Origin of the sequence: Sorangium sp. So ce394, assembly GCF_051474665.1 — a bacterium.
Taxonomy (GTDB): Bacteria; Myxococcota_A; Polyangia; order Polyangiales; family Polyangiaceae; genus Sorangium; species Sorangium cellulosum_D.
This window is the reverse complement of the sequence record NZ_CP150339.1, coordinates 12,471,138-12,527,958: the sequence shown is the minus strand read 5'-3', so window position 1 is coordinate 12,527,958 and position 56,821 is coordinate 12,471,138. Positions and strand designations below refer to the sequence as shown.

The 56,821-nt window shown below is 73.1% G+C and carries 50 protein-coding genes and 1 pseudogene (2 of these 51 only partly in view); 34 read left to right on the top strand and 17 right to left on the bottom strand.

Going from position 1 to position 56,821, the window contains the following annotated elements:
* Positions 1-135: the end of a diguanylate cyclase gene (locus WMF33_RS46240; protein ID WP_437334535.1), read on the top strand. Its footprint begins 2,361 nt before the window's first position; 135 of the gene's 2,496 nt are visible here — the last part of the coding sequence; its start codon lies beyond the left edge, outside the window; it ends in the stop codon at positions 133-135.
* 107 nt (positions 136-242) lie between these two features.
* Entirely contained in the window at positions 243-599 is a 357-nt protein-coding gene (locus tag WMF33_RS46235) for a hypothetical protein (RefSeq protein ID WP_061622895.1), read from the top strand.
* A gap of 171 nt (positions 600-770) precedes the next feature.
* On the opposite strand, the gene WMF33_RS46230 is transcribed toward WMF33_RS46235, so the two are convergent.
* The 5 genes from WMF33_RS46230 to WMF33_RS46210 form a co-directional block, all read right to left on the bottom strand.
* Positions 771-1,985 (bottom strand): outer membrane protein assembly factor BamB family protein, encoded by a 1,215-nt coding sequence (locus tag WMF33_RS46230; RefSeq protein ID WP_437334534.1) that lies wholly within the window; start codon positions 1,983-1,985, stop codon positions 771-773.
* Between the two features lie 722 nt (positions 1,986-2,707).
* The gene (locus WMF33_RS46225) at positions 2,708-3,184 is read right to left on the bottom strand and encodes a hypothetical protein (protein ID WP_437334533.1); all 477 of its coding nucleotides are present in this window, start codon (positions 3,182-3,184) and stop codon (positions 2,708-2,710) included.
* 12 nt (positions 3,185-3,196) lie between these two features.
* Positions 3,197-3,418 (bottom strand): hypothetical protein, encoded by a 222-nt coding sequence (locus tag WMF33_RS46220; RefSeq protein WP_437334532.1) that lies wholly within the window; start codon positions 3,416-3,418, stop codon positions 3,197-3,199.
* A 455-nt stretch (positions 3,419-3,873) separates the two neighbouring features.
* The gene (locus tag WMF33_RS46215; protein ID WP_437334531.1) at positions 3,874-4,062 is read right to left on the bottom strand and encodes a hypothetical protein; all 189 of its coding nucleotides are present in this window, start codon (positions 4,060-4,062) and stop codon (positions 3,874-3,876) included.
* A 47-nt stretch (positions 4,063-4,109) separates the two neighbouring features.
* The gene (locus WMF33_RS46210; RefSeq protein ID WP_437334530.1) at positions 4,110-4,385 is read right to left on the bottom strand and encodes a hypothetical protein; all 276 of its coding nucleotides are present in this window, start codon (positions 4,383-4,385) and stop codon (positions 4,110-4,112) included.
* A 414-nt stretch (positions 4,386-4,799) separates the two neighbouring features.
* On the opposite strand from WMF33_RS46210, the gene WMF33_RS46205 reads away from it, so the two are divergent.
* From WMF33_RS46205 to WMF33_RS46120, 18 genes and pseudogenes are all read left to right on the top strand, one after another.
* Positions 4,800-5,297 (top strand): DUF2505 domain-containing protein, encoded by a 498-nt coding sequence (locus WMF33_RS46205; protein ID WP_061622903.1) that lies wholly within the window; start codon positions 4,800-4,802, stop codon positions 5,295-5,297.
* Positions 5,294-7,900, top strand: a complete 2,607-nt coding sequence (gene sppA, locus WMF33_RS46200; RefSeq protein ID WP_437334529.1) for a signal peptide peptidase SppA — start codon at positions 5,294-5,296, stop codon at positions 7,898-7,900. The genes WMF33_RS46205 and sppA overlap by 4 nt, the downstream gene beginning before the upstream one ends.
* A gap of 4 nt (positions 7,901-7,904) precedes the next feature.
* The gene (locus tag WMF33_RS46195) at positions 7,905-8,849 is read left to right on the top strand and encodes a hypothetical protein (protein ID WP_020741553.1); all 945 of its coding nucleotides are present in this window, start codon (positions 7,905-7,907) and stop codon (positions 8,847-8,849) included.
* A 79-nt stretch (positions 8,850-8,928) separates the two neighbouring features.
* Positions 8,929-9,582: a hypothetical protein gene (locus tag WMF33_RS46190; protein ID WP_437316408.1), complete on the top strand. Its 654-nt coding sequence runs from the start codon at positions 8,929-8,931 to the stop codon at positions 9,580-9,582.
* Positions 9,575-10,732, top strand: coding sequence for a glutamate 5-kinase (proB, locus tag WMF33_RS46185; protein ID WP_437334528.1), 1,158 nt, complete (start codon positions 9,575-9,577; stop codon positions 10,730-10,732). The genes WMF33_RS46190 and proB overlap by 8 nt, the downstream gene beginning before the upstream one ends.
* 126 nt (positions 10,733-10,858) lie before the next feature.
* On the top strand, positions 10,859-11,386 hold the full coding sequence (locus tag WMF33_RS46180) for a hypothetical protein (protein ID WP_437334527.1): 528 nt from the start codon (positions 10,859-10,861) through the stop codon (positions 11,384-11,386).
* Between the two features lie 404 nt (positions 11,387-11,790).
* Positions 11,791-12,600: a trypsin-like serine peptidase gene (locus tag WMF33_RS46175; RefSeq protein WP_061623224.1), complete on the top strand. Its 810-nt coding sequence runs from the start codon at positions 11,791-11,793 to the stop codon at positions 12,598-12,600.
* A 73-nt stretch (positions 12,601-12,673) separates the two neighbouring features.
* Positions 12,674-13,312 carry a signal peptidase I gene (gene lepB / locus WMF33_RS46170; RefSeq protein ID WP_437334526.1) on the top strand — a complete coding sequence of 213 codons (639 nt, stop codon included), beginning with the start codon at positions 12,674-12,676 and terminating at the stop codon, positions 13,310-13,312.
* A gap of 595 nt (positions 13,313-13,907) precedes the next feature.
* Positions 13,908-14,690, top strand: coding sequence for an FHA domain-containing protein (locus tag WMF33_RS46165; protein WP_165374547.1), 783 nt, complete (start codon positions 13,908-13,910; stop codon positions 14,688-14,690).
* A gap of 59 nt (positions 14,691-14,749) precedes the next feature.
* Positions 14,750-16,573, top strand: coding sequence for a DUF2169 family type VI secretion system accessory protein (locus tag WMF33_RS46160; RefSeq protein WP_437334525.1), 1,824 nt, complete (start codon positions 14,750-14,752; stop codon positions 16,571-16,573).
* A gap of 131 nt (positions 16,574-16,704) precedes the next feature.
* Positions 16,705-17,256 carry a DUF3540 domain-containing protein gene (locus tag WMF33_RS46155; protein WP_437334524.1) on the top strand — a complete coding sequence of 184 codons (552 nt, stop codon included), beginning with the start codon at positions 16,705-16,707 and terminating at the stop codon, positions 17,254-17,256.
* A 133-nt stretch (positions 17,257-17,389) separates the two neighbouring features.
* Positions 17,390-18,589 (top strand): hypothetical protein, encoded by a 1,200-nt coding sequence (locus tag WMF33_RS46150; RefSeq protein WP_437334523.1) that lies wholly within the window; start codon positions 17,390-17,392, stop codon positions 18,587-18,589.
* Positions 18,589-20,607: pseudogene (locus tag WMF33_RS46145) on the top strand (DUF2169 family type VI secretion system accessory protein); the annotation flags it as partial. The gene WMF33_RS46150 and the pseudogene WMF33_RS46145, both read left to right, overlap by 1 nt.
* Positions 20,592-20,810: a pentapeptide repeat-containing protein gene (locus WMF33_RS46140; RefSeq protein WP_437339582.1), complete on the top strand. Its 219-nt coding sequence runs from the start codon at positions 20,592-20,594 to the stop codon at positions 20,808-20,810. The pseudogene WMF33_RS46145 and the gene WMF33_RS46140, both read left to right, overlap by 16 nt.
* A complete protein-coding gene (locus WMF33_RS46135; RefSeq protein ID WP_437334522.1) occupies positions 20,807-22,546 on the top strand; it encodes a pentapeptide repeat-containing protein in 1,740 nt (579 codons plus the stop codon). Before WMF33_RS46140 ends, WMF33_RS46135 begins: the two co-directional genes overlap by 4 nt.
* Before the next feature lie 20 nt (positions 22,547-22,566).
* A complete protein-coding gene (locus tag WMF33_RS46130) occupies positions 22,567-23,505 on the top strand; it encodes a S41 family peptidase (RefSeq protein ID WP_437334521.1) in 939 nt (312 codons plus the stop codon).
* A 76-nt stretch (positions 23,506-23,581) separates the two neighbouring features.
* Complete coding sequence (locus WMF33_RS46125) at positions 23,582-24,727, top strand: hypothetical protein (RefSeq protein ID WP_437334520.1); 1,146 nt, start codon at positions 23,582-23,584, stop codon at positions 24,725-24,727.
* 259 nt (positions 24,728-24,986) lie between these two features.
* On the top strand, positions 24,987-26,996 hold the full coding sequence (locus tag WMF33_RS46120) for a type VI secretion system Vgr family protein (RefSeq protein WP_437334519.1): 2,010 nt from the start codon (positions 24,987-24,989) through the stop codon (positions 26,994-26,996).
* A 34-nt stretch (positions 26,997-27,030) separates the two neighbouring features.
* Here the strand turns inward: WMF33_RS46120 and WMF33_RS46115 are convergent, their stop codons facing one another.
* The 5 genes from WMF33_RS46115 to WMF33_RS46095 form a co-directional block, all read right to left on the bottom strand.
* Positions 27,031-27,729, bottom strand: coding sequence for a GbsR/MarR family transcriptional regulator (locus WMF33_RS46115; protein ID WP_437334518.1), 699 nt, complete (start codon positions 27,727-27,729; stop codon positions 27,031-27,033).
* 166 nt (positions 27,730-27,895) lie between these two features.
* Positions 27,896-28,546 (bottom strand): TlpA family protein disulfide reductase, encoded by a 651-nt coding sequence (locus WMF33_RS46110; protein ID WP_236644295.1) that lies wholly within the window; start codon positions 28,544-28,546, stop codon positions 27,896-27,898.
* A 65-nt stretch (positions 28,547-28,611) separates the two neighbouring features.
* Positions 28,612-28,893, bottom strand: coding sequence for a glutaredoxin family protein (locus WMF33_RS46105; RefSeq protein ID WP_437334517.1), 282 nt, complete (start codon positions 28,891-28,893; stop codon positions 28,612-28,614).
* Positions 28,890-30,365, bottom strand: a complete 1,476-nt coding sequence (locus WMF33_RS46100) for a B12-binding domain-containing radical SAM protein (protein ID WP_437334516.1) — start codon at positions 30,363-30,365, stop codon at positions 28,890-28,892. The genes WMF33_RS46105 and WMF33_RS46100 overlap by 4 nt, the downstream gene beginning before the upstream one ends.
* A 29-nt stretch (positions 30,366-30,394) precedes the next feature.
* Positions 30,395-32,920: a DNA internalization-related competence protein ComEC/Rec2 gene (locus WMF33_RS46095; RefSeq protein WP_437334515.1), complete on the bottom strand. Its 2,526-nt coding sequence runs from the start codon at positions 32,918-32,920 to the stop codon at positions 30,395-30,397.
* A 322-nt stretch (positions 32,921-33,242) separates the two neighbouring features.
* Between WMF33_RS46095 and WMF33_RS46090 the strand changes: the two genes are divergently transcribed.
* The 6 genes from WMF33_RS46090 to WMF33_RS46065 all read left to right on the top strand — a co-directional run bounded on the left by WMF33_RS46090 (position 33,243) and on the right by WMF33_RS46065 (position 39,309).
* Complete coding sequence (locus tag WMF33_RS46090; protein ID WP_437334514.1) at positions 33,243-34,412, top strand: trypsin-like serine peptidase; 1,170 nt, start codon at positions 33,243-33,245, stop codon at positions 34,410-34,412.
* Positions 34,405-35,439, top strand: coding sequence for an ABC transporter substrate-binding protein (locus WMF33_RS46085; RefSeq protein ID WP_437334513.1), 1,035 nt, complete (start codon positions 34,405-34,407; stop codon positions 35,437-35,439). Before WMF33_RS46090 ends, WMF33_RS46085 begins: the two co-directional genes overlap by 8 nt.
* Positions 35,436-36,185: a TlyA family RNA methyltransferase gene (locus WMF33_RS46080; RefSeq protein WP_437334512.1), complete on the top strand. Its 750-nt coding sequence runs from the start codon at positions 35,436-35,438 to the stop codon at positions 36,183-36,185. The genes WMF33_RS46085 and WMF33_RS46080 overlap by 4 nt, the downstream gene beginning before the upstream one ends.
* 319 nt (positions 36,186-36,504) lie before the next feature.
* A complete protein-coding gene (locus tag WMF33_RS46075) occupies positions 36,505-37,704 on the top strand; it encodes an ABC transporter substrate-binding protein (protein WP_437316386.1) in 1,200 nt (399 codons plus the stop codon).
* Positions 37,705-37,757: 53 nt separating this feature from the next.
* A complete protein-coding gene (locus tag WMF33_RS46070; RefSeq protein WP_437334511.1) occupies positions 37,758-38,642 on the top strand; it encodes a branched-chain amino acid ABC transporter permease in 885 nt (294 codons plus the stop codon).
* A 94-nt stretch (positions 38,643-38,736) separates the two neighbouring features.
* Positions 38,737-39,309: a hypothetical protein gene (locus tag WMF33_RS46065; RefSeq protein WP_437334510.1), complete on the top strand. Its 573-nt coding sequence runs from the start codon at positions 38,737-38,739 to the stop codon at positions 39,307-39,309.
* A gap of 99 nt (positions 39,310-39,408) precedes the next feature.
* Here WMF33_RS46065 and sdhB read toward each other — a convergent pair whose 3' ends face one another.
* The 3 genes from sdhB to WMF33_RS46050 are packed head-to-tail and all read right to left on the bottom strand — an operon-like array spanning position 39,409 to position 43,085.
* Positions 39,409-40,230 carry a succinate dehydrogenase iron-sulfur subunit gene (gene sdhB, locus WMF33_RS46060; RefSeq protein ID WP_061623559.1) on the bottom strand — a complete coding sequence of 274 codons (822 nt, stop codon included), beginning with the start codon at positions 40,228-40,230 and terminating at the stop codon, positions 39,409-39,411.
* Between the two features lies 1 nt (position 40,231).
* A complete protein-coding gene (gene sdhA, locus WMF33_RS46055; RefSeq protein WP_437334509.1) occupies positions 40,232-42,247 on the bottom strand; it encodes a succinate dehydrogenase flavoprotein subunit in 2,016 nt (671 codons plus the stop codon).
* A 55-nt stretch (positions 42,248-42,302) separates the two neighbouring features.
* A complete protein-coding gene (locus WMF33_RS46050) occupies positions 42,303-43,085 on the bottom strand; it encodes a succinate dehydrogenase (protein ID WP_437334508.1) in 783 nt (260 codons plus the stop codon).
* A 173-nt stretch (positions 43,086-43,258) separates the two neighbouring features.
* Here WMF33_RS46050 and WMF33_RS46045 point away from each other — a divergent pair, with 173 nt between their 5' ends.
* The 4 genes from WMF33_RS46045 to WMF33_RS46030 all read left to right on the top strand — a co-directional run bounded on the left by WMF33_RS46045 (position 43,259) and on the right by WMF33_RS46030 (position 47,988).
* Positions 43,259-45,166: a hypothetical protein gene (locus WMF33_RS46045; RefSeq protein ID WP_437334507.1), complete on the top strand. Its 1,908-nt coding sequence runs from the start codon at positions 43,259-43,261 to the stop codon at positions 45,164-45,166.
* 161 nt (positions 45,167-45,327) lie between these two features.
* A complete protein-coding gene (locus WMF33_RS46040; RefSeq protein ID WP_437334506.1) occupies positions 45,328-46,458 on the top strand; it encodes a hypothetical protein in 1,131 nt (376 codons plus the stop codon).
* Positions 46,459-46,461: 3 nt separating this feature from the next.
* On the top strand, positions 46,462-47,010 hold the full coding sequence (tsaE, locus tag WMF33_RS46035) for a tRNA (adenosine(37)-N6)-threonylcarbamoyltransferase complex ATPase subunit type 1 TsaE (protein ID WP_437334505.1): 549 nt from the start codon (positions 46,462-46,464) through the stop codon (positions 47,008-47,010).
* A 177-nt stretch (positions 47,011-47,187) separates the two neighbouring features.
* Entirely contained in the window at positions 47,188-47,988 is an 801-nt protein-coding gene (locus WMF33_RS46030) for an MlaE family ABC transporter permease (RefSeq protein WP_020741518.1), read from the top strand.
* 219 nt (positions 47,989-48,207) lie between these two features.
* On the opposite strand, the gene WMF33_RS46025 is transcribed toward WMF33_RS46030, so the two are convergent.
* Positions 48,208-49,404, bottom strand: a complete 1,197-nt coding sequence (locus WMF33_RS46025; RefSeq protein WP_437334504.1) for a hypothetical protein — start codon at positions 49,402-49,404, stop codon at positions 48,208-48,210.
* A 21-nt stretch (positions 49,405-49,425) separates the two neighbouring features.
* Positions 49,426-50,412, bottom strand: coding sequence for an ArsA family ATPase (locus tag WMF33_RS46020; protein WP_437334503.1), 987 nt, complete (start codon positions 50,410-50,412; stop codon positions 49,426-49,428).
* A gap of 78 nt (positions 50,413-50,490) precedes the next feature.
* On the opposite strand from WMF33_RS46020, the gene WMF33_RS46015 reads away from it, so the two are divergent.
* The 4 genes from WMF33_RS46015 to WMF33_RS46000 all read left to right on the top strand — a co-directional run bounded on the left by WMF33_RS46015 (position 50,491) and on the right by WMF33_RS46000 (position 54,593).
* A complete protein-coding gene (locus WMF33_RS46015) occupies positions 50,491-51,258 on the top strand; it encodes a phosphoadenylyl-sulfate reductase (RefSeq protein WP_437334502.1) in 768 nt (255 codons plus the stop codon).
* 102 nt (positions 51,259-51,360) lie between these two features.
* Complete coding sequence (locus WMF33_RS46010) at positions 51,361-52,023, top strand: HAD family hydrolase (RefSeq protein WP_020741513.1); 663 nt, start codon at positions 51,361-51,363, stop codon at positions 52,021-52,023.
* 75 nt (positions 52,024-52,098) lie between these two features.
* Entirely contained in the window at positions 52,099-53,679 is a 1,581-nt protein-coding gene (locus WMF33_RS46005) for a lactate racemase domain-containing protein (protein ID WP_020741512.1), read from the top strand.
* 29 nt (positions 53,680-53,708) lie between these two features.
* The gene (locus tag WMF33_RS46000; protein ID WP_437334501.1) at positions 53,709-54,593 is read left to right on the top strand and encodes a 5'-3' exonuclease; all 885 of its coding nucleotides are present in this window, start codon (positions 53,709-53,711) and stop codon (positions 54,591-54,593) included.
* A 25-nt stretch (positions 54,594-54,618) separates the two neighbouring features.
* Here the strand turns inward: WMF33_RS46000 and WMF33_RS45995 are convergent, their stop codons facing one another.
* Positions 54,619-56,421, bottom strand: a complete 1,803-nt coding sequence (locus WMF33_RS45995; protein WP_437334500.1) for a DUF885 domain-containing protein — start codon at positions 56,419-56,421, stop codon at positions 54,619-54,621.
* Positions 56,422-56,476: 55 nt separating this feature from the next.
* On the bottom strand, positions 56,477-56,821 hold the end of the coding sequence (gene purB, locus WMF33_RS45990; RefSeq protein WP_437334499.1) for an adenylosuccinate lyase. Its footprint extends 954 nt past the window's final position; the window shows 345 of its 1,299 coding nt (coding positions 955-1,299); the start codon falls outside the window, past its right edge; its stop codon occupies positions 56,477-56,479.

Here is a 56,821-nt window from a genome sequence, read left to right as displayed (position 1 = left end):
CCCGGCGGCAAGCGCGCCGCGGCGTCCTCGCTGTCGCCGGCGCAGGCCAGGGCGGCCGTCGAGGCCGAGCCCCGGAGCAAGCCGAGGCGCCCGCCGGACGTCGATCCGACGAGCAAGCCGAAGACCGCAGCCTGAGGCGGCGCGCCGCGCGCGGCGCGGGTGGCGGCGGGCGCCGCTTGCGGCGCCCGCGCGGCGGGAACATAAGCCACCGTGACGCGGCGAGGCGAAGCCAAGGAGGCGCGATGAGCTCGGATCCGGATCGCGATGACCCGAAGGACGATCTCAAGCAGGGGCTGAGCCTGCTCTGGCGCGCGGCGCGCAAGACGGCGGTGGACCTGCGCAAGGACCTCGATCGCACGAGCGTCGGCAAGGCGATCGACGACGCCGGGCGCGAGCTCGTGCGGGCGGCGACCAACGTGGTCGGCCGGATCGGCGCCGAGCTGAGCAAGGGGTCGCCGGCGGCGCCGCCGCGCGAGGAGCGCCCGGAGGGCGGCGCGGAGGCCGGCGCGCCCGAGGCGCGGCCCACGGGGCCCACGCCGGAGGACCCGGGGTTCCGCATCGCGGTCGACCCGGAGGACAAGGGCGAGAAGCCCCGCTGAGGGCGGGCTTCACCGGGATCGGCCCGGGCACGAGAGGGTCGTGGTCGACTGTGCCCGGAGAGAGTCCACATGAAGGCGGGAAGGCGGGAAGATCATTAAGGTTTTCTTCCCGCCTGCCCGCCTTCATGTTCAAATTTGACCACTGCTCACGAGAGGCCCCCCGGAGACGGCTTACGGGGGGCCGGCCGGGGTCGTCGCGGAGCGCCCTGGGCGCCGCGCCGCGAGCGCCGCGGCGGTGAGCCCGTCGGCCTGCACCACGCACGCCTGGACCGGCCGGCCGAGCGACGCGCGCCCTGTCACGGCGCCGCCCTGCGCGTCGAGGAACGTGATCCCGCCGCGCGCGTCGCACAGCGCGAAGCCGCCGGTGTACGCCGCGCCGCCGAGGAAGTCGGCCTCTCCTGCGTGGGCCCACGCGAGCGCGCCCGTGCGCGCGTTGATGCCGACAGCGGCTCGGTAGTACGTCGCAACGAAGCGCTCCGCCTCGATGGCGGGCGGCCCGGAGGCGCGGGGGCGGGCGTAGAGGCGCGCCCTGTCCTCGGCCGAGGCGACGGGCGCGAGCACCTCGGTCCCGTCGCTCAGCCAGATCGGCGCCCCGGGCAGCTCGCGCGCCGGCAGCCGCGCGGTCGAGGCGCGCCCGGCCGCGCCGAGGCCGATGGCCGCGTCGAAGCGCGTCGCCGCCGAGCCGCCGCCGAAGAAGACGGCGCCGCCGAGCAGGAACGCGCGGCTCACCTCGGTGCGGAGCAGCGCCCGCGCCGCCTCGCGGCCCGTCTGCAGGTCGAAGACCGTGACGTACCGCCCCTGCCACGGCAGGAACGCGTAGCGCCCCACGACGGCGGGCACGCCGATGTCGGCGTCGTCCTCGATCTGGCGCTGCACCATCCCGTCGTGGCCGATGGCCAGCACGACGCTCATGGTGCCGGTGGTCGACACGAGCGACACCACGGTGGTCTCGCCGTCGTCGCCCGCGCCGCGGAGCCTGCCGCCGGCCCTCCGCATCCAGAGCAGCTCGCCGGTGCGCGCGTCGAGCGCGAACAGCTCGCCCTGGCCGAGCCCCACGACGACGCTCCCCGCGACGGCCGGCCGCGCGTCGAGCGGGTGCTCGAAGGTCCACGCGGGGCCGCCGCCGAGCGGCACCCCGACGAGCTGGCGCGCCCCCGTGCCCGCGACGACGCCGACGGCCACGTCGGCGCCGAGGGGGATGGGTCTTCCGGCGAACCGCCGCTGGAAGGCGGCGATCCCGGCGCCGCCGTCGTCCTTCCAGCGCGGGTCGAAGGCCTCGCCCTGCGTCTGTCCGCCGCCGCAGGCGACGGAGAGCGCCGCGAGCGCGCCGGCCGCCGCGAGGACGAGCGCGCGGGCGGCGGCGCGGGGCGGGCGCGGGGGTCGCATGCGAGGAGTCCTGCGGCGGTCGTAGCGCGGCTCCGGCTGGCCGAGCAAGGAAGCGTCGGGGCGGCGGGGACGACGACCGGCTGCCCAGCGCTCGTCGCTCACGGGCATCGCGGAGCGCCCGTTCACGGCGAGCGCGATGCGACCGGCCCGCAGGCTTGCGCCTCGGCGTGATCCCCACGGTCTTTCCTTACCAGCCGGTCGTCCTCGTCCCAGCTCAGGACCCACTGCGGGCTCCCGTGGTACTTCCAGTCCTTGTGGTTGCCGTTCGATGTTCCTCTTGCGGGCTCTCCTCTATCACGGAGGCCGAGAAGAAGTACCGATCACAAACCTCTCGATGGCATCTCTGCACGAAGCGCGAGCCAGCGCAGAGCCGAGCTCTTCATGCCACAGCTTTCGTTTCTTTGGGATGCACTGCTTGAGGGCATTCCTGAGGTCCGCCATCCGTGCGAGGGGGAACGACCAACCAAGCCCAGGCTCATCGGGATCGACCTCCTCTGCGATGACGATATCGGCGCTGAGCGCGGCTGCCACATCGGAGGGGGAGAAGCATCGACATTGGTTCGACTCAGTTTTTCGATGAACGCGAGGGTCTCATCCCGAGACGGGACACGCGAAGATAGCGGCTGGCTCGGAGGGGTCAATGACGTTCGATAGCGGGTACGACGATCGAACTGGAACGCCTTCAACCCTTCCGGAGCTGGAGCCGGGCGGCGCGTGCTCAGTCATGTTTCCCGCAAGACGAAGCGGCGCAATGCCTCCCGGGAGGTGATGGCCGCCTCGTCTACGCCGAAGTCAGCTCTCCAAAGCTCGCGCTTGAATGCGAGCCCACGCGCCATAGCATCAGCAAAATCTTCCAGTGGTGCGGGTGGGAAGTCCCCGGCCACTCCTTCCGGCAGATCTTCCATAATCGAGACAGACTCGGCGCACAGGACTGCGATCATCTGCGAGACCAATGCCGTAAACTTCTTTAGCCCAGAGATCGGATGGCAGATCGCCATACTGAATTCTATGCGGCTCTCGCCACCCGTGGCACGGATCTCGATTTCGAAAACATAATCTTCGCCTCGCACGTGTACGCACCGAGCCTTTGGGCTGAAGCTGTCGGCCGGTGAAGCTCCGGGAATCCGCAACAGCAGTCCAGCAGCATCATCTTGGGATACAGACGACTCAATTGCAACCTTGAAATCCTCAACGCCCATATAAAAATCGCACTAGGGATCGAGTATGTCCTTCCAATCGTAGACAGGCCTAGGCGTCACCGAATCGAGTCGGTGGATCGCACTCTCAGGAATCTCGACGCCGGCTCGGTCCGCCGCGAGCACGCGGTGATGACCCGATACGATGTTCCCGGCCTTGTCCACGATGATCTTGTCCTTGGACCAGTCCCACGCGCGATTGCGCATCATCTCCGCAAATTCGTCGATTTTGGCCATGCCGAAGCGCCGGGCGGACTGCGCAGGCTTGAACTTCGACAGCAGCCCTCCCCCCTTGCGGCCAAGGCTTCCACTTTCGCTGCAGCCTTCCGCGCAGCTAGCTTGGCGAGAGACTTACCTCCCAACTTGACCAGTGTTTTTGCGACCGCGCCTCCCACGCCTACCACATCGATCGGGTCGATCGGCGGCGTCTTCACCGGCTTGGCCTCAGCCGCTTGCGCACCCGGTCGATCTCCTGCCAGTGCGGCACGCGGGCAGCCGAGCTCATGCATGACTCGGCGACGCACCCACTGGTGCTCTTCTCGTCGATTTGCATGCTGATGTCCTCGGGCGCCACAAACTCCTGACAGACACCGTCGACACATTTCTCGGCCCGAAGATGGGATTCAACCCAGCTCGATGAGCGGGCGTCCGTGGATCACCGCCGCGCCCCCCCGCGGGACGCCAGCCGCTACTCATTCGATTTTGTTGCGATTCTTCCTTCTGTCAATGGCCAGAGCTACGATTCCAGCCGCAAACATCACGACACCTCCCAAAACCAGCGGCGCACACAGAATCACGCCGAGCAGAATCATCTGCCTGCTCTTGACTCGGCCACCAGCAAGGACGATCGCAATACCGGCCACAGCCAGCACAGAGAACACCTTGATCCACCACTCTGGACTCGTGAGCCTATCTCGCAACATAACGATCAATCACCCATACCAGAGAACGCCACAAAAGGCGCAGCGGCAGCACCATAGATGAGCAGATCAGGCCCGTAAACCGCTGCATAAGGGACGAGGATCGAACCTGTCTGCGTGAACGCACCGGTGGTCATGCTGATGACACCAGGGGCTGTGAACCGCACCCCACCAGCGGCTTTCATAGCCGAATAGAGGCCGATCGGAAACACCCTCTGGAAGGATCCGCCGATGCGCTCGAGGACGCCGCCGCCAACGAGGCCTCCGACGCGAGCGCCGCCCACGCGCTGGAGCTCCGTAACCGCGCGTTCTGGGCCGCCGACGAGCTCGCCAGGGAGATCCGCGAGGGCGGCCGCTATGCCTTCCGCGATCAGCCCAAGATCGCGACCAGGTTCGTATCGCGCTACCGGACGAGCCTGCGGCGGCGCTCCCGCGAGAAGGCCAAGCCCATCGAGCCCGTCACCGCCCCGGCACCGAGCCCGGAGCTGACCGCGGAAGCATAACGCCGCCCGCGGGACGCAATCCTCTCACGCCCCCACCCGATCCTCTCACGCCCCCACCCGATCCTCTCACGCCCGCGCCCGATCCTCTCACGCCCCCACCCGATCCTCTCACGCCCGCACCCGATCCTCTCACGCCCGCGACCGCACCTCTCCCTCCCCCACCCGATCCTCGAAGAGGGCGTGTTAGAAGACCGCGTGCACTTCACCATCTGTCACGAGCTCGACGCGCCGCTCGACGCCGTCGAGCTCGCCGTGCTGTCGCCGGAGCTCGGGCCGCGGCTGGCCACCAAGGTCGCCTCCCTCGAGAGCGTCGTCACCGTCGAGCACGCGCTCCGCGACGGCGAGCTCCTCCGCATCCTCCGCTTCCAGGCCAGCGCGCCGCTGCCGATCTTCAAGGACTACCCCGTCGCCAAGGACGCCATGTCCTGGGAGGAGCGCTCGACCTACCGGCTCTCCGATCACGCCTCCACGTGGCAGGTCAGCCCGAAGGAGCAGTGGCGCAGCTACTTCCGCTCCGCAGGCACCTACCGGCTCGAGCGCCTGCCCCAGGGGCGCACCCGCCGCCGCGTCGACGGCGACATCCAGATCCGGCTGCGCCTGCTCGGCCCCCTCGTCGAACGCCTCGCCCTCGCCGAGGTCCAGCGGACGTACGACGCCGAAGCGGATACGCTCCGGGAGCTCGTCACCGCATGAACGACCTACCCCGCCCCGAGACCCCCGCCCGCCGCGCCCGCTTCGCCCGCCCCGCCGCCGCGCTCCTCGGCCTGTGCGCGCTCGCCAGCGCGACCACCGCGCTCGCCGCGCCGACCGACGGCCCCGCGCAGCCGATCCCCGACCCGGGCAAGCCCGTCGCCAGCAGCGACGACACCTCGGCCATCGCGGTGAACCCCGCGAACCTCTCCTTCCTCCCAGGCACGGAGCTCCGGTGGACCTGGGTCTCCACGGGCTCGGCCTCGCCGCTGCCCGCGCGCGGCCACGCCTTCGCGCTCGGCGTGCCGCTCTGGTTCGTGTCGACCGGCCTGCGCTTCGACTTCCTCGACCCGCCCGGGGCCGCGCCGGCGCCGTTCGACAGCCCCTCGCGGTGGTTCCGCTGGGGGCTCGCGCTCGACACCGGCCCGGGCTTCGCGTTCGGCACCACGCTCGGCTGGGGCAGCTCCGACGCGCCGGCGCTCGACGGGTACTTCTCCCTCACGAGCGGCATCACCCTCCGGCCCTTCACCTGGCTCTCCCTCTCGGCCGTCGCGCGCGACTGGAACCGCCCCGAGAACCGCCTCGGCGAGGCCCTCGAGCGCAGCTACGATTTCGGCGTCGCGGTGCGGCCCGTGGGCGGCAGGCGCGCGCTCGAGATCGGGCTCGAGACCGCCTACGTCGAGAACAGCGACCCCGACCGGAGCGGCACCTTCACGCCGCGCGCGACGCTCGGCCTGCGCGTGCCCTACGTGGGCACCCTCCGCGGCGACGTGACGCTGCGCGACCTCGCCAGCGAGGACGGCCCCGAGGTCGCCGCCATGGCCGGCCTCGACGTCAACGTCGGCGGGCTCCAGGTCTCCGGCGGCGGCGTCTTCGGCGACGCCGTCACGAAGAGCGGCACCGGCTTCTACACCAGCGTCGCGCTCCGCAGCTTCTCCGAGCCGGGCGTCCGGCGGCTGGCCCGCGTCGTCCGCGTCCGCCTCGACTCGACCCCGGGCGTCCGCAGGCACACGCGGCTCCTCCAGCAGCTCTGGCGCCTCGCCGAGGCCCCGGAGGTCTCCGGGGTCGCGCTCGTGCTCCGCGCCGAGCCGGCCAGCTCGCTCGCCCACGCCGAGGAGGTCGCCGACGCGATCCGCAACCTCCGGAGCCACGGCAAGAAGGTCCTCTGCCACCTCGAGGACGCCGGCGGCCGCGCGCTCCACGTGTGCTCGCACGCCGACGCGATCGCCATGAACCCCGCGGGCGGGCTGCGCTTCTCCGGCATCTCGTCGAGCTACTTCTACTTCGGCGGGCTCCTCAAGAAGCTCGGCGTGCAGGCCGACCTCGTCCGCATCGGCCCGCACAAGCTCGCCGCCGAGCAGTTCGCCCGCGAGGGCAGCACCCAGGTCGGCAAGGAGGACCACCAGGCGCTGGTCGATCAGCTGAGCGGCGCGTTCCTCGACGCGGTGAGCGCCGGGCGCCGCATCCCCGTCGAGGAGCTCGAGCGGCGGCTCGCGCGCGGCCCGTTCCTCGCGCAGGAGGCGCGGCAGAGCGGCCTCGTCGACCTGCTCGCCTACGACGACGAGCTCGGCCGCGTCATCGACGAGGTGATGGGGCGCGCCTCCCGCGTCGTCGACGACGACGCGGGCGACGAGGCGCCGGAGCGCTGGGGCTACTCGCCCAAGATCGCCCTCGTCTACCTCGACGGCGACATGATCGACGGCGAGAGCCGGTCGATCCCGCTCCTCGGCGTCAAGCTCGCGGGCTCGTACACGATCGCCGGGGCGCTGCGCCGCGCGCGCGAGGACCACAACGTCCGCGCCGTCGTGCTCCGCGTGGAGACCGGCGGCGGCTCGACGCTCGCGTCGGACGTCATCCTCCGCGAGGCGATCCTCACGGCGCGCGTGAAGCCGCTCATCGTCTCGATGGGCTCGCAGGCCGCGAGCGGCGGCTACTACGCGTCCGTCGCCGGCGGCCAGATCTTCGCGAACCGCTCCACCATCACCGGCTCCATCGGCATCTTCTACGGGAAGGTCGACGTCACCGGGCTGCTCCAGAAGCTCGGCGTCAGCATCGAGACGCACCGCTCGTCGCCGCGCGCCGACGCCGAGTCGATCTACCGGCCGTTCACCGACGACGAGCGCGAGCAGCTCGGGGTCAAGGTGAAGCAGCTCTACGACCGGTTCGTCGCCCGCGTCGCCGAGGGCCGGCGCATGCGGCCCGACGAGGTCGACGCCATCGCGCGCGGGCGCGTGTGGACCGGCGCCCAGGCCCTGGAGCGCCGGCTCGTCGATCGCGTCGGCGGGCTGCGGGAGGCGCTCGCCGAGGCGCGCCGGCTCGGCCAGCTGCCCGACGACGCGCCGGTCCTGTCGCTCCCCGAGGAGGACACGTCGCTCCTCGGCTACGCGCTCAGCCTCGTCGGCCTCTCGGCGCAGGCCCAGGGCGAGCTCGCGACGGCGACCATCCCGCCCGTCATGCTCGACGCCGCGCGCGCCCTCACGCCGTTCCTCGTGTTCGGCGCCGACAGGCCGCTCGCGCGCAGCGAGTTCGCCGGCGAGATCTCGTTCGGCGCCCCCGCGACGGCGCGCGAGGACGAGCCCGCGCCGCCGTCGCTCGAGGAGCGCTGAGCCCATGGGGGACGCCGAGGCCGCGGGCCCGCCGCTCTTCGACGCCCGCGCCGCGCGCATCGCCGTCGACGACGTGGTCGCGATCGACGCGCTCACCGCGGCGTCGCGCGGCGACCGCGTGCTCTGCGCCGGCGACACCGGCGCGCTCTTCGCGGCGCTCACGGGCATCCCGCTGTCTTCCGTCCGCTCCGCGTCGCCGGACGACGCGCTCGACGCGGCGCCCGGCGAGGCGCGCGTCGTCGCCGGCCGGCTCGCGATCGCGGGCCGCGACGTCGCGCGCTCGGCGCACCGGGCCGCGAGCGGGGCCGCGCCGCTCGATCCGCCGCTGCCGCTCGCGTGGACCGTGGACGCCTACGTCGCCTGGGGCGCGCGGCTCGCCGGGGCCTCGCCGCGCGCGGCCGCCGAGCTGGTGCCCTCCGCGCTGGCCCGGGTCGGCCTCGCGGCCGCCCAGAAGCGCGCGCTCCGGACGCTCGCGCTGCCCGAGCGCCGCGCGCTCGTCCTCGCCCAGGCGATCGCGACGGCGCCGCCCGTGCTGATCGCCGAGGATCCGCTCGTCGGCCTCGACGACGGCGCGGCCGGCTTCGTCCTCGCCGCGCTCGCGGGCGCCACCGAGGGCCGCGGCGCGCTGCTCACGGCGGCGCGCCTCGACGTCGAGGGCCCGCGGGGCGTCCTGGTCCGCGGCGCCACCGACGTGCTCGTGCTCGCCGGCGGCGAGCTCGCCTTCTCGGGCACGTTCGCGGAGGTCGCCGCCGGCGGGCGCCTCTACACGCTCACCGTCCGCAGCAACGCGGAGCTCCTCCGCGAGGAGCTCGCCGCCCGGGGCATCGCGCTGCGGGGAGGGCCGGCGCGCTTCTCGGCCGCGCTGCCCGAGGGCGCGACCACCCGCGACGTCGTCCTGGCCGCCGCGCGCTGCCGCGCCGCGATCGTCGAGCTCACCCCCCTCTTCTGAGGGCGGCGCGCGCCTCGGGGCCGCGCGCCTCCATCGCCACTGTTCGCCACCCGGCGGGCGCCGTAGTACCGTGCGCTCGATGTCATCCGAAGCCGCCGCGAACAAGCCGTCCGCCGCTCAGGTCACCCCGGGCGGCCCGCCTCCCGGAGGTCGACTCGCCGTGCTCACCGCGTTCGCGGTGGGCGCCTCGTGGCTCCCGGTCCCGGTCCTCCCCGATCGGATGCTCCTGCGCATCCGCGGGGCGATCGCCCAGGACACGGTGGCCCGCCACGGCCTCAGCCTCACCACCGACGCGCGCGCCCTGCTCGCCCAGCCCGGCGCGGAGCAGACCCCGCTCCGCAAGGCCGCGCAGCTCGTCACGAAGGAGGTCCTCCGGCGGCTCAACCCGGCCCTCGCGCTCGCGGCGGCCGCGCGCGGCCTCGAGGTCTACGCCCTCGGCCACCTGCTGAACCGCTACATCACGCGCTTCCGACGGAGCAGCGCCGTCCGGATCCACGCCGACGAGGCGCGCTGGATCCGCGACGCGGTCGATCGGGCGGTGCGGCGCTCGCTGTCCCCGTCGCTCCACGCGAGCGTCACCATCCTGCCGAGCGGCGCGGAGGACCTGCGCGACGAGTTCACGCGCTGGATCGATGCGTTCCTGCTCGCCGGCGCCGCCGTCCCCGAGTACATCGAGCGCCGCCTCGACGCGGCCTTCGACGAGATCGCCGCTGCCGGCCTGCCCCATGACTGACCACGAGGAACGCACCGCCACGAAGGGCGCCGCGGGCCGCCACGCGGAGGGCCCCGCGCCCGAGATCGACGCCGACGGCGCGCGCGCCGCGCTCAAGCGCTGCCGCCGCATCATCGTCAAGATCGGCTCGAAGAGCCTGTCCGGCGACGCGTGGGACCGGCTCGCCGTCGAGGTGGCCGCGCTCCGCGCCCGCTCCGGCCGGAACCTCGTCATCGTGTCGAGCGGCGCCATCGCCCTCGGGGTGACGAAGCTCGGCCTCAAGGCGCGGCCGAAGGACATGGCCTGGCTCCAGGCCGCGGCCGCGGCCGGCCAGAGCGTGCTGATGCAGCGCTACGAGGAGGCCTTCGGCAAGGTCGGCCTGCGCGTCGCGCAGGTGCTCCTCACGCACGCCGACCTCGCCGACCGCACCCGCACCAACAACGCGAGGAACGCCCTCGCCGCGCTGCTCGAGGCGGGCGCCATCCCGATCATCAACGAGAACGACGCCGTCGCGGTCGAGGAGATCAAGTTCGGCGACAACGACCAGCTCGCGGCGATGGTCACGCCGCTCTGCGAGGCCGATCTCCTGATCCTCCTCTCGGACGTCGAGGGCCTGCTCGACGGCGACGGGCGCCGCGTGCCGTTCGTGCGCAGCGTCGCCCGCGAGGCGCGGCACCTCGCCGGCGGCTCGACCTCCGGCGTCGGCACCGGCGGCATGGCCAGCAAGGTGGAGGCCGCGCGGCGCGCCACGCTCGCGGGCTCGCACGTGGTCATCGCCGCCGCGCGCGAGCCGGGCATCATCACGAGCATCCTCTCGGGCGAGGACGTCGGCACCCTCTTCGCCGCCGTCCCGCAGCGGCTCAGCGCGCGCAAGCACTGGATCGCGTACACGCTGCGCCCGCGCGGCGCGATCCTCGTCGACCGGGGCGCCGCCGAGGCGATCGCCTCGAAGAACCGGAGCATCCTCGCGGTCGGCGTCCTCGGCGTGCGCGGCACCTTCCTCCCGGGCGACGCCGTGGCCGTCTTCGACCCGGAGGGCACCGAGATCGCGCGTGGGCTCGCGCGGATGTCCGCCGGCGACGCCGCGCGCATCGCGCGGAAGAAGCGTGACGACGCCGGCGAGGACGTCGTCGTCCACCGCGACGACCTCGTGGTGCTCCCGAGCGAGTGACCCCGCCGCCGCCCGGGCGCACCCTGTAGGCGCGACGGCCACCCGATCGCGCGTTCTTCGAGGCTCGCGGGAACCTCCGCGCCGCCCGGCTGTCACTCCGCTCCATCAGCTCCTGGAGGTCGGGTGATGCGCTTCGGGTTGTTCGTCGCCAACGGCTTGGTTCTCGCGGGGGTCGCCTGGACGGTCGGGCTCGGGCCGAGCGTCCAGGCGTCGCAGCTGCTGCCGGCGCGCGCCACGGCGGGGCTCGGTGAGCTCGCCGAGCTCGAGGCGCGCTACGCCGAGGGCCGGACGCGGGAGAGCGTCACCGCGCTCGCCGCGGCTTACCTCGATCGCGATCAGCCGGGCCTCGCCTCCTCCGCGCTCGAGGCCGCGCCCCGCGAGGTGCGCGAGCTCCCCGAGGCGGCGCACCTCTCGGCGCGCGCGCTGCTCCGCCGCGGTCGCGTCCGCGACGCGCTCGCCGCGGCCGAGCAGGCCTCGGCCGCCTGCGCGGCGGGCGTCTGTCCCGCGTGGCTCGCGGCGAAGTCCGAGCGGCAGCGCGCCTTCCTCGAGCAGCTCGCCGCCGCGGGCGTCGACGATCCGCAGCTCGACGCGACCGCCGCGCGCGCCGCCTACGAGCGCAGCGCGAGCGAGGTGCGCCTCGTTGCGATGCGCTGAACGCAGCGCGCCCAGCGCGCGTCAGGGACGATCGAGGCGCCGAGATCGTGCGCGCGCACCGGAAGAAATCTGCTCAGGGCCAATCTCTTCGATCTCGCTGGACAGGAGGGGAGTTCGTCAGGCGGTCCATGGGACAGCGCGGGGGCGCGAGCGCGGCGAGGCGCCCGCGGCGGGGTCGCCGATCGTCAGGGTCGTATCCAAGCTTGGAAACCCTGTCGTTGTCGAATGACGGTCACCGCCTTCTGTCGTAGCCTTGGGTCTTGCTCGGCGCGTCCACACCGGGGGCGCTGTCCGATTGAACAACCGGTTGCGCTTGGGAGGGTCTCCCTCAGGTGGAACAGCCGCAAGCTCGCACGCTGGGCGCCCTGGCGACTGCATCGACAGGGTTGTACCGACGCGCCGTCGTGGTCGCTGCAGCGCTCGGCCTCACCGCCGCCGCGGGCTGCGCGCCGCCGATCACCAACGCAGGGCTGGCGATCCCCGCCGCGAAGCCGGGCCAGGAGCAGCGCCCGGTCCAGCTGCGACCGCCGTTCGAGCTGGCGACGAACGAGGACGCGATCGTCCGGATCGTCACCGACGTGACCTGCACGGGGACGCTCATCACCGAGGACCTGGTGCTCACCGCGCACCACTGCGTCGCGGCGCGCGACGAGAACGGCAGGACGCTGCGCCGCGACCAGGAGCCCGAGGCCATCTCGATCGAGCTCGGGGGCGACCACCTGCCCTGGGGCGACGTGACGGTCCGCGCGGTGGTGTCGCCGGACTGCGGGTACACGTCGGGCGAGGGCGACATCGCGATCCTGGTGCTGTCGCGCCGCCTGATCGGGATCCCGACCCTCGCGCCGCGGATCGAGGGCGAGCCCGCGCTCAAGGAGACGGTGACCCCGTACGGCTTCGGCCGGTGCGCGCTCTCGCGCGATCCGATCCACCTCGTGCCGCGGCTGGGCGGCACGATCGACCGGCTGGCCCCGGGGCACTTCGTCGCGACCGCCTCGATCTGCCCGGGGGACTCGGGGGGGCCCGCGCGGAGCGACGCGTGGGGCGACGTCGTCGGCGTGATCTCGTCGAGCGTGATGGACGGCGACGAGCACACGACCGGCACCTCGTACTTCAGCCGCCTCGACGTGTGGCCCGAGCTCTTCTCCGCGGCCCGCGAGATCGCGGCGGGCGCGAGCCCGAGCGAGCTGCCGCCGTACCGGAGCTGCCTGCGTTGACGGCGGCGCGGCGTCCGCGGGCCCGCGTTGCTCGCCGCCCGCGGCCGCCGCTGCGCTAGGCTGCGGGGCCGCCATGCGGAAGCTGTTCAACGGGCTGCTCTGGATCGTCGGAACCTTGCTGGTGATCGGCGTCGTGCTCCGCGCGCTCGTCCTCGACGTGTGGGCGGTGCCGGACGACCCGAGCCTCGGCGCCTCGATCGCGCCGAGCCTCGCCCCGGGCGACGTCGTCGTCGTGCTGACGCGGGGCACGCCCGGCTTCGGCGAGCTGGTGCGGTGCCCGGATCCCGAGGTCCCCGGCAGCCACATCGTCGGCCGGATCGCGGGCGTGCCGGGCGACACGGTCGAGGTCGACCACAGCGCCCTGGTCGTGAACGGGCAGCGCTACGAGGCCGAGGTCGCCTGCACCGAGCCGAAGCTGAGCATCGTCGATCCCGCCACGAACGACACGGTCCAGGTCGCGTGCGACATGGTGAGGATGGGCCCCGGCCTCCACCTGCGGGCGACGGGCCGCAGGCCGCCGCTCGAGCGCCGCCACCGCGTGGAGGTGCGTCCCGACACGGTCTTCCTGCTGAGCGACAACCGGAGCTACCACGACGACTCGCGCGATTTCGGCCTCCAGCCGCGCGCGGCGTGCAGCCAGCGGATCGTGTTCCGGCTCTGGGGCGCCGGGGGCTGGAGCGACGACCAGCGCCGCTTCACCTTCGTGCGCTGACAGCGCCAGCGGCCACGTCAGGCCGGCGGCCACGTCGGCGCCGGCGGCCACGTCAGCGCCGGCAAGCTGCTCCAGGGCGGGCAGCCTGCGGCAGCGCCGGCGGCCCGCGTCAGCTCGTGCTTGACCCCTCCGCTCTTCGACGTCTAGAACCGTGGTTCTCTCCACCCGGGTCGGGGATCCAGCGCGAGCAGCGGGCAGGGTCCTCCGCCCCCGGGCTCGCTTCATCGGTCGGAGGTCCGCCCAGGCGGCCTTCTGCTGGCGCGGGTCGGAGAACCGCGGTCCGCGGTCCTCCAATGCACCGAGGAGACGTTTGCACACCGAGCAGCACGAGATTGGCATCGTCTGTGGCCAGTGCGACCTGTGGAGCCCGATGGGCACCGCGCGTTGTCCTGAGTGCGCGAACGACTTGGCCCTGTTCACGCCGCGCCGGGGGAACGCGCCGGCCGCGTCGGCCCGTCGCTCTCCGACGCCCGCCGCCGGCAGCCTGGGCGCGAGGGAGCCCCGGCTCGACCCGACGAGCTCGCGCGGCGCGGGGCGGAGCCCCAAGACCACCTCGTCCAAGAGCGAATTTGCCGAACTCTCCCAGGAGGAGCTGATGGAGCAAGCCCGTAACTACGTCTGCCGTTCCTGCTCGAGCGGTGTTCCCTCGGGCCACAAGTTCTGCGGGAGGTGCGGAACGGCGGTCCCGCCCGAGATCCTCAACGCGCAGACGCTGTTCTTCGGGGACATGCAGAACCCGGCGAAGGCGAAGCTGATCCTCATCCGCGGCGAGGGCATGGACGGCCTCTCCTTCCACCTGAAGGCCGAGCAGCACATCGTCGGCCGCAACGGGCAGCTCGTCTTCCCGGACGATCCGTTCGTCTCGCCGAAGCACGCGAACTTCTTCTACCGCGACGGCAAGCTGGTCGTGCGCGACGAGGGCTCGCTGAACGGCGTGTACATCCGCGTGCGCGGCACGATCGACATCACGCCGGGCGACACGTTCCTCGCGGGCGAGCAGCTCTTCCGGCTCGATCCGACGCCGCGCGCCTCCGACGGCCAGGATCCGGACGGGACCTTCTTCTACTCCTCGCCCAAGCACCCGAGCCCGTTCCGCCTCACCCAGGTGCTCCAGGGCGGCGCGGTCGGCATGACCGTGTGCGCGCGCGGCAGCTCGCTGCAGATCGGGCGCGAGGGCGGCGACCTGAACTTCCCCGTCGACCTGTACATGTCGGGCTCGCACTGCCGCCTCGAGGAGCACAACGGCAAGTTCACGCTCACCGATCTCAACAGCCGCAACGGGACCTACGTGCGCATCAAGAGCGAGCGCGAGCTCGCCCACGGCGACTACCTCTTCATCGGCCGCAAGCTGCTGCGCGTCGAGCTCAACACCAACTGAGCGCCGACCGGCCGCGCGCGGCCGAGCCGGCGCGATCTCCGCCGGAGGAGCGATCGCCCATGACCGCCGCTCGCTGGCCGCTCGACGTCCTCCGCGCCGGACCGGTCGCCGCGGGCGCGAGGCTGTGGCGCAGCCGCGGTCAGCTCCACGTGACGCTCGTCGCGAAGGCCACCTTCGCGATGGTGCCGGGCGGCGAGGCGCGGCGGCTCGAGCCGATGGAGGTGATCCGCAGCGAGGTCTACGTGCGCGGCCACCCGATGAAGCCGCTCCTCGCGGCGAGCGATCTCGCGCCCTGGCTGGAGCGCGCCGAGGTGGTGCTCACGGGGCACGCGTGGGCGCCGGGCGGGGTGCCGGTCCGGCGGATGCCGGTGCGGCTCGCGATCGTGCGCGGGGCGGCGGCGCTCGTCGACAAGCGCCTCGAGGTCGTCGGCGATCGAGCGGCCTCCGCGGCGTCGCCCGAGCCCGAGCCGGAGCCGTTCGTGAAGATGCCGATCGAGTACCAGCGCGCCTGGGGCGGCGTCGACGAGCCGGAGAACCCGTTCGGCGTCGGCGCGCTCGCGGACCCGGACGGCAAGATGTCGCTGCCCAACGTGCTGCCGCCGGACGGGGGGCGCGCGCCGGTCGGCCTCGGGCCGATCCCGCCGATCGCGCCGGCCCGGGCGCGCCTGCTCCGCGGGCTCGCGCGCAGCGAGCTGGAGGGGGCCGCGTCGATCCCGGAGGATTTCGACTGGTCGTACTTCCAGTCGGCGCCGCTGGATCAGCGCTTCGACCGGGTGCTCGGCGGCGAGCAGATCGTGCTGGAGGGCCTGAGCCCGCATCACCCGGCGCTGGCCACGCGCCTGCCGGCGCTGCGGGCGCTCGCGACGATCTACCTGCCGAACGGCGTGCAGCGGTGGCTGTCGCTCGCGGGCGACACGCTGATCGTGCACGCCGACGCCGAGCGGTGCGCGGTGGTCTTCCGCGGGAGCTTCCAGGTGGCCTCGGAGGAGGCGCTCTCGGCGCTGCGCGTGGCGGTGGGCGTGGAGGCCGGCGGCGAGCCGGTGCCGTGGCCGGACCTCGCCGAGGTGCTCGCCAGGGCGCCGCTCGCGGAGGCCGCGCCGGAGACCGTGAAGCTGACGGACTGGAGCACGACGGTGACCCTCGACGATGAGGACATCGCCGAGGCGCCGGAGAGCGTCGCGGCCGGGCGGGAGCACCCGCTCGCGGGCACGCACCCGCTCGCGGGCACGCACCCGCTCGCGGGCACGCATCCGCTCGCGGGCACGTTCTCGCTCGACGACACGCTGCCGCCGACGGGGAGCGAGGCGCGGTCCCGCCAGGCGCAGGCCGCGCTGCCGCCGCCCGCGCGGGTCCGAGGCGAGGGTCACGACGCGGTGCGCGCGCCGTTTCCGATCGCGCCTGCGGGCGTGAGCAGCGAGCGGGAGAGCGGCGAGCACCCGGGTGCGCCGTGGGCGGCGGGCCGCGCGGCGGCGATCCCGGTGCCCGCGTCGCCGCTGGAGGGCACGGTCGATTTGCGCGAGCCGGACGCCGCGCCTGCGCCGGATGCCGCGCCTGCGGATGCCGCGCTGGAGGCTCCGCGTGCGCCGGATGCCGCGCTGGAGCCGGACGCCGCGTCGCTGCCTGCGCCCGCGTCGGCGCTCGTGGCCGCGTCAGCGCCCGGACCTGCACCCGCGTCCGCGCCGACGATCGCCGCGACGCGGGCACCCGCGCCTGCAGCCGCATCCGCGCCCGCGCTCGCCGCCGAGCTGCAGCCCGCGCCGGAGCGCGGTCGCGAGGCCGAGCATTCGCCCGAGCCGCGTGCGCCGGCCCCGGCGCCGCACGCGCCGAGGCAAGGGCGGACCAGCCTCCTTGGCAGCCTGTACAAGCGCTTTCGCAAGGACTGAGCCGGAAAGAGGGGAGTCATGGCCGGATCTCACCATGAAGACGGGAAGAGAGGACCTGGGTCTTCCCGGCTGCATGGCGCCCTCTCCGGGGCAGCTCGGGCCAGCGCCGCGACGACGTTGGAGGGACGATCATGTCGGAGGTAGCCGTGGTTCGGGAGCGCGCGGCGTCCGTGCGCGTCGAGGAGTACCTGGGGCCCGCGCATGTGCTGGAGGCCCGCGGGCACGCGGTGGTGATCGAGCTGCCGGAGGGGGAGCGCGCGGAGGCGACGATGGCGCTGGCGATCCCGTACGCGCCGGCGGTGGGCGACGTGCTCCTGGTGATCGGCCGGGGCGCGCGCTTCTATGTCATCGGCGTCCTGCACGGGACGGGCAAGGTGACGCTGGAGCTCCAGGGCGACGTCGACGTCCGGGCGGCGGGCGGGGCGCTGCGGCTGTCCGGCGACCGGGGGATCGAGCTCCGGGGGCCGGAGGTGGACCTCTACGGCGACAAGGTGCGGGTGTTCGCGGGCGCGCTGGTGCAGAAGGCGGCGTCGCTCGTGCAGCGCGTGACCGACCTGTTCAGCCTGCACGCGCGCGAGAGCCACACGGTGGTGGACGGGTCCGCGACGACGAAGGCGCACCGGGCGACGGTGCTGACCGAGGAGACGATGACGATCAACGGGAAGGAGATCCACCTCGGTTAACCAGGACGACGCGCATGCGCTGGGTCGGGCGGCTGAGCCGCGACGGGCGCGCGTCGTGTTCCATGACAGGGGAAGAACAGCACGCGTAAGAGCGCCGGACGCAGGTAGCATTCACCGGATCGGAGGCGGATCGATGGGCACGCGCGAAGGAGAGGGGATCAACGGGAAGTACCTCCTCATCGAGGTCCCGAACTTCAACGACGCTGCGAGCGAGGCCGACGCGATGGGCTCGTACCTGCGCCTCGGCGCGGTCAAGGACCCGACCCTCGCGGCCAACCCGGCCGCCCCGAAGGCCTCGGGCGAGGACCTCGCCGCCCTCGTCACCTCGTTCATCGACGATACGCGCAAGCGCGACGGCTGCCCCGGGTTCGTCCCCGAGACCGAGCGGCAGGCGGAGACCGCGAAGCTGCACACGAAGGGCGGCTGGCGCGACCACTCCGACGGCAACCGCGTGACCACCACCCGCGGCGACAAGGTGGAGGTGATCAAGGGCAACTACCGGATGCTCGTCCTCGGCCGGCAGGACGACAAGGCCGGCTGGGACGTCTCAGGTGGCCATATCCAGGACGCGACCGATAGCTGGACCGCCGCCACGATCATCGAATGGGTCCAGAACTACGACGGTACCTGGAAGGTCACGGAGAAGACCGAGAAGGGCGACGTCGACACGACCTACCACGGCGATACGTTCGATCGGTATTACGGCAACAAGCAGACCAGCATCACCGGCTCCGAGAGCCCCACGGCCGAGCGGCCGAACCCCACGGTCCTCGACCGCACCTGGGCGCTGAAGATCGAGTCGTATACGGGCTCCGCGGCCCTCCCCGTGCCCGAGATCAGCGACGAGACGTGGGCGGTCTCGATCTCCAGCAAGACCAACGCCACGGCCATCAGCGACGACACCACCGCGAGCACCATCTCCAGCACCACGACCGCCGCGGCCATCAGCGACGACACCACCGCGAGCACCATCTCCAGCACCACGACCGCCTCGCTCGTCGCGGATACGACCATCGGGAATGTCCAGTCGGTGACCATCGGCAACACCAGCGATCTCACCGTCGGCAACGCGGCGTCGATCACCGTGGGCGCCACGGAGGAGATCACCATCGGCGGCCTCGTCGAGCTGACGATCGCGGCGATGCTCGAGGTCTCGCTCACCGCGGGGGTCTCGATCAACATGGGCCCGAAGGCCGAGCTGAACCTGACGAACCGCCAGGAGCTCTCGCAGTTCCGCACCGAGGTGAAGAACATCCGCGCCAGCGTGTCGTCGGCCGAATCGGTGAGCAGCGGGGCGTACAACCTGATGGCCGGCGTCATCAATCTGTTCTGATGCTGACCAGGAATCTCACGCCTTTCCTGCTCGGCTACAAGCTCACCGCGCGCAGGCCGCCGCGGCTGGAGGTGGCGGTGATCGTGCGGGGGCGCTTCTCCCTGCGGCCGGGCGAGCCGCTCGCGCCGCTCGAGGGCCCGCTCGCCCAGGGCTCCCTCTCCGCCGAGGCGTTCCACGAGGACGACGACGAGCGGAGAGGCGCGTGCCTCTACCCGGGGGATTTCGCCGATTTCAAGCCCGGCGCGGACCTGCTGCTCGCGGGCAGGTGCCACCCGCCCGCGCGCGCGGCCACCTCCGCGCTGCCCGTGGGCTTCTCGGTGGGGGCGTGGTCGAAATTCCTGGAGATCGAACGACCGCGCGACGGCCGGCCCGCACCGGCGCCGTTCGGCCCCGTGAGCCCCGCCTCGCCCGAGCGCCGGGACAAGCTCGGCAAGGCCTATGGCGAGGCGTACCGCAGGACGCGCGCGCCCTATTTCGCGGAGGACTTCGACTGGGCCTACTTTCACGCCGCCCCGCCCGATCAGCGCCTCGCCGGCTATCTGCGCGGGAACGAGGAGGTCTCGCTCCTGAACCTCCACCCGGACGCGCCGCTCGTCGACGCGCGCCTGCCAGGCCTGCGGCTCCGCGCACTGGTGGAGGACGTGCGCGGGCGGGTAGAGGACGTGGTCCTGAGCCTCGACACCCTCTTCGCCGAGCCCGAGGAGCGGCGCTTGACGCTGACCTGGCGCGGCCACGCCGAGGTGCGGGAGGATGATCTCGCGGACGTGCGCTTCTTGCTCGTGGCCACGGAGCCGCTCGCCGAGGCGCTCCGGCCCAGCGAGCCGTATCGGGGCGAGCTCGCGAAGATGGCGCGCGATCCGCGGGGGCTCGAGGATCTGCCGCCGGACATGCGGGCGGCGTACGATCTCGTCCGGGGCGAGGCGCCGCGAGCGGCCCCGGTGGAGGCTGCGGATCCCATGGGGGCATTGCTCGCGGAGAAGCTCGGGGGCCTGTACGCACCGGAGCAGGCCCGGGTGCGCGAGGTGGTCGAAAAGCTCCGGGGCCTGCGCGCCGCCGAGGGCGTGGATCTAGAGCGATCCCTCGCGGACGCGATGGCGCGGCTGCCGGTCCACAAGCAGGCGGCGTTCCTGCCGAGCGCGCCGGGAGGCACGCCGCGGGTGACCGCGGGCAACGCGCTCTCGGCGCTGGTCGATCGCCTCGACACGCTGAGGCAGGCAGCAGCGGCGCGGGGTACGAAGATCGAGGGTCTCGAGAAGATCGACGCGCTGCTCGGCCACCCGCAGCTCCGGGAGATCGTTCCAGGGCTGAGGCAGCCGAGGCAAGCGCCGCCGCCGCCCGGCCCAGGGGTGGATCTCTCGGGGCAGGATCTCTCGGGGCAGGACCTCTCCGGCCAGGATCTGCGAGGCGCCGACCTCTCGGGGGCGATCTTCGCGAACGGCAATCTCGCGAGGGCCGACCTCTCGGGGGCGAACCTCTCGCGAGCCGTGCTGTTCGAGGCGGACCTGTCCTCGGCCCATCTCTCGGGGGCGAACCTGACGCAGGCGAACCTCGGGGGGGCGCGCGCGGCGGGCGCAGATCTCTCCGGCGCGACGCTCGATCAGGCGATATTCACCCGCGCCGATCTCACGGGAGCGACATTGACGAGGGCGCGGGGCAAGGGGGCGCTGTTCCAGGACGCGAGGCTCGCGCGCGCGAGCGCGGAAGGGGCGAGCTTCGAGGACGCGCTCTTCGAGGGCGCGGACCTCGCGGACGCGCGGATGCGCGGGGCGCGCCTGCAGGCGTGTCTGTGCACCCACGCCAAGGCGGCGCGCCTCGATCTGGAAGGCGCCAGCATTCCCCGGACGAGCTTCTCGGACGCCGATCTCGCGGGGGCGACGCTGCTCGAGGCCCAGGGCGAGGGGGCCGTCTTCTTGCGCGCGAGGCTCGACGCCGCCGATCTCCGCCACGCTTCGCTGCGCGGCGCGCATCTCTCGCACGCCTCCGCGCGCGGAGCCAGGCTCGCCTGCGCGGACCTCCGCGAGAGCCGGCTCTACCGCGCTCGCTCGAGCAGGCGGATCTCGGGCAGGCGAACCTCTTCGGCGCGGATCTGTCGAAGGCCCGGCTCGACGGCGCGTCGTTCGTCGGGGCCAATCTGTACGGCGCGACGCTCACGGGTGCGAGCCGCGCGAACGCCGATTTCACGGGGGCGAACCTGAAACGGACCACGCCGGCGCAGACATGAAGACGGCCGACGAGCTCTGGGCGCGCGTGGACGCGGGCGAGACGCTCAAGGGGGCGAGGATCGACGGCTACAATCTCGCGGGCGAGGATCTCGCGGGCCTCGATCTGGCGCGGACGCGGTTCTCGCGGACGAACCTCACGGGCGCCCGGCTCTCGGGGAGCGATCTCGAGGGCGCGCATTTCGTGGAGTGCGATCTGCGCGGGGCCAACCTCGAGGGCTGCAACCTGAGGGCGGCGCTCTTCCTGGGCTCGAGCTTCGAGGGCGCGTGGCTCGCGCGCGCGGATCTCTCGAAGGCCAAGATCGACTACCAACGCCTCGCTGGCGCGGATCTCTCGGGGGCGAAGCTCGCCGGCGTGACGGCGGTGGGCGCGGATCTCTCGGGGGCGCTGCTCTGCGAGGCGACCATCGAGGACGCCCGGCTCGACCTGGCGCGCCTCGAGGGCGCGAACCTCGATGGGGCGATCCTCGCGCGATCATCGTTCACGCGGGCGAGCCTCAAGGGCGCGATGCTGCGCAAGGCGACGATCGAAGCAGGGGCGTTCATCGGGGCCAACCTCGGTGAGGCGGACCTGTGCGAGGCGGAGGTGGATCGGGCGGTCTTCGTGAAGGCGGATCTGCGCGGGGCAACGCTGCCGCGGCGGATGCACGGGGTGGTCTTCGACGAGGCGCAGCTCGGGCGGCCGGGGCTCGTAGGCAGAGAGCTGGTGGGCTCCGATCTCGAGGGCGCGGACCTGTCGGGGCTCGATCTGGAGGGCGCGGATCTCTCGCTCTGCTCGCTACGGGCCACGAGCCTTCGGGGAGCGAACCTGCGGGGGGCGAAGCTCGAGCGGTCGATCGTCTCCGACTGTGATTTCACGGGGGCCGACCTGCGGGGGGCGCGCCTGGTCGGCTGCGATCTCTCGCGCGCGGTGCTGCGGGGAGTGTCTCTCTCGGGGCTCGACCTGGAGGCCGTGATCCTGAACGAGGCGGATCTCGAGGGGGCGGACCTCTCCGGGGCGCGGCTCGTGCGGTGCATGCTGGACCGGGCGCGGCTGGCGAGGGCGAACCTGACGCGGGCGTCGCTCCAGCAGACCCTCCTGCGCGAGGCGGTGCTCGACGGGGCGAACCTCGGCAAGACGATCTTCGACCGGGCGGATTTCACGGGGGTCGATCTGCGGGCGGTCCGATTCGCTGGGCTGCTCGTGCACCGGTGCGCGTTCATGCGGGTGAGCCTCGAGCGGATGGCGCTGCGGGGCTGCGATTTCATGGGCAGCGATTTCTCGCAGGCGAACCTGCGGGGCGCGGACCTGGAGGGCTCGATCCTGACCCAGGCGAAGTTCCGCGAGGCCATGCTGGACGGCGCGAGCCTGCCGAAGGTGACCGCGAAGGCGGCGTATTTCGGGGGCGCTTCGCTGCGGGGGGCGAAGCTCTCGCAGGCGATGCTGCGGTACGCGACGTTCACCGGGGCGGACCTCTCGGGCGCGAACTTCGCGGGGTCGGATCTGCGGGAGTCGATGCTCGATCGCGCGCGGGCCGAGGGCGCGCTCTTCGTGGGGGCGCGGATGGAGTACGCGGACCTGTCGCACGCCGTCATGGAGGAGGCGGATCTCCGCGACGCGGACCTGTCGCACGCGAACCTGCACGCGCTGCGCGACGAGAGGGCGCGTTACGCGGGCGCGAAGCTCTCGGGAGCCCGGCGAACGGACATGGATCGGCTCGAGGCGGAGGCGTACGTGCCGCCGCGAAGAGCGCGTTGAGGCGGAGAGGAGGCGCGCGAATGCTGCCTGCATCGAACAACGGGCCCGGGATGAACATCGGGTTTCCGGACGTGTGCTTGACGCCCGTGGGGCCCGTGCTGGTGCCGATCCCGTACCCGAACTTCGCCGTGCACGCGATGGCGGCGAACTTCTCGGTGAAGGTGCGGGTGGCGGGGGCGAACGCGCTGAATCTGGGGACGATCGTCCCGATGACGTCCGGCATGGAGCCGGGGGTGGCGCACCCGCTGTACAAGCAGCACGGGGCGTTCGTGGTGGGGAATCCCAAGGTGATGGTGCAGGCGCTGCCGGCGATCAACCTGCTCTGCCCAACGACGGGGAACGCCGGGAACAATGCGGTCGGTGCGGTGCTCGTGCCAGGAGCGGCCAACGTGTTTTACACGTACGCATCCGGGGAGGAGGGGCTTCCCGCGCTCGAGGGAGAGGGCAGCGTGGCGCACGCGCTGGTCGGGGACGGGGTGGGGGTGATTCGAATCCGGGTCTTCTCGCTGGACGTGCCGGCGCGGGTGTTCGCGGCGATGCGCGAGCTCCTGGCCGCTGGGATGCGGTCGCTGAGGATCGATCTGCGCGAGAACCCGGGCGGGGAGCTGCGGGCGTTTCTGGAGCTGGCAGGGGATTTTTTGCCGGCGGGGAGCGAGATCGCGACGGTGATCGACGGCGACGGGGACGGGACGGTGACTCGGTCGCATCAGGACGAGCCTTATACGGTGCCGGTGACGATCGTAGTGAATGGAGGGACGGCGTCGGCGGCGGAGCTGTTCGCAGGGTGCTTGCAGGCGCACGGGCGGGCGGTGATCGTGGGCGAGGCGACGTACGGCAAAGCGGTAGGCCAGTCCATGTGCGGCGGGCGGATGGAGACGGCGGTGCGGGTGCTGCTGCCGGATGGGACGGATCTGCAAGGCGTGGGGGTGAGGCCGGGGGACGGTCGTGGGAAGGCGTAAGAAGCGCGGGAAGCGTGGCAACCAGGACGTGGCCAGCGGCAGCTCCACCGGGCGAGCTCGGGATACCACGACGGTCTTGAAGACGGCTGGTCTCGCCGGCGGCGGCGCTGCCGTCGTGGCGATAGCCGGCACCACGCTCATCGGCCCTGGCGCCGGCATCCTCGCGGGGACGTTCTTCGCGGGGGCAGCCCTGCTCCGCGCCTACTGGAGCAGCCCCAGCAATTCGAATCAGCGGCAAGATCAGGACACGAACGAAACCGCGGACCAGGACACGAACGAAACCGCGGACCAGGACACGAACGAAACCGCGGACCAGGACACGAACGAAACCGCGGACCAGGACACGAACGAAACCGCGGACCAGGACACGAACGAAACCGCGGACCAGGACACGAACGAAACCGCCGATCAGGACGCGGACCAGGGCACGAACGAGACCGCGGATCAGGACGCGAACCAGCACCGCGAAGAGACGGCGGTCGAAGACGCGAACCAGACAGCGAGCAAGCGCAAGAAGAAACGCAAAAATAAAAAGAAGAAGCCCACGAAAGACTCCGAGCCAGGGCCCGAGCAAGATCAGGATGGCCATGAGTGGGTGGACCCTCGTGCCAAGGAAAAGAAGAAGTCGGCGGAGAGAAAGCGAAGAAAGGCGAACGCTCCACAAAAGACCAAGGACTCGCGGCAGGAGGATGTCGGGTATCCGCCCCGCACCGAGGGCACGGACCGCGTCGCCGACGCGATCCTCGGGCGGATCAGCGCGGAGGCTGCGCGCGAGGGACAGTCCCACAAGTCGCCGAAGTTCCAGGTGAAGAACGTCAAAGACGCTCTGCAGGGAGGCCGTGCGATCGCGGTGCTGCTCGGCAGCGACGGGAAGTATTATATCGGCATCTCGGGCAGCGCCGACAATGCTGGGGTGATCCTCGATCAGGTAAGCATTGCGGCGCCGGGGGCGGAGATCGGCGTCTACCCGAAGGGCGGGGACCTGGACAAGGTCACGATCGGGTCTCACGTGCACCAGGGCGGCGTCTCCTGCGCGGAGCCCAAGGCGTTCGACAAGCTGCCGGACGGAGTGCACGCCGTGGGAATGACGGTCGTGTGGGCAGCCTATGGTGAGAAAGCCCTCCCCAATCCCTGCCGCGACGAAAAGGCGGAGGCGGGTGACTACATGCATCCCTGCCCGAGCTGTGCGGCGAATGCGGACACAATCATGAAGAAGGGCTAGCGGAGCAGGACCCCAGCCCATGAGTGGCTACCGCCCCTGCGTTCCCGGTGGTCGCGCCCGGACCTGCACCGGCGAGGCGCAGGCCCTCGACCGCGCCAAGGCGCAGGCAGCGCCCATCACCTCGGCCCCGATCCCTGCGTGCTCACGTCCGGGACCTCGACGAGGAGCGACTTACCGCCGATGCCTTCGCCCTCGCGCGCACCCCCGCGCGCCTCCGCATCCGGTACGGTAACGGGCGAGCCGCGGAGGATGCGCAACGATGAACGGGGAGCCGACCGAAACCCTGAGGTGCAGCGAGCCGAGCGCCGCCCGGTCGTGCGGCGACTGGACCCGCGCGACGGCGTACCGCGCTCGGAGCGCCGTGGAGGTGGGCGCCGCGTCGACCGCCGCCCGCATCGGCGAGGCGCCCGACGCAGGGCTGCCGTGCACGGCGCCGATCGCGCCCGCGGCATGCCCAGCGAGAGCGGAGGAGGCGCCCGGACCGGGGGCAGAAGCAGCGGCCGCGGCGCCGCCTGCGGGCCACGAAGGCACCGCCGCGGCCCCGGCGCAATCGGGCGGCGCAGGGCCGAGCCACGTCTCGCCATCGCCGCCGAGGGCCCGCGTCGCGGCGGCGAGCGAGGCCTCCCCATCGCCAGCGGCGAGCCTCTCGGGACCGAGGGAGCTCCGGCCCTCCTCCGGCGGCCTGCCGGCGCCGGATCGCCTGCCGTTCGAGGCGATGGATACGGCGGAATCAGCGCTCCGCGCGGCGCGCCTCCGGCCGCCCATCGAGCCGCTGCAGCAGGCGAAGGCCGCGCTCCTGGACCCGGGACGGCACCTGCCCGTCCTGCGGCTCGACTCCCCGGAGTTCGATTGCGCCCACGTCCGGGTGCGCGAGGTGCGCGGCACCGAGGCCATCGGCCAGCTCTTCTCGTTCGACATCGACGTCGTGTGCAGCGACGGCGCCGAGCTCTCGATCGAAGAGGTGCTCGGGGCGACCGCATCGCTCGTGTTCGAGGTCCAGGGCGCGGACGAGCGGACCGTGCACGGCATGATCGCCGCGGTGGAGGACCGGCACGAGACGGAGACCGCTCTTCGCTCCTACCGGCTCCGGCTCGCGCCGCGGGCGTTCCGCGCGACGCTGGTGGAGCTCCAGCAGGTCTTCCTCGACGTCAGCGTGCCGGAGCTCATCCAGCAGAAGCTCGCGATGGTGGGGCTCGGGCCCGACGACGTGACGATGCGCCTCTACCGCGATCACCCCGCGCGGGAGATGATCGTCCAGTACAAGGAGACCGATCTGGCCTTCATCTCGCGGCTCGCCGAGCACCTCGGCATCTCGTTCTTCTTCGAGCACGAGTCCGGGCGCGACGTGATGGTGTTCACCGACGAGCAGGTGGGCTTTCCGCCGCTGCCTGGGGGCGACGCGGTGGTGTTCCGGCCGCGGGGCGAGCGGCGCGACATGTTCGAGCTCAAGGAGCAGGCCATCGCCTTTCCCGCGACGTACGTGATGCAGGAATACAACTACCGGACGCCGAGGGTCGATCTCACGGCGACCCACGAGTCGGCGGCGGGCCTCGGGGGCGGCGTCGTCGAGTACGGCGCCCACCACAAGACGCCGGACGAGGGGCAGCAGCTGGCGCAGATCCGCGCGGAGGAGCGGGCCTCGGCGAGCCGCTATTTCGAGTGCCGGAGCGACGAGCTCCGGCTGCTCCCGGGGGCCGTCTTCGCGATCGAGGGCCACCCGCGGCTCGATGGGCAGCGGCTTCTGATCGTCGAGGTGGAGCACCGCGCGGTGCAGCCGACGGCCATCGAGGGCGAGGGCGGGCGCGAGCAGGAGTACGTCAACCGCGCGCGGCTTGTGCGCGCCGAGCAGGCCTACCGCCCCCCGCGGGCGACGCCGCGGCCGAAGATCCACGGGGTGGTGTCGGCGCTCGTCGAGCCGCTCCCGGACGGGGAGATCGGCAAGACGTCGCCGATCGACGAGCAGGGGCGTTACCGGGTGCGCTTCCACTTCGACGCGGGGGAGCCCGCCTCGCGCGCGTTTCCCTCGCGGCTCGTGCGGATGATCCAGCCGCACGCCGGGCCGAACTACGGCATCCACTTCCCGCTCAAGCCCGGGATCGAGGTGCTGATGGTCTTCGTGGACGGCGACCCCGATCGGCCGATGATCGTGGGCGCCGCGCCCAACCCGATCACGCCGTCGCCGGTGACCCGGGAGGTGAACCTGATGCACCGGATCGAGACGTCGACCGGCATCCTCATCGAGATGAGGGACTGCCCGCCGCGGGGTTGACGGCGCCTCCGCGCCACGCGCAGCCGAGCGGCGCTCAGCGCTTGCGGCTGGCGCGGCTGCTGAGGCGGCTGATCGCGTCGCCGGCGGCCCACGCGACGCGGGCGGCCGCGTTGAGGGAGCGGACCACCGCCTCGGGCACCTGCGCGATCAGCCGCTCGAGATCGACGGGGCCGTCGATCGACGGCAAGAGCTGCTCCATCAGCTCGGCGAACAGGTCGTACTTGCGCGACAGGTCGTCGAGCCGCGCGCGCATGGCGTCGGCCTCCGGGCCCTCGGCGTCGCCGAGCAGCGCGAGCGCGCGCCGCGCGAGCGTGCGCTTGTCCTGCACCACGCGGCGCAGGCGGCCGAGGTAGGCGCCGACGATGACGTCGGGGTACTTGCCGCGCAGCGCGAACGAGTCGTGCCGCGCCCCCGACTCCCGCCGGCGCTCGATGATCCCGGCCGCCTCGAGGCCGCGCAGGTTCGCGAAGATGTTGCTCTTGGAGCGGCCGAGCTCCTGGCTGAGCTCATCCATCGAGCGCGGCACGTCCGCCAGGTAGAGGGCCGCCACGACCTGCCCCCCGAGCCGCGTGATGCCGGGGAACGAGGCGGCGATCTCGGCGCCGACCCCCTCGAGCAGCGCCTGCCGCGCGGCCGCGACCCGCTCGTCCGAGGCTGGCCCGTCGCCCCCTTCGCCCGCGGCGGGCGGCTGCGGCGGGTGCGCTGTCGACAACGTCGGCCTGCGGGCGGTCATGATGGGTGACTCACATAACGATCTTTCGGGAAAGCGCCAAGCGGCCAGCGCGCCCCGCGCTCCCGGCGCGCTCCTCCCTCCGCGCCCGGAGCGCGCCCCCGCACGCCCGCGGCGCACCCGCCGCGCGCCTCCCCGCGCCCCTCTCCGGTGCCGCGCCGGAGCCCGCTCAGGAGTCGTCGGTGCAGAGGCCGGCGAAGCCGCCGCGCGGCTGGCCCTTGTAGATCTCGACCGGGCACCCGCCCCAGCGCGAGACCATCTCGCCCACGTCGATGGCCAGGCTGCTCGACCAGTCCCGCGCCCCGTCGAAGCGGGCCCGGATGATCCCGTTCGGATCGATGATCCACGTCTCCGGGTAGAGCTGCGTGCCGTACTGATCCAGCACGACCTTGGACTCGGGATCGAAGAGGACCGGGAACGGCGGATCCCCGTTCAGGGCCACCTTGAGCGCGTCCCGCACGTCGTCCGGCCCCTCGTCGGTCGAGATCGTGAGGACGACGAAGTCCTTCCGCGACTGGGCGATCCGGCCGAGCTCCGCGAGCGCCGGCATCTCCTGCAGGCACGGCGCGCAGGTCTTGGTCCAGAAGTTCAAGAAGACCGTCTTGCCCCGGAACGACGAGAGCCGGACCGGCTTGCCGTTCATGTCCGGCAGCTCGAAGTCCGGCGCGAGCCGGTTGCGGCCAGCGTACGCGGGGCGCAGCGCGCACATGGCCTTGCAGCCCGTGGAGCGCTGGTCGTTCTGCGCCGCGTGCACGAAGCCGTACACGGCGACGGCCGCGACGAGGATGAAGAGGATCTGCGCGATGGTCGTCCACTTCACGGGAGTGGGCATAGCCTAGCGCGGCGCGGGGCGAAAGCAGGCGAAGCGTCCCGGCGCCGCGAAGATCACTCCGGCCCGGAGAGCAGCCGCTCGAGCCGCCCCTCGTCGACGCGGTATTTCATGATCTTCCGCCCATCCAGCTCGACGACGGGGACCTCCCAGTCGTACAGCGCCCGCTTCTCCGGCCCGGCCTCGCGGTCCAGGTCGACCACGGCGAGCTCGAACGGGAGGCGGGCGCGCACGCGCTCGAGCGCGGCATGGGCGTCCTCGCACAGGTGGCAGCGCTCGCGCGTGAACAGCGTCACCGTCTTCATCCGCTCCTCCGGGACGCGCGTCCCCTCGCTCACCCCGCCGCGAGCAGCGGCAGGCTCTTTTGACGCGGCGGCTCCGGGCGCTTGATCCTCTCGAACGCGCGCTCGTAATCGCGGAACGAGCCGCCGGCGTGCACCGCCTGCAGCACCGCGCGCCCCTCGGCCTCGCCGCCGGCGGCGAGCACCGCCTCGACCCACGCCCAGCGCGCGCTCGTGGCCCGCACGTCGGCGCGGCCGCGCAGCCCGCGGCGGAGCCGGTCGAGCCGCTTGTTCACGACGTCGATCCCCGCGAAGCGCGCGCCATGGAGCGGCGTGTTGCGCTTCGGGCAGAAGGGCGCGATCCCGAGCGCGACCGGCACGATCCGGGAGAGCTCCGTGACGAACGCGACGCACTCGTCGACGTCGGCGTCGGTCTCGCCGGGGACGCCGACCATCAAATACAGCTTGAGCCGGTTCATCCCGTGCTGCCGCGCGAGCTCTGCCGCCCGCTGGAGGTGTCTCGGCCGCGCGCGCCGCTCCAGCGTCTCGCGGACGCGCTCGCTCGTGCCGTCCATCGCCGTCGTGAGCGTCTTGTAGCCCGCGAGCCGCAGCGCGCCGACGAACTCGTCGGTCAGCCGGTCCGGCCGGAGGCTGCTCAGCCCGACCTCGCAGCCCCGCTCGGCGAGCGTCCGGACCACCTCGACGATCTTCGGGTGATCGCTGACCGCGGCGCCGACGAGGCCGACGCGCCTCGCGTCCTCGGGGATGAGCCCGAGGAGGCGGTCCTTCGGGACAATGCGCATGCCGCCGTTGGTCGAGCGGCGCATCACGCAGTAGGTGCACCCGCGCGAGCAGCCCCGCTCCGCCTCGATGAGGAACATGTTCGAGAGCTCGGTCTCCTCGGCGCGGATCGGCGACCAGGCGGGCAGCAGCGCGTCGTCGCACCGGGCGACCGGGGGCATCTCCGCGCCGTGGCGCGCGGGGACGAAGACGTGGGGGACGCCCGCCAGCACGTCGAGCGCCGCCTCCCGCGAGGGGGCGTCCCGCAGCACGCGGAGCACCTCCACGGCCAGCGTGTCGGCCTCGCCCATGAGGATCGCGTCGGCGAACGGCGCGAGCGGCAGCGGGTTGGAGAACGTGAGCGGACCGCCCGCGAGGACGAACGGGTGGCGGCCGTCGCGCTCCTCCCGGAGCGCCGGCAGCCCGGCGAGCTCGAGCAGGCGGACGACCCCGGCGAGCTCGAGCTCGTACGCCACCGAGAGCGCGATGACCGGAAAGTCGGAGAGGGGGCGGAGCCCCTCGTACGTGACCGGAGCGCCCTCGGCGCTCACCCCCTCGTCGTCCGGCAGGAAGGCGCGCTCGCACGCCATCCCGGGCTCGGCCTGGATCAGCTTGTAGATCTGGAGGAAGCCGAGCGAGCTCATGCCAGCCCGGTACGGGGACGGGTAAGACAGCGCGACGCGGAAGGGCGCCTGCTTGTCGATACGACCGATCTCGCTCGCGAGCCGGCGGCGGATCGTGGTCGTCATCGCGCTACGAGACATCGCCGGAGCGTCCCTCAGGGGGCGTCCAGGCGCAAGGACACGGGCGGCGAACGGCGCGGTCCGGAGCTCGGGGCCGGGCTCGGCGGCCGGCCCGGGCGGGACCAGAGCACGCGCTCGCCGTCGGTCTCCCAGACCAGGGCGCCGCCGCGGTCCATGCGCGCGATCGCCACCCCGCGGGCCGACAGGCGGGAGAGCACCTCGGGGCTCGGGTGCCCGAAGCGGTTGCGGACGCCGCAGGAGACGGCGGCGACCGAGGGGTCGACGGCCGCGAGGAGCGCCGCGCCGGTGGAGGTCCGGCTGCCGTGGTGCCCCACCTTGAGCAGATCGGCGCGGAGCGCGGCGCCGTGGCGCGAGACGAGCGCGTCCTCGGCCTCGTGCTCCGCGTCCCCCACGAGCAGCGCGGAGCGAGCCCCGTAGGTGATGCGCAGGACGAACGAGTTGTCGTTGGCGCCCCGGTCGGGGTGGAGCTCGGGGCACGGCGCGAGCACCTCGATCGTTGCCCCCGAGAGCACCCGCGGCCTGCCGCACAGCGAGGCGGGCCGCACGACGGGCACGCCGCGCCGGCGCAGGTCCGCGAGCAGCCTGGCGTAGACCGGGCCCGCGCCCTCGGCCTCGCCCTGGCCGGTGTCCCAGAGCTCGCCGACCTCCACGCCCTCGACCACGGCGGGCAGGCCGCCGAAGTGGTCCGGGTGCGGGTGCGACAGGACGATCGCGTCGAGGCGCGCGCGGCGGCGCGATCGCAAGAGCGGCCGGATGACGCGCGCGCCCGGATCGACCGGGCTGCCCACGAAGCCGCCCGCGTCGACGAGCATCGCGCCGCCCTCGGGCAGGTCGATGAGGATGGCGTCGCCCTGCCCCACGTCGAGGACGTTGACGCGCAGCACGCCGCGCGGCGCGCCGGCGCGCACGGCGACGACCTCGAGCGCGAGCCACGCGGCGGCGCCGGCCGCGAGCGCGGCGAGCCGGCGGCCGCGGCGCTCCGCGGCCCACGCGAGCGCGATCGCGGCGGCGAGCGCGGCCAGCTGGGCGGGCGACGGCTCGGGCAGGCGCAGCACCACGCCGGTCTCCGCCGAGGCGCGGGCGACGGCGCGCACCGCGAGCAGCGCGCCCGAGCCGACGAGCGCGCACCCGCGCTCGACCGGCGGCGCCCACGAGAGCACCGCGTGCGCGAGGCAGAACGGGAGCGCCGCCAGCTCGCCGATCGGCGCGGCGACCACGTTCGCCGCCACGCCGAGCAGCGGGAACGTCTCGCCGTTCATGAGCAGCAGCGGCGTACACCCGAACATGGCGGCGAGCGTCGTCGCCAGCGGCTCGAGGACCTTGCGCGCGAGCGCGCGCGGCGACGCGTCGAGCGGCGCGCGCTCCACGCAGGCGCCGCCGTCGCCGTCCTCGCGCCCTCGCGCTCCGGGGACGAGCAGCGCGGCGAGCGGCCGCTGCAGCCAGAGCAGCCCGGCGGTCGCGGCCGCGGAGAGGCCGAACGAGAGATCGCACGCGATCAGCGGATCGACGGCGGCGGCGCCCGCGAGCGAGAGGGCGAAGTTGCGGACGCCCACCGGGCGGAGGCCGAGGAGCCGGGCGCCCATGGCGCAGCTGAGCATCGCCGCAGCGCGCATGGCCGATCCGCCGCCGCCGGCGAAGTCGGCGTAGAGCCACGCGGCCGGCACGCACAGCGCCGCGGTGATGCGGCCCGCGTCCCACCGGGCCGCGATCGGGCCGACGCGGACGAGGATCGCGCGCAGGACCGCGGCGAAGCCCGCCACCGCGAGGATCAGGTGCGTCCCCGAGACCGCGAGCAGGTGGGCGAGGCCGCTCTCGCGGAAGGCGTCCTGGTCCTCGGGCGTGAGGTCGGTCTCGCCGAGCACGAGCGCGCGCCCGAGCGCCGCCGCGTCGGGGTGGAACGTGGCCTCGATGCGCGCCCGCACGGCGGCCCGCGCGCGGTCGACCGCCGCCCCGATCGAGCGCCCCGCCAGCGTCCGCCGCGCGTCGACGATCGTCCCGCTCGCGACGATCCCGCTCCGCGCGATCGCGGCGGTCGCGTCCCGGAGCCCCTCGTTGCGGAACAGGTGGATCGGCGCGAGGTCGACGACGACCTCGATCCGGTCGCCCCGCGCGAGCTCCAGCGGCGCTCCGTAGAGGCGCGCCCGGAGCGGTCCCGGCAGCGCTCGCCCGCCGCACGTCCCGCCGGTGAGCTCCACGTCGACGCGCGCGCTCGGCGCCTCGCCGGGCTCGTCGGAGCGCCGCTGCGCCGTCCCGACCACGACCGGCGAGCCGACGACCGCGGCCGTCACCTCGCAGCGCGCCGGCGGATGCAGCAGATCGGCGGCGCCGTCGTAGAGGCCGCTCGCGTCGTCGAGCAGCGCGCGGGCGCGGAGGCCGCTGACGGCGAGCGCGACCGCGGCGGCGGCGAGCGCCGCGCAGCCGGCCCGGCGGCGGAGCGCCGCCGCGGCGAGCGCCGCGCCGAGCGCGGTGGGGATCGGGGAGAGGGCGAGCGGGGCGCCCGCGGCGAGCGCGAGCCCGAAGAGCAGGACCGGATCGATCACGGCCGCGCCGCCCCGCAACACCCGGGCCGCGCACGTTTTCGCGGCTTTTCACGGTGGATCCGGCCGCCAGGTCCCTGGCGCCGCCATGGCGGATCCGGGGACCGCCGGTACCCTGACGAGCCTGCAAGGGCTCTCGGACGGTCTCTTGATGTAGTGCATGCAACGAGACGAGTCGTTCAACGCGCGTGGCGCGCGTGCATGACCGCACATTCCCCTCTAGAATCATCGGCTCGGCGCGTCGCCTCACGGCTCGCACCTACATTGCAGTACTTGGAGGCTAGCGATGTCGTTTTGGTCGCCCAGAGTCGCCTTGATTCTTGCCTTGGGACTCGCTGCTACGGCGTGCAGCTCGGCCCTGGAGGAGCTCCCTGATGACACCGGAGAGGCGCGCGACGCCATCCAGGACGGTTACCTGGACGACGGCGACAGGGCCGTCGTGGGCATCTACAACGATGAGATCGGCGCGATCTGCACCGGCAGCCTGATCGCCCCGAACGTGGTGCTGACGGCCCGCCACTGCGTATCGGACATGGCCAATGAGCGGGACGGCCAGATCACCTGCCGGAGCACCAAGTTCACGGACACGCACCTGGCGCGGCGGATCTTCGTGACGACCGACGCGGAGATCGGCAGGTCCTCGCGCTACTACGGCGGCAGCGAGATCGTGCTGCTCCCCGGCACGGAAGCGGACAGCTTCTGCGGCAACGACCAGGCGATCCTCATCCTGGACGAGCTCATCCCGGAGAGCGAAGCCGTGCCGCTCGTCCCGCGCGTCGACGTGCCCCTGGAGAGGGGCGAGGAGTACTACGCGATCGGCTTCGGCGCGACGAACGACTTGAGCACCGGCGCGGGCCTGCGGCGGCGCCGCGACAACCTCTTCATCGATTGCGTGGCCGACGGCTGCCCCGCGTCCGTGGTGAAGCCGACCGAGTGGGTCGGGGACACGGGCATCTGCGAGGGGGACTCGGGCGGCCCCAGCCTCGACCTGATGCACCGGGTCATCGGCGTGACCTCGCGCGGGGCCGAGGGCTGCGAGTATCCGATCTACGGCTATGTGTACGGCTGGGCGGAATGGATTAAGGAAGCGACCCTGCATGCCGCCGACCTCGGAGGCTACACGGCGCCCCGCTGGGCGACCGGCTTCCCCACCGATCCGATCTACTCGGCGGAGCTCGGGGGCGCCTGCGAGCAGCCGGAGCAGTGCTCGACGAACGCGTGCCTCGATGGCTACTGCACCCGCCCCTGCACCGAGATCGCGACGTGCCCGAGCGGCTACAGCTGCAACGACGAGCTCGGCTTCTGCGCGAAGCTCCCGGAGCCGCCGCCCGAGGTCGACGGCGAAGGGGACGGGGAGGACGAGGCGCCCGCCGGGTCCTGCAGCGTCCAGCCGAGGCCTGATCCGACGAAGCCGGTCCCCTGGCTGCTCGGCGCGGCGGGCCTGGGCGCGGTGGCGAGCCTGCGGCGGCGCCGCAGCCGGGATCGGCTTGGCTGAAGGGCGGCGCTCATCGTCGACGCCCCGCGCGCGGGGCGCCGCACTCCCGCGGGGAGCCGCGGCTTCGCAGGGAGCCGCGCTCCCGCGGCGGGCCGCGCTCGCGGCGCTCGCGGCGGTCGCGCTCGCGGCGTGCGGGCGCCGGGCCCCGGCGGCGCAGGGCGGAGCGCGCGTCGTCTCCCTGTCGCCCAGCACCACGGAGGCGGTCTTCGCGATCGGGGCCGGCGCGGCGCTCGTCGGCCGCTCCCGCCACTGCGACCACCCGCCCGAGGTGCTCCGCCTGCCCAGCGTCGGCGGCTACGCCGACCCGAGCATCGAGGCGATCATCGCGCTCTCGCCGACCCTCGTCGTCGGCGCCCGCGGCCCCGCGGGGCCGGCGCTGGAAGAGGCGCTGCGCGGGCACGGGATCGCGACGTGCTTCCCCGAGACCGAGTCGCTCGCCCAGATCGAGGAGATGCTCGCGGAGCTCGGCCGGCGGCTCGACGCGACCCCCGGCGCCGAGCGGGCGATCGCCCGGATCCGCGCCCGCCGCCAGGAGGTCGAGCAGGCCGTGAAGGGGCGACCGCGCGTCCGGGTCGCCCTGCTGTTCGACACCTCGCCCATCTTCGCCGCGGGTCCCGGCAGCTTCGCCGATGAGCTGATCCGGCTCGCCGGCGGCGAGAACGCGATCGTCCGCGGCGGCGCCTATCCGTCGATCAGCGTCGAGCACCTGCTCGCGCTGGATCCCGACGTGCTGCTCGACGGCACGGCCGGCGGCGACGGCGCCGAGCAGCCCGGCGCGCAAGGATCCCCCAGGCTGGCGGTGCTCCGGGACGCGCCCGGCTGGAGATCCCTGCGCGCCGTGCGCGAGGGGCGCGTGCGTCCGCTCCGCACCGACGCCGTGCTGCGCCCGGGGCCGCGCATCGGCGACGGGCTCGCCGAGGTCGCCCGGGCGCTCCACGGCGACGCGCTCTCGCTCTCCGACGCGGCGGCCGCCCCCGGGGACGGCGGCGCGGGCCTCGTCCCCCCTTCGCCGGCGGGGGCGCCGTGACCCGCGTCCGCGCCGACGCGCTGCTCGTCGCCCGGAAGCTCGCCGCCTCGCGCACCGAGGCGCAGGCGCTGATCATGGCCGGCAAGGTCACCTCCGGGCCGCGCCGCATCGACAAGCCGGGCACGCTGCTCCCGGAGGACGCCGAGGTCCACGTCGCGTCAGGCCCCCGGTTCGTCTCGCGCGGCGGCGACAAGCTCGAGCATGCGCTCGCCGCGTTCGCGGCGCAGCACGGCCTCGACGTCGCCGGGAAGACCTGCGTCGACGTGGGCGCCTCGACCGGCGGCTTCACCGACTGCCTGCTCCAGCGCGGCGCGGCGCGGGTGTTCGCGGTCGACGTCGGCTACGGCCAGCTCGCCAGCAAGCTCCGCGCCGATCCCCGCGTCGAGGTGCGCGATCGGGTCAACGCGCGCGAGCTCCGGCGCGAGGACTTCGACTGCCCCATCGATCTCGTGGTGGTCGACGCGTCCTTCATCAGCATCTCCCGGCTCATCGAGGCGATCGCCCGCCTGCTCCGCCCCTCCGGCGATCTCGTCGCGCTGATCAAGCCGCAGTTCGAGGCGGGCCGCGAGGCCGCCGCCCGAGGGCGGGGCGTCATCCGCGACGAGGCGACCCGCCTCGCGGCGATCGCCGAGGCGCGCCAGGCCATCGAGGCCGCGGGCTTCTCCGTCGTCGGGGCGGTCGACAGCGCGGTGCGCGGGCCGAAGGGGAACGTCGAGCACTTCGTCCACGCGCGCCGCGCCGGCTAGCCGCGCCGGCTGCAGCTGCCCCGCGAGGCGCGCCGCGCCGGCTTGTGGGCTGCGCCCCACGCGGCGCGCCGCGGCATCCGGTTGCGTCAGCCCCGGCGCCGCGCGGGCCGGCGGCGGGCTCGACCGGCGGAATCCGTGGAGAATCGAACACTTAAGAGGGCCGACGCCGAGCGCGTCGCGGCCGGAGATAGCTGACGTGCCGCGTAGACAATGGTAGACGCGATGAGTACACGCGCTCTGGGGCCGCTGCGTGGGCGGCCATGGCCACCGGCGGGCGGACCCACACGCGAGGCGGCCCGGCGACAGGGAGGACGACAGCATGCTCGGACGACGGGGTTTGGTGAGGATGATCGCCGGGGCGCTCGCGCTGAGCGCGATGGCGCTCGGGTGCGGCAAGAAGAGCGAGGGCTCGGGCGGCGACCCGGCCAAGCACGCCAAGGACGACCCCGAGTGGAAGGTCGGCGCCTACTTCAGCCTCTCGGGCGAGGAGACGGCGTTCGGCGTCGACTCGAAGGAGGGCATCGACCTCGCCATCGACGAGATCAACAAGGCGGGCGGGGTCAAGGGCAAGCCGATCAACGTCCTCTACGAGGACAACAAGTCGAAGCCCGAGGAGGCGACCAACAAGGTCCTGCAGCTCATCGACCGCGATCACGTGCTCGCCCTCCTCGGCGAGGTCGCCTCGTCCCGGTCGCGCGCCGGCGGCATCGTCGCGAACAAGAAGAAGGTGCCGATGATCTCGCCGTCGTCCACGAACCCGGACGTGACGAAGGTCGGCCCCTTCGTGTTCCGCGCCTGCTTCACGGACGACGTGCAGGGCCAGATGGGCGCGCAGTTCATCGTGAACACGCTCGGCAAGAAGAAGGTCGGCCTCCTCTTCGCCTCCGACGATCTCTACTCCTCGGGCCTCGCCAACGAGTTCCGCGCCGAGGTGAAGCGCCTAGGCGGGGAGATCGTCATGGAGAAGAGCTTCCTCAAGAAGGAGACCAACTTCACGACGTACATCAACGAGCTCAAGTCGGCGAACCCGGAGATGATCTACGCGCCGATCTATTACACCTCGATGGCCCCGATCGCGCGGCAGGCCAAGGCCGCGGGCGTGCCGGGCAGCATGTTCGTCGGCACCGACGGGTGGGACGCGAACGAGCTCTTGCGCGACGCCGCGGAGGAGCTCGACGGCGCGTACTTCACGAACCACTACGCGCCGGACGTCCCGTGGCCCAACTCGCAGGCGTTCGTGAAGAAGTACCAGGAGCGGTACAAGCGCACGCCGTCGAGCATCGCCGCCCAGGCCTACGACGCGGCCAGGCTGCTCGCCGACGCCATGGGCCGCGCCAAGGAGATGACGCCGGACGCCATCCGGCAGGCCATCCAGGACACCAAGGGGTTCCAGGGCGCGACGGGGGTCATCACCATCGATGAGAACCGCAACGCCGACAAGCCGGTCGTGATTGTCCGGATCAAGGACAAGCAGTTTACCTACTACGCGACGGTCAACGAGAAGTCCGCGAAGCAGTAGTGGTCGTGCCGCGCGCGCGGGATCCACCCCGCGCGCGTGGTGAAGGGGTCTCCATGGAGAAGATCGTGAATGCCCTGATCACGGGGCTCGCCCAGGGGTCGATGATCGCCCTCGTCGCCCTCGGCTACACGATGGTTTACGGCATCCTCAAGCTCATCAACTTCGCTCATAGCGAGGTGTTCATGATGGGCGCCTTCGCCGGGCTGTTCGGGATCGCGGCGTTCGGCGGCCAGGACGCGCCGCTGTTCGCGGGCGTGGCCGGCACCCTCTGCGCGATGGCGTTCGCGGGCGTGCTCGGGGTCCTGGTCGAGCGGGTAGCCTACGCGCCGCTGCGATCCCGGGGGCGCGGCCTCGCCAACACCCGGATCACGCCGCTGGTCACGGCGCTCGGGATGAGCGTCCTCCTCCAGAACCTGGCGCAGCTCCTCTTCACCGCGCGCTACCGCGGCTATCCGCAGCTCTTGCCGATCGAGCACACGCGCAAGGTGATCTTCGTCACCTCGATCCTCGTGATGATCGGCCTGGAGCTGCTCGTGCGGCGCACCTGGACGGGCAAGGCGATGCGCGCGCTCAGCGTGAACGTCGAGGCCGCCCGGCTGATGGGCATCCGCACGAGCCGCATCATCGCGCTGACCTTCGTCACGGGCTCGATGCTCGCGGCGGTGGGCGCGGTGCTCTACTGCCTGGATCAGTCGCAGGTGTATCCCACGATGGGCGTGGTGATCGGCAACCGGGCCTTCGTGGCGGCGGTCATCGGCGGCATCGGGAACATCACGGGCGCGATGCTCGGGGGCATGCTGATCGGGATCATCGGCGAGATGACGAAGCTCACGCCCTACTCGGGCCTGCAGGACGTCCTCGTGTTCGCCGTGCTGATCGGGGTGCTCCTCGTGAAGCCGACGGGGCTGCTCGGCACGACGGGTACCGAGAAGGTGTAGCGCTGCGCCGGCGCGCCGCCGTGGCGCGCCGGACGACGCGCCGCCGTGGCGCGCCGGCCGACAACGCCGCGCGCCGCTGCGGTATGCTCGGCGCATGCGACGCCTCGCTCTCGTCGTGCCGCTCTCGCTGCTCGCGGCGTGCACCGCGGCGCCCCCGGCCAACTGGGCCCGCGGCGGCGCGCTGCTCGACATCCCGCGCGCGCGCTGGGTGCACGGAAACCTCGCGGTCGACGTCCTGCCCGACGGCAAGATCCTCGTGAACGGCGAGCACCAGCTCAACGTGGATCGCGGCGGGCGGGTGTTCGGCCTGGAGGCCGAGCCGCTGGCGTTGCTCGAGCCGGACGGCCGGGTCATCGGCCCGAACGACGACCCGCTGGGCCAGATCGGCGTGCTGCACGCGTCGCTGCCGGGCGAGGCGACCGCGTGGCTCACGGTCGCGCAGAGCGGCGCGGTGATCCGCTACGTCGAGGAGGGCGAGCGGGAGCCGTTCGGCGTCTGGCTGGGCTGCGGCGTGACGCCGCGGGCGCACCAGACCTGCACGCTGGTCACGCACCTGCTCGGGCTGCGCATCCGCAAGCTGGAGCGGCAGACGACGACCGAGCCGGTGGGGCTGGGGTTCGGGAGCGGGCTCGGGCTCGGGTTCGGGGCGGGGGCGCCGTTCCCCTGATCCCGCTCAGACACCGGCGCTCCGTGCGCCGTGCGGGCTCCGAGGGCCTATCGCGAGTCAGGGGCTCAGGGGCGACGCCGGGTCAACGAGCTTGCGATCTCACTTCAGCAACCACCCAAACAGCATTCGTTTGGTGGTGTCGCGGGCGACCGTCGCGAGCGAGTCGACGAGCGGGATCTCCTTCGGGCACACCTCGACGCAGTTCTGCGATTTGCCGCAATCGGTGATCCCGCCCTCGCCCATCACCGACTCCAGGCGCTCGCCCGCGTGCATCGCCCCGGAAGGGTGCATGTTGTAGAGCCGCACCAGGTTGATCGCGAAGGCGCCGACGAACTTCGTCCCGTCATTGTACTGCGGGCACGCCTCGACGCAGCAGCCGCACGTCATGCAGCGGGAGAGCGGATACCGCTCCTCCTGCCGCTCCGGCGACTCGCGCGGCCCCGGGCCGAGCTCGTGCGTGCCGTCGATGTCGATCCACGCGCGGACCCGCTTCATGTCCTCGAACATCCGGCTCCGGTCCACGAGCAGGTCGCGCACCAGCGGGAACTTGGACATCGGCTCCAGCGTGATCACCTCGCCCTTCGGCGCGATCTGATCGATGAGCGCCGAGCAAGCCTGTCGGACACGGCCGTTGATCACCATCGTGCACGAGCCGCACACCTCCTCCAGGCACACCGCCTCCCAGACGACCGGAGGCACCTCCTTGCCGTCCACGGTCCGCGGATCCCGCTGGACCTGCTGCAGCGCGCTGATGACGTTCATCTGCGGCAGGTAGGGGACCTTGAACTCCTCCCAGCGCCGCGTCTCCGGACGATCCGCGGTGTCCTGCCGCCGCACGCGCAGGTGCACCAGCCGGCCCTCGCCCCGCGCCTCGGCCGGCGCCGCCGCCCCGTTCGCCTTGTCTCCGCTCGCCTTGGCCATCCTACACGCTCTTCTGCGACAGCTTCCCCGTCGCCTGCGCGCTCGCCGCGCCCGCCTGCTCGTACTTGCGCTCCCGCGGCGCCACCAGCGACGTGTCCACCGCGTCGGTCACGTGGATCGACTGGCCGGCGCACGCGTAGTCGAACGCGCGGATGAACCGCACGGCGCCCTTCTCCTCGTGGCGCGCCAGCGTCGTGCGCTGCCACTCGGCGTCGTTCCGCGCCGGGAACTCCGGCTTGTAGTGCGCCCCGCGCGACTCGTCGCGGTTCCGCGCCCCCTCCGCGATGACCCGCGCGAGCACCAGCATGTTCTCGAGGTGCCGCACGAACTGCGCCCCCTGGTTCACCCGCGGGGCCGTGTCCGTGCTCTTGATCCGCCCCGCCCGCTCCTCGAGCTCGCCGAGCTTCTCGAGCACCCGGTCGAGCGTGGCGTTGTCGCGCTCGATCGTGCAGTCGCGCAGCATCGTCTCGCCGAGCTCCTGGTGCAGCCGGTACGCGTTCTCCGGCTGCTTCGCGTCCTGGTTCTGCGTCAGGATGCGCTGGTAGTCGGCCTCGGCGCGCTTCTCGGCCTTGTCGAAGATCGAGCGCGGCAGGTCCAGGGCGCTCCGCTTGATGCTCCGCTGGTAGCTCGCGACCGCGGGGCCGCAGACCATGCCGCCGTAGATGCACGAGAGCAGCGAGTTGGCGCCGAGCCGGTTGGCCCCGTGGTACTGGTAGTCCACCTCGCCCACCGCGTAGAGGCCCGGGATGCTCGTGGCGTGGTTGCGCGGCGACCCCACCTTGAGCGCGCCCCGCGCGTCCGCCTCGTAGTCGACCCACAGGCCGCCCATCGAGTAGTGGACCGCCGGGAAGACCTTCATCGGGTTCTTGTACGGGTCGGTGCCCGCGAACTTCTCGTAGATCTCGAGGATGCCCGCGAGCTTCGCCCGGAGGAACTTCTCGTCCTTGTGGGTCAGGTCGAGGTAGACCTCGTTCTCGTTCCGGCCCGTCGCGGCGTTAAAAATGCCGCGCCCCTCGTGGAAGCACGTCCGGAAGATCGCGCGCGACGCGATGTCCCGCGGGACGAGGTTGCCGTAGCCGGGGTACAGCCGCTCGAGGACGTAGTCGCGCTCCTTCTCGGGGATGTCCCGCGGGCTCCGCGCGTCGCTCTTGTCCTTCGGCACCCAGACGCGGCCGCCCTCGCCGCGCGCGCTCTCCGAGATGAGCCGCAGCTTGTCGGCGCCCGGGATCGCCGTCGGGTGCACCTGGATGAACTCGCCGTTCGCGTACACCGCGCCCTGCTGGTAGACCGCCGACGCCGCCGTCCCCGTGCAGATGACGCTCAGCGTGGAGCGGCCGAAGACGATGCCGCAGCCGCCCGTCGCGAGCACGACCGCATCGCCGGTGAACGCGCGGATCTGCATCGTCTTCAGGTCCTGCGCGACGCAGCCGACGCACGTGCCGGAGTCGTCGAGGATCGCCTCGATGAAGTCCCAGAACTCGTGCTTCCGGACCATCTTCTCGCCCGGGATCGCCACGCCGTGCTCGTCGATCACGTCGGCGAGCTCGAACCGCCGCACCTGCTCGTCGAGCGCGTAGAGCAGCTGCTGCCCCGTCGTCGCGCCCGCGAACGCCGTGCGGTGGTACAGCGTGCCGCCGAACCGGCGGAAATCGAGCAGGCCCTCGGGCGTCCGGTTGAACGGCACGCCCATGCGATCGAGCATGTGCACGATGCCGGGCGCGGCCTCGGCCATCCCCTTGATGGGCGGCTGGTTCGCGAGGAAGTCGCCGCCGTAGGCGGTCTCCTCGAGGTGCACCTGGGGGCTGTCCCCCTCGCCCTTCGTGTTCACCGAGGCGTTGATGCCGCCCTGCGCGCACACCGAGTGCGAGCGCTTCACCGGCACGAGGGAGATCAGGTCGACCGGGACCTTCGCCTCGCACAGCTTGATCACCGTCATCAGGCCGGCGAGCCCGCCCCCGACGACGATCACGCGCCGAACCTTCCCCCCCTCGCTCCTCGTCGTGCTCTTCGCGGCCATGTTTCGATCCCGATGCTCCCGCGCCGCTGCCACTCGGGCGCGGCCGATACGATGGTCAGTGCGAGGCCGGCGCGGCCAGCGAGGCGCGCCCGGGCCCGGGCCCGGCGACGATGTCCGCGCACGTGCGCGCCCCCTCGGCGGCGGGGCCCGGCGTCCCGGGGAACGGCGCGCCGGTCGCGAAGTAGATCACCGTGTTGGCGCCGAGCACGAAGACCACGAGGCCCACCGCGCCGAAGACAACCGCGGCCATCCGCTGCGCCCGGCGCGACACGGTGACCCCCCACGAGAAGCAGAAGCCCCAGAGGCCGTTGGCGAAGTGGAACACGCTCGCCGCGATGCCGAAGATGTAGACGAGCGCGATCACCGGGACGCCGCCCACGGTCGACGCCATGTCGGCGCACAGCCGCGGGTAGAACTCCTCGGGCGCCATCCGGCCCAGCCACTTCTGCGCCCAGTACTGCCAGAGGTGGAACCCGATGAACGCGAACGCGAGCACCCCCGTGACCCGCTGCATCGTGTACATCCAGTTGCGCGAGAACGTGTAGCTGCCGACGTTCGGCTTGCCCTCGAGCACCAGCTTGACCCCGTAGAGGGCGTGGAACGCGAGCGGCAGCACGACGAGCCCGATCTCGAGCACCGGCAGGTACGGCATGTGCGAGATCTCGGAGACCGCCGCGTCGAACCGCTCCTGCCCCTGGAGCGCCTTCGCGTTCGTCCAGAAGTGGAAGAGCAGGAAACCGCCCACGGGGAGGGCGCCGGTGAGAGAATGCAGCTTGCGCAGGAGAAAGGACCGGCGGCTCTTGTGGAAGAGCGATCTCGCGGGGGTTGCCTCGGACACGCTGACCTCGATGGAAGGCGGGCGCGGCGGGTGTATGGGATGCCCCGGGTGACGTCAAGGTGAACGCAGTCGACAATTCTGGCCGGTTTTCCGCTGCCTTTGGCGCAAAGGCCGACGGCGCGCCCGGGCGGCGCCCCGCGCGGCGACGGCGGCCGCTCCTCGCCCGTGCGCCCGTGGTCGCGGTCGCGGCGCTCATCGCGCTCGGCGCGGCGAGCGCCGGCTGCGGCGCGCAGGACGGCGCCGAGGCGGTCAGCCCGGCGCTCGGCGGGTCGCCCGAGGCCCAGGCCGAGCTCCGCCGCATCCTCTCGCGCTTCGCGAGCGGCGCGCGCGCCGAGCGCATCGCGCTCGAGCCGGAGCTCCTCGCCTTCCGCGGCCGCCACGCGGGCGACGACCTCGCGCGCGTCGCGACCGCCCACCTCGCGTGGATCGCGCTGGAGCGAGGCGACCTCCGCCGCGCCGAGGCGCTCGCGGCCGAGGTCGAGGCCGAGGGGCCGGGCGCGACCGGGGACCTCGCGCGCGTGCTCCGTGGCGCCGCGCTCCGGCGCGCCGGCAAGCCGAAGCCGGCCTTCGGGGTGCTGCGCCCGCTGGTGAGCAAGGTCATCGACGCGTACGTCCGCTCGCTCCTCAACGAGGAGGTCACGACCGCCGCGATGGAGGCGGGCGCGTGGACGCAGGCGGTCGAGCTGATGGGCGTGTGGCTGCGCGAGGCGGACGACGACGACCGCGCCGCGATCCGGGCGCAGATCGGGGCGCTCCTGCGCAAGGTGCCGATCGCGCACCTCGTCGCCGCGATGCGCGCGGGCGAGGCCGCCGGCGAGGTCGTGGACCCGCAGGTCGACCTGCGCTCGCTGGTCGCCGAGCGCCTCGCGATCGTCGCCCGCGAGCGGCGCGACGTGGCGCTCGCGAAGGAGCTGCTCGACCGGGCCGGCGCGCTGCTCGGCAACCAGGGCGACGCGATCTCGGAGCTCGCGGCCGGCGCGGGGACGGCGCGCGTCGAGCCGCCCACGGTGGGCCTGCTGCTGTCGACGCGCACGTCCGAGTCGCGCCGGCGGGGCGTCGAGATCGCGGCCGGCGTGGCGCACGGGCTCGGGCTGCTGAGGCCGGGGTCGGACGCGCGGCTCGTGAGCCGCGACGACGGCGGCCAGGGCAGCGTCGACGAGGCGCTGAGCAGCCTCACCGCCGAGGGCGCCGCGGTGCTGATCGCCGGCTCCGACCGCGAGCAGGCGACCGCGGTGGCGAAGTTCGCGCGGGCGAACGCGATCCCGGTGCTGCTCGTCCACCCGCCGGAGCCGGCGGCGCTCGACGGCGCGTTCGTGTTCGTCGTGGGCGAGGAGCCCGCGCGGGGCATCGAGGTGCTGGCCGCGGCGCTCGCGGAGCGGGGCGCGAAGCCGGTGGCGCTCGTGGGCGGCGACGCCGGCGCCCGGAAGGACGCGGCCGCCTCGGCGCCCTCCGCGCCGGCGGGCGCCGCCGGGGGCGCGGCGCCTGGGGCCGCGGCCGCGCCGGGCGGCGCCGGGGCCGCGCCGGCGGCGCTGGCCGAGCGCGGCATCGCGCTCGCGCTCCCGTGCGACGCGGCCTTCGATCCGCGCGCCCTCCGGCCGCCGGCCGTCCGGGGGATCATCCTGGCCGGGGACGCGCCGTGCGCGGAGCAAGCGATCCGCGTCGTCGCGCCGCGCGCCGTGACGCTCGCGCTCGGCTTCGAGGCGGCCGTGCCGCCGCCGCCCGGATCGCTCGTCGCGACGGCGGGGCTCTTCCCGTTCGTCGCGGCGCCCGCCGGCGCACAGCCTCCGCCGGGCGCCGGCGCGGGGGCCGCGCTCGCGGTGTGGCTCGCCACCCACCCGTCGCCGCCGAGCTTCTGGGCGGCGCTCGGGCGCGACGCCGGCGTCCTCGCGTGGGCCGGCGTGCAGCGGCTGCCGAAGACGGGCACCGAGGACCCGGCCGAGGTGAAGGCGCGGCGCCTCGCGGCGGCGAGCGCCCTGAGCAGCGCGACGGTGGAGCTCTGGACGACGGCGGCGGCCGGCTTCGGCGGAAAGCGCGTGCTGCCGCGGGTGGTCGGCCACCGCGAGATCGAGAAGGCGCGATGAGCGGGGCGAACCGCCGGACGAGCGCGCGTCCGCCGCGCGGGGCGGCGCGCTCGTCAGCCGGCGCCTTGCCGCCGCGGGGGGCTCACGCGTGGCGTGGAGAGCGTGCCGCCGCGTCGTCCTGGGGCTGCTCCGGCGCCGCGGGGGGCGTAGCATGGCGCCGCATGATCCGCCGAGCCCTCTCCTGTGCCGCCGCCGCCGCGCTGACGGCGCTCGCCCCGGCCGCGCTCGCCGACCGCGTGGCGGTGCTCCCCGCGCGCGGCGGCACCGACGAGGCCGCCCGGAGCGCCGCGCAGGCCGAGGTCGCGGCCGGGCTCGCCGCGCTCGGCCACACCGCGGTGCCGGACGGCGCGGTCGCGGCCGCGCTCAAGGGCGTGGCCGACGGCGTCGCCGACACCACGGACGAGTACCGCGCCGTGAGCGCGCAGACGGGCGCGGACTGGGTCCTGAGCGGCACCGTCGAGCCTGCGGTCACGACCGCCCGGGTCGAGCTCACCGCGTACCTCGCCTCGACCGGCCGGGTCGAGTCGGTCGCGCGCGAGGTCGACCGGGGCCGGTCGGCCCAGCAGACGCAGGAGGTGCTGGCGGTGCTCCTCCGCCCCGAGGGCGTCGGCATCGGCGAGCTCCCCTGGGAGCGCCCTGCGGGCGCCGCGCCGCCCGCGCCCTCGTCCGCCGGCGGCGCCACGGTGCTGCCGCCGGTGCCCGCGCCGCCGCCGGCGCCGCCCGCGAACGAGGTGCAGATGGCGTACCCGCTCGGGCCGGAGCGCGTCTGGCCTGCGTACTCGGGCGGGCGCCGCTTCGCCGTGTCCGCGTCGCTCGGGACAGCCGTCGCGGCGGCGCGCCTCCCGGGCGCGAGCGGCAGCGCGGCCTCGCTGGTCGGGGCGGCGCGCGCGGCCTACGCGGTCGGCGATCGCGGGCTCGAGCTGTTCGCCGGCGGCGGCGGCAACCTGGTCGGGCCGTTCGCCGGCTGGATCGAGGGCGGCGCGCGCCTGATGCTGACGCCCAGCCGGACGCCCGAGGGCGGCGCGTGGCGCGCGTTCCCGCTCCACGTCGGCCCGGCGCTCCACGCCGGCGCGTTCTTCAGGTCGGGCGCGGGCGCCGTGGGCCCGGGCGGCGCGACGTACCGCGGCGACCTCGAGGTGCACCCGGTGATCGGGGCGTCGCTCGACGTCGCGCTCGCGCTGAGCCCCTCGGTGCAGCTCGAGGCGCAGCTCGGCAACCTCCGGTGGGTTCCCACGGGGGACGGCTCCCTGCTCCTGCTCGGCGCGACGCTCGGCGCCGGGGCTCGGTTCTGACGCATGCGCGTCGAGCTGCCGAGCCGCCGCAGCACCATCCGCCTCGCGCGCGCGCTCGCCGACCGCCTCGCGGGCGGCGATCTGGTGGTCCTCGCCGGCGACCTCGGCGCCGGGAAGACGTTCTTCGCCCGCGCCCTCTGCCGTGCGCTCGGCGTGCCGCCGGAGCTGCCGATCACGAGCCCGACCTTCACGCTGGTCCACGAGCACGAGGGCCGCGTCCCGATCGCGCACGCCGACGCCTACCGCCTCGGCGGCGCCTCCCCTGCGGAGGGCGCGGCCGGCGGCGCGGCCGCGGAGCTCGCCCAGCTCGGGCTGCGCGAGCGCCGCGCGGAGGGGGCGCTCGTCGTGGTGGAGTGGGGCGAGCCGTTCGTGGAGGCGCTCGGCGGCGACGCGCTCCTGATCCACCTCATCGCCCCCGAGGACGCCGCGGCGCCCGGCCGCGCCGCCGAGATCAGGGCGACGGGCGCGCGGAGCGGCGAGGTGCTCGCGGCGCTGGAGGCAGCGCTGCGAGGCTCCGGCGGAGCGCGGGGATCGGGGCCGGGCGCCGCGTGAAGGGCGCCGAGCGGCCTGAGGCTGGAGGGGGCGAGCGGCGGCCGCTGGATCTCCGGGCGAGCTCGACGGGCGTCGCGCCGGCGCGAGCGGCGCTACGCAGCGCGGGCGAGCGAGCGCGCCGGGTCATCGCGAGCCCGACCCCGTGCGCGGCGGCGTTGCGTGATACAAGAGCGCACCGTGAAGGAAGGCGCTGAGACCAGCCGGAGCGAGCTGCTCACGAAGGCGCTGGAGCCGGTCCTCGCGTTCTTCGACAACATCGGCAACATCGTCACGCTGACGTTCCAGACGCTCGTCTGGCTCGTGCGCCCGCCGTTTCGTCCCGCGCAGTTCCTGGCGGCGATGGACTTCATGGGCGCGCAGTCGGTCTTCATCGTCGGCCTGACCGGCGTCTTCAGCGGCATGGTCGTGACGCTGCAGACGTCCTACGCGCTGCGCGCGTTCAGCGCCGAGGGCCGCGTCGGCGGCCTCGTCGCGGTCTCGCTGGCGCGCGAGCTCGCGCCGGTCTTCTCGGCGATCATGGTCACCGCCCGCGCCGGCAGCGCCATGGCCGCGGAGCTCGGCAACATGCGCGTCACCGAGCAGATCGACGCGATCGCGACGATGGGCGTGAGCCCCGTGCAGTACCTGCTCTCCCCCCGCCTCTTCGCCGCGACGGTGATGCTGCCGCTCCTGTGCATCCTCTACACGAGCGTCGGCATGTGCGGCTCGTACCTGGTCGCCGTGCTCTGGCTCGGCGGCGACGAGGGCGCGTTCTTCCAGAGCATCCGCGACTTCGCCTTGCCCAAGGACATCTCGATGGGGCTCATCAAGGCGTGCGTCTTCGGCTTCATCGTCTCGTCGGTCTCGTGCCGCCACGGCTTCTTCGCCTCGGGCGGCGCGCGCGGCGTCGGCGTCGCCACCACGCGCGCCGTCGTCGAGAGCTGCGTCACCGTGCTCGTCACGAACTACATCCTGACGCAGCTGCTGCTCGACATGTGAGCCGTGCGCTCCTGCAGATCGCGCAGGCGCCCCCCTTCATATCCACCGTAGGCCCCCGGAGAGGGTGTTCTCGGCGCGGGGCAGGGGGGTGGGGATGGGCCGATGTCTGAGCCCGAGATGTGAGTCATCCGGCTTGCCGGATGGCTCACATCTCGGGCGAGTTCGGCGGGCCCCCACCCCCCTGCCCCGCGCCGAGAACACCCTCTCCGGGGGCCGGGCCTACCGCAACGAGCTCGGCGGCTCCGGCTCCCGCAGCGCGATCAGCGCCGGCGACAGCTGCACCGGGTACCGCGCCGGCGCCCGCAGGTGCGCGACCGCGTGCGGCAGCAGCTGCCGCGCCGCGACCGAGCGCTCGCGCCCCGCGCTCGGCGGCTCGGGCGCCTCCAGGGCGTGCCCGCCGCGCATCACCGCGCGCGCGAGCGGCGCGAGCCGCGCCGCCCCGAGCGAGCGCGGCGCCAGCATCCGCTCGTGCGCCAGGTGGATCACGTCGCAGGCTGCGCGCCCCGCCTCGTCGTAGTAGCGCGCCACCATCTTGCGCCCCGCGATCACGTCGCCGCGATCGCTCGTCCCCTGCCGCAGCGCCCACGCGCCCGACTCCTCGAGCGCCACGAGCTCGTAGCGCGCCGCGGGCAGCGCGCCCTCCGGCTCCGCGAGCCCCGTCGCGATCCAGCCGCCGGCGGTCGTCCCCACGCGCCGCGCCTCGAGGAGCAGCGCCTCCTCCTCGTGGCCCCCGAGGTCGACCATCCGATCGGCGTACCAGGGCCAGCTGCCTTCGAGCGGCGACGGCGGCGGCGCGAGCTCGCCGAGCTCGATCCCCGCCTCGCCGCGGAACGGGATCCCGAGCGCCGTGGCCGCGAGCGCGCTCGTCGTCGCCGCCGCCCCGCCCACGTGCGCCGCGCGGGCGAGCGCCAGCGCCTCCTCGGCGAACGGCACCCGCGCCGACGACCCGTCGACGACCGCGCCGCCGTCCGCCGCGATGTGGAGCCGCGCCGCCCGCGTCGCCGCGGCCGTGCCCCGGCGGAGCGCCGGCACGAGCAGCGCGCCCACGAGGAGCGCCTCGATGAACGGCCCCTCCACCGCGACGACCGGCGTGCCCGGGAAGGCGATCGTCCCGTCGGGCATCGCGTCGATGTCGATCGAGATCGGCGCGCCGGCGAGCCGCTCCACGAGCGCGTCGCTCAGGCCGCAGGCCTCGCGCGCCGCGAAGACCGCCCCCGCGTCGAGGCGCGCGTCGTTGAGCGCGAGCGCGTCGAGCGCCGCCTCGACGCCCGCGACCACGAGGAAGCCCGTGTGCGGCGGCATCGCCGTGAAGGCGAGCTCGAAGCTCGCGCGCCGGTCGGCGACCCCCGCGTGGAGCAGGCGCTCGGCGTCGAGCAGCGCGCGTCCGTCGGTGAGCAGCGGGCTCGCTCGCAGCATGGCCGCCGGCATCGGCGTCGCTCAGAGCCGCGCGGCCAGCGTCCGGGTGCCGGCGACCGTCGAGGCCTCGTCGAAGAGGAACGGCAGGATCACGGTCGGCAGGTCGAGCTCGCGGCGCAGGCGGGCCAGGCTCTCGTGCTGCACCGACTCGCGCATCGCCCGCCGCGCGCCGGCCACGACGGCGCTCTCGGCGGTGTGCGCCGCGCGCGCCGGCGCCTGGATGTCGAGCCGCCCCGGCTCGGCGAGCAGCGCCCGCCGCTCCTCGGGCGAGAACAGCGGCGGCAGCACGCCGTTGATGATCAGCCGGTGGACCGGCAGGCCGAGCTCGCCCCGGACCTCCGCCACGAGCTCGACGGTCTCGGTGGCCGGCATCTCCTCCGGGAGCGTCACCACGACGACCCCGCTCCGCGCGGGGTCCCTGAACATCGCCCACGCCGCCTCGGCGTCGCGGCGCAGGATGCCCGGCGGCGCCACGTCGAGGATCACCTTGGGCACGCGCAGCATGTCCACGCCGTGCCCGGTCGCGGGCGCGTCGAGCAGGACCACGTCGAAGCGGTGGGAGCCGTCCGGCAGCAGCTCGGTCGTGTGGAACCAGGCCTTGCCGAGCATCGCCCACTCGTACAGCCCCGGCACCGCGCGGAAGAAGGTGCGCGTGTACTTGTTGTCGAACACGAGATCGGCCGCGGCGCGCACCTTGAGGACCATCTCGCCGTACTCCCTGAGGGCCTTGTCCGGCGAGATGTTCACGGCCCACACGCGCTCGGCCACGTGGGTGACCTCCTGGCCGATCGGCTTCGTGCCGAGGATGGCCGAGAGCCGCTCCTTCGTGTTGCACATCGCGACGAGGACGCGCTTGCCGCGGGCGGCGAAGGCGAGGGCGAGCGCGCCGGAGATCGTCGTCTTCCCGACGCCTCCCTTGCCGGTCACGAACAGGAAGCGCCGGCCCTCGAGCGCCGGCAGATCCTGGCCGAGCCCGCCCGCTTCCGAGGCTAGATGGACGCTGCTCATTCCGCGTCAGCCGAGTTAGGCGCAAGCTCGGGCGAAGGCAACCCGGATCAAGGAAGCGGCCTCTGCTATGCATCGCCTATGCGCATCACCGAGCGACACCTCGAACCGCTGAACCGACGCTTCCAGGGCGCGTCGCCCGTCGAGCTCCTGCGTTTCGTCCGCGAGACCTTCGGCCCCCGCGCGGCCCTCATGAGCAGCATGCAGCGGGCCGGGACCGCGCTGTGCCACATGGCCGACCGGGCCGGGCTCGACTTCGACGTCATCTTCGTCGACACCGGCGTGCTCCACGCCGAGACGCTCGCCACGCGCGACGAGCTCGCGCGCACCCACCCGAACCTGCGCGTCGTCACGCTCTCGCCCGAGCGCACCTTCGCGCAGCAGACGCGCGACGAGGGGCTGCTCTACCTCTCGAAGGAGGGGCAGGAGCGGTGCTGCGACCTCCGCAAGTCGGCCCCGCTCCACGCCATCCGGGGCCGCTACGACGCGCTCGTCGCCGCGCTCCGCCGGGGCGAGGGCGGCGCCCGCGCCAAGGTCGCGCCGTTCGGCCTCGACCCCGCGAACAACGTCCTCCGCGTCCACCCGTTCGCGTCGCTGAGCGGCGAGGAGCTCGACGCGTACTTCGCGGCGCACCCGGACGCGATCGAGAACCCGCTGCACGCGATGGGCTTCCGCACCATCGGCTGCTTCCCGTGCACGACGCCCGTCCTGCCCGACGAGCCCGAGCGCGCCGGCCGCTGGCGCCACCTGGCGAGCGTCGAGTACTGCGGCATCAACCCGGTCGACCGGGGCGACACCGACGGCGGCGTCGACCTCGACGACCGGTACGAGCGCCTCTTCGCCGCGTGACGATCCGCCTGCGCCTCTTCGCCGCGTGACGATCCGCCTGCGAAACCCGGTTCGCGGCAGCTCGATCTTGACTCAAACGGCATGCAGGGAGATTTGCCCCGCATGCCGGCGAGCTACTTCGACGTAGACGGCACCCTGGTCACGACCAACCTCGTGCACCCGACGGTGTTCTACATGCTGAACCAGCCGACGCCGATGCACAGCTTGGCGAAGCTCGGCCGTGCCCTGGTGAAGGCGCCATGGATGGCGATGGCGGAGCTCCAGGATCGGCGCCTCTTCAACGAGCTGCTCTTCAGCTCGTTCGACGGCGTCTCCGAGGATCGCCTGGTGGCGCTCGCCGAGGAGGCGTTCGCGAAGGTGCTCAAGCCGGCGATCTACGCCAAGGCGCGCGACCTCGTGAAGTGCAGCCTCGACAAGGGGCACGACGTGGTCCTCATCTCCGGCGCGCTGGATTTCTTGATGCAGCTGCTGGCCGAGCACCTCGGCGCGACCGGCATCATCGCGAACCGCCTCGAGGTGAAGGACGGCTTCGCGACGGGCAAGCTCCTGCGCCCCGTGGTGGCCGGGCCCGAGAAGGCGCGGCTCATCCGCGAGCACGCCCACGCGCACGGGCACAACCTCGACGAGTGCTTCGGCTACTCGGACAGCTACTCCGACGTCCCGATGCTCTCGGTCGTCGGCTACCCCGCGGCGGTGAACCCGGACCGCAAGCTCAAGCTGCTCGCGCAGGCCTACCACTGGCCGATCCTCGAACTCGCCGCATGACCCCGGCCCCTCCCGCACGGCGGCGGGAGACCACCTTGCAGCCCAACACGTCGCACCACCTGCTCTGAAAGTCCCATGAGCCATCCTTGCGTCGTCACGCTAGACAGCCGCAGCGCCCCCCGGGTGCTCTTCTCAGGCGACCAGCTGGTCGAGGTCGACCTGCCCACCGGCACCCGGGTGCTCTACGCGAAGCCGCCCCTCGAGCCGCTGAAGGACGTCGACGCCGCGATCCGCTACGCGATCAACCACCCGCACAACTCGGAGCCGCTCTACGCGAAGCTCCGCCCGGGGATGAAGGTCACGATCGCGGTGGACGACATCTCGCTGCCGCTGCCCCCGATGAAGCGGCCGGACATCCGCGAGCGGGTGCTCACCATCGTGCTCGATCTGCTCTCGGACTACGGCGTCGACGACGTCGAGATCATCATCGCCACGAGCGTCCACCGGCGGATGAAGGACTGGGAGGTCCGCCACATCGTCGGCGACCGGATCTTCAACGCCTACTGGCCGAAGAAGCTCTACAACCACGACGCCGAGAACCTCGCCAACATGAAGTACCTCGGCACGACCGACGCCGGCGAGGAGGTCGAGCTCAACAAGCGCGCGGTCGACAGCGACCTCGTGATCTACGTGAACCTGAACCTCGTCCCGATGGACGGCGGGCACAAGTCGGTCTCGGTCGGCCTGTGCGGGTACCGCAGCCTGCGCGCGCACCACAACCCGCGGGTGATGCGCGACTGCTACTCGTACATGGACCCGAAGAGCTCGGCGCTGCACACGAGCGTCGAGCGCATGGGCCGGCTGGCCAACAAGAAGCTCAACGTCTTCACGATCGAGACGACGATCAACAACCGGATGTTCGATCGCCCGCTCGAGTTCCTCGCCCGGAACGAGGACGACCTGAGCGCGGGCGAGAAGAGCGCGCTGCGCGCCCTCCGCTTCACGCTGTCGAAGGTGCCGCAGCCCGCGCGCCAGGCGATCTTCCAGCGCGTCCCCTCGCCGTACGGCGTGACCGGCGTGTTCGCCGGCGAGACCGAGGCGGTCCACGAGCACACGCTGAAGCGCAGCTTCGACCAGTACCTCGTCCCGGTCACGGGCCAGGCCGACATCCTGATCACGGGCATCCCGTACATCAGCCCGTACAACGTGAACTCGTTCCTGAACCCGCTGCTCGTGCAGGTGATGGCGAACGGCTACCTGTTCAACCTCTACCGGGGCGCGCCGATGCTCAAGAAGGGGGGGACGATGATCATCCTCCACCCCTGCACCGACCTGTTCGACAACGAGCACCACGCCCCGTACATCGAGTTCGTGCACCGGCTGCTGCCGGAGACGCGCGACGCGATGGAGCTGCACAAGCGCTACGAGAAGAAGTTCTCGGAGAACCCCGCCTACATCGAGATGTACCGCTTCGGGCACGCGTACCACCCGACCCACCCCTTCTTCATGTGGTACTGGGGCGAGGCGGGCCGGCAGCACATCGGCCGGATGATCGTGGTCGGCGCCGACAACGAGTACATCCCGCAGCTGCTCGGCTGGGAGACGGCGCGCACGATGGACGAGGCGCTCCGGATGGCGAAGCAGTCGGCCCCGCCCACGCCGGAGATCATGGCCTTGCACTCGCCGCCGATCTTCATGGCCGACATGACGGCGTAGCGAGCGCGCGGCCCGCGGGAGGAGCCACCGTGCGGGTGCACCTCATCGACGGCACCTACGAGCTCTTCCGCGCCCATTTCTCCAAGCGGCCCGGGCACCGCGCGCCCGGCGGCTGGGACGCGAAGGCCACGGTGGGCGTCGTCGCCTCGCTGCTCGCGTTGCTGCGCCACGCGGACGAGGAGGTCACGCACCTCGCCGTCGCCTTCGACAACCCGATCCGCTCGTTCAGGAACGACCTGTTCGCCGGGTACAAGAGCGACGAGGGCATGGATCCCGTGCTGCGCGCGCAGTTCGATCCGGTCGAAGAGGCGGTGCGCGCGCTCGGGGTCGTCGTCTGGTCGATGGACGCCTTCGAGGCGGACGACGCGCTCGCGACGGCGGCGGCGCGGTTCCAGGGCGACGTGGCGCAGGTGCGCATCCTCAGCCCGGACAAGGACTTCGGGCAGTGCCTCTCGGGCGATCGGATCGTGCAGGTCGATCGCCGGAAGGAGCGCGTCATCGACGAGGCGGCGATGCGCGCCGCGCGGGGCGTGGCCCCGGCGAGCATCCCGGACTTCCTCGCGCTGACCGGGGACGACGCCGACGGCATCCCGGGGCTCGCGGGCATCGGCGAGCGCACGGCGGCCGCGCTGCTCGGCGCCTACGGGCACATCGAGCAGATTCCGGACGACCCGGCAGCGTGGTCGGTGACGGTGCGCGGCGCGGATCGGGTCGCGCGCGCGCTGGTCGAGCAGCGGGAGGACGCGCTGCTCTACCGCACGCTGGCGACGCTCCGGACCGACGTGCCGCTCGCGGAGCGCCTCGACGACCTGCGCTTCCGCGGCGTGCCGCGCGGCCGCTTCGAGGCGTGGTGCGACGCGATGGACGTGCGCACGCTGAAGTCGCGGCCGACGCGCTGGGCGCCGGAGGAGTGAGCGACGAGCGGCCCGCGGGCCTCGGTCAGGGCTGCTTCTTTTCGGGCGCCTTGAGCTCGGCGAGCACGCGCTCGCGGATGAGCGGCAGCGGAGGCGACCCGTGCGCGAGGAGCGCGTCGTGGAATCGGCGGAGCGAGAACGCCGCGCCCAGGGCCGCCTTCGCCTCCTCGCGGAGCTTCAGGATCTGGAGCTTGCCGAGCGTGTAGGCGAAGTAGCCGGGGTCGAACGTCGCGCGCAGCGCCTGCTCCCGCGCCGTCGCGCGGTCCTGGGCGCAGTCGTCGACGAAGCGGCGCTCGGCCTCGTCGAGCCCCATGCCCTCGGCGTGCACGCCGAGCGACACGACCACCCTGCAGTTGCGCAGCAGCGCGTCCGCGAGCTGACCGAGCCGGCTCTGCGGGTCCTCCTTGCCGAACCCCTGCTCGATCATCATCTGCTCGGCGTAGTGGGCCCAGCCCTCGACGAACGAGTAGCTCTCGAACATCCGCTGCGCCTCGGTCGGCGCCCGGTTCACCCACAGGCCCTGGACGAAGTGCCCCGGGTAGACCTCGTGCACGGTCGTCGAGAGCAGCGTCCCGCGCGGCATCACGTACTCCTCCTGCTCCTTCTTGGGCCAGGAGGGGTCGGGCTTCGTGATGTAGTAGAACGCCTCGAGCCCCTTCCGCTCGAACGGCCCCGGCGCGTCGAGGAACGCGGAGTTCCAGCGCATGTACGGCGGCGTCTCCTTCACGATCGCCCGCTCGTCGGACGGCAGGCTCACGATCTCCCGGTCGACGACGAACCTGCGCGACGCCTCCATCACCCGCGTCGCCTCGGCGAGGAGCTGCTCCGCCTTCGGCCGGGTGGGCTTCACCTTCCTGGCGAGCTCCTGGTAGGCCGCCTTGTTCGCCGCGAGGTCCTCCTCGCCCATCCTCTTGAACTCGGCGAGCGGGATCGAGAGCCCCTCCTGCGCGAGGAGGAGCTTCCTGTACCGCGCCTCGCCGAGCACGTGGCTCGCGTCGCCCTTCGGCAGCTCGACCTTGGCGAGGTGCTCGGCGAGCCGCTCCGCCGCGTCGGCGAGCGCCGCGTTCGTCTTCTCGAGATCGGCCTGGAACGCCGCGTCGCCCACGCCCTTCAGCAGCTTCACGACGTCGCCGCGCAGGTACTCGGCGTAGCCGCGGAAGATCTTCGCGGCGACCTCGACCACCGGCTTCGGTAGCGGGCTCGCGAGGTTCTCGAGGACGCGCGGCACCTGCGCCAGCGCCGCCTTCTCGTGCTCGAGGAGGCGCCTCGCGCGCTCGGGCAGCGGCGCATACGCGCGATCGAGGTAGTGGTTCACGCCGAACAGCTCGCCGTAGAACTGCGGCCGCCGGCGCCACTCCTCGAGATCCCTGCCGTTGAAGAGCTTGAGGTCGATCTGCTGGAGCAGGAGCGCGCGGTCGAGCGCCTCGTCCGGCGAGAGCGCCGCGGCGTCGATGGCGGCGAGGGCCGCGCGATCGCGCTCCAGGCGCGCGAGCCTCCGCTCGATCGCCGCCGCGGAGTAGTCGCCGACCTTGCCGTCCTGCTCGTGCAGCCCGCGCGCTCGCGCGAACGCCGGCTCGTCCGCCACCCACGCGCGCACGATCCGGCCGCGCAGCGCCGCGAACGGCTCCCGCGGCGCCTCGTCTGGCCGCGCGGGCGCCGCGGGCGTTGCGGCCGCGGGAGGCGCAGTTGCGCGCGGGGCCTCGCCGGCGGACGGAGGCGGCGCCGAGGCGCTCCCGCTGCAGGCGGCGATCGGCGCGAGCGCCGCGGCGAGCGCCACGAGGCGGCGCGAGCGCGGGCGGCGGGCGGGCGTGGGGGCAGGTGCGGCCATGGCGGGCCGGAGCCTCTCAAACCGGCCCGGGCGGGTCAACGGCGCAGGCCGCCGACTACCCGCGGATCGCTCGATCGATGATCGCGTCCACGTGCGAGAGCGCGTGGTCGAGGTCGAAGCAGCGCGCGAGCTCGTCCGGGGCGAGCAGCGCCGCGACGTCGGCGTCCTTGGCGAGGTTGTCGCGGAAGCGGCCCTCGCCCGCGATGGCGCGCATCGCGCAGCGCTGCACCATCTCGTAGGCCGCCTGCCGCGGCCGACCCTTCTGCACGAGCGACAGCAGCACCGCCTCGCTGAAGAAGAGCTCGCCCGTGCGATCGAGGTTCTCGCGCATCTTCTCGGGGTAGACGACCAGCCCGTCGACGAGCCCCGCGGCGCGATCGAGCATGAACCCGAGCGTCGA

Excerpts from the sequence above, each read along its gene's own strand:
- WMF33_RS46070 (WP_437334511.1), top strand. The coding sequence starts at position 37,758 with ATGGAGAAGATCGTGAATGCCCTGATCACGGGGCTCGCCCAGGGGTCG.
- WMF33_RS46010 (WP_020741513.1), top strand. The coding sequence starts at position 51,361 with ATGCCGGCGAGCTACTTCGACGTAGACGGCACCCTGGTCACGACCAAC.
- WMF33_RS46135 (WP_437334522.1), top strand. The coding sequence starts at position 20,807 with ATGAAGACGGCCGACGAGCTCTGGGCGCGCGTGGACGCGGGCGAGACG.
- WMF33_RS46075 (WP_437316386.1), top strand. The coding sequence starts at position 36,505 with ATGCTCGGACGACGGGGTTTGGTGAGGATGATCGCCGGGGCGCTCGCG.
- WMF33_RS46065 (WP_437334510.1), top strand. The coding sequence starts at position 38,737 with ATGCGACGCCTCGCTCTCGTCGTGCCGCTCTCGCTGCTCGCGGCGTGC.
- WMF33_RS46220 (WP_437334532.1), bottom strand. The coding sequence starts at position 3,418 with ATGGCCAAAATCGACGAATTTGCGGAGATGATGCGCAATCGCGCGTGG.
- tsaE (WP_437334505.1), top strand. The coding sequence starts at position 46,462 with ATGCGCGTCGAGCTGCCGAGCCGCCGCAGCACCATCCGCCTCGCGCGC.
- WMF33_RS46225 (WP_437334533.1), bottom strand. The coding sequence starts at position 3,184 with ATGGGCGTTGAGGATTTCAAGGTTGCAATTGAGTCGTCTGTATCCCAA.
- sppA (WP_437334529.1), top strand. The coding sequence starts at position 5,294 with ATGAACGACCTACCCCGCCCCGAGACCCCCGCCCGCCGCGCCCGCTTC.
- WMF33_RS45995 (WP_437334500.1), bottom strand. The coding sequence starts at position 56,421 with ATGGCCGCACCTGCCCCCACGCCCGCCCGCCGCCCGCGCTCGCGCCGC.
- WMF33_RS46100 (WP_437334516.1), bottom strand. The coding sequence starts at position 30,365 with ATGACGACCACGATCCGCCGCCGGCTCGCGAGCGAGATCGGTCGTATC.
- WMF33_RS46235 (WP_061622895.1), top strand. The coding sequence starts at position 243 with ATGAGCTCGGATCCGGATCGCGATGACCCGAAGGACGATCTCAAGCAG.
- WMF33_RS46115 (WP_437334518.1), bottom strand. The coding sequence starts at position 27,729 with ATGACCGCCCGCAGGCCGACGTTGTCGACAGCGCACCCGCCGCAGCCG.
- lepB (WP_437334526.1), top strand. The coding sequence starts at position 12,674 with ATGCGGAAGCTGTTCAACGGGCTGCTCTGGATCGTCGGAACCTTGCTG.
- sdhB (WP_061623559.1), bottom strand. The coding sequence starts at position 40,230 with ATGGCCAAGGCGAGCGGAGACAAGGCGAACGGGGCGGCGGCGCCGGCC.
- WMF33_RS46165 (WP_165374547.1), top strand. The coding sequence starts at position 13,908 with ATGGAGCAAGCCCGTAACTACGTCTGCCGTTCCTGCTCGAGCGGTGTT.
- WMF33_RS46025 (WP_437334504.1), bottom strand. The coding sequence starts at position 49,404 with ATGCTGCGAGCGAGCCCGCTGCTCACCGACGGACGCGCGCTGCTCGAC.
- WMF33_RS46195 (WP_020741553.1), top strand. The coding sequence starts at position 7,905 with ATGGGGGACGCCGAGGCCGCGGGCCCGCCGCTCTTCGACGCCCGCGCC.
- WMF33_RS46160 (WP_437334525.1), top strand. The coding sequence starts at position 14,750 with ATGACCGCCGCTCGCTGGCCGCTCGACGTCCTCCGCGCCGGACCGGTC.
- WMF33_RS46180 (WP_437334527.1), top strand. The coding sequence starts at position 10,859 with ATGCGCTTCGGGTTGTTCGTCGCCAACGGCTTGGTTCTCGCGGGGGTC.
- WMF33_RS46150 (WP_437334523.1), top strand. The coding sequence starts at position 17,390 with ATGGGCACGCGCGAAGGAGAGGGGATCAACGGGAAGTACCTCCTCATC.
- WMF33_RS46120 (WP_437334519.1), top strand. The coding sequence starts at position 24,987 with ATGAACGGGGAGCCGACCGAAACCCTGAGGTGCAGCGAGCCGAGCGCC.
- WMF33_RS46130 (WP_437334521.1), top strand. The coding sequence starts at position 22,567 with ATGCTGCCTGCATCGAACAACGGGCCCGGGATGAACATCGGGTTTCCG.
- WMF33_RS46020 (WP_437334503.1), bottom strand. The coding sequence starts at position 50,412 with ATGAGCAGCGTCCATCTAGCCTCGGAAGCGGGCGGGCTCGGCCAGGAT.
- WMF33_RS46190 (WP_437316408.1), top strand. The coding sequence starts at position 8,929 with ATGTCATCCGAAGCCGCCGCGAACAAGCCGTCCGCCGCTCAGGTCACC.
- sdhA (WP_437334509.1), bottom strand. The coding sequence starts at position 42,247 with ATGGCCGCGAAGAGCACGACGAGGAGCGAGGGGGGGAAGGTTCGGCGC.
- WMF33_RS46155 (WP_437334524.1), top strand. The coding sequence starts at position 16,705 with ATGTCGGAGGTAGCCGTGGTTCGGGAGCGCGCGGCGTCCGTGCGCGTC.
- WMF33_RS46040 (WP_437334506.1), top strand. The coding sequence starts at position 45,328 with ATGATCCGCCGAGCCCTCTCCTGTGCCGCCGCCGCCGCGCTGACGGCG.
- WMF33_RS46005 (WP_020741512.1), top strand. The coding sequence starts at position 52,099 with ATGAGCCATCCTTGCGTCGTCACGCTAGACAGCCGCAGCGCCCCCCGG.
- WMF33_RS46015 (WP_437334502.1), top strand. The coding sequence starts at position 50,491 with ATGCGCATCACCGAGCGACACCTCGAACCGCTGAACCGACGCTTCCAG.
- proB (WP_437334528.1), top strand. The coding sequence starts at position 9,575 with ATGACTGACCACGAGGAACGCACCGCCACGAAGGGCGCCGCGGGCCGC.
- WMF33_RS46230 (WP_437334534.1), bottom strand. The coding sequence starts at position 1,985 with ATGCGACCCCCGCGCCCGCCCCGCGCCGCCGCCCGCGCGCTCGTCCTC.